The organism is Allobosea lathyri (assembly GCF_900108245.1).
GTDB classification, from domain to species: Bacteria; Pseudomonadota; Alphaproteobacteria; order Rhizobiales; family Beijerinckiaceae; genus Allobosea; species Allobosea lathyri.
Map to the genome: position 1 here is coordinate 111,609 of NZ_FNUY01000010.1, position 56,247 is coordinate 167,855.

At 64.8% G+C, this 56,247-nt stretch carries 50 protein-coding genes, 1 tRNA gene and 1 pseudogene (1 of these 52 cut by a window edge); 32 read left to right on the plus strand and 20 right to left on the minus strand.

The window, feature by feature from the left end; genetic code table 11:
• Positions 1-24 precede the first annotated feature (24 nt).
• Positions 25-2,205 (plus strand): GumC family protein, encoded by a 2,181-nt coding sequence (locus tag C4S73_RS21465; protein WP_103874573.1) that lies wholly within the window; start codon positions 25-27, stop codon positions 2,203-2,205.
• A gap of 391 nt (positions 2,206-2,596) precedes the next feature.
• On the opposite strand, the gene C4S73_RS21470 is transcribed toward C4S73_RS21465, so the two are convergent.
• Positions 2,597-3,829, minus strand: coding sequence for a GNAT family N-acetyltransferase (locus tag C4S73_RS21470; RefSeq protein WP_103874574.1), 1,233 nt, complete (start codon positions 3,827-3,829; stop codon positions 2,597-2,599).
• A gap of 130 nt (positions 3,830-3,959) precedes the next feature.
• On the opposite strand from C4S73_RS21470, the gene C4S73_RS21475 reads away from it, so the two are divergent.
• Entirely contained in the window at positions 3,960-5,012 is a 1,053-nt protein-coding gene (locus tag C4S73_RS21475) for a polysaccharide deacetylase family protein (RefSeq protein WP_103874575.1), read from the plus strand.
• A gap of 97 nt (positions 5,013-5,109) precedes the next feature.
• Here C4S73_RS21475 and C4S73_RS21480 read toward each other — a convergent pair whose 3' ends face one another.
• Positions 5,110-5,319 (minus strand): DUF2842 domain-containing protein, encoded by a 210-nt coding sequence (locus C4S73_RS21480; protein ID WP_103874666.1) that lies wholly within the window; start codon positions 5,317-5,319, stop codon positions 5,110-5,112.
• A 118-nt stretch (positions 5,320-5,437) separates the two neighbouring features.
• Here C4S73_RS21480 and C4S73_RS21485 point away from each other — a divergent pair, with 118 nt between their 5' ends.
• On the plus strand, positions 5,438-6,529 hold the full coding sequence (locus C4S73_RS21485) for a COX15/CtaA family protein (RefSeq protein ID WP_342210588.1): 1,092 nt from the start codon (positions 5,438-5,440) through the stop codon (positions 6,527-6,529).
• 82 nt (positions 6,530-6,611) lie between these two features.
• On the opposite strand, the gene C4S73_RS21490 is transcribed toward C4S73_RS21485, so the two are convergent.
• From C4S73_RS21490 to C4S73_RS21500, 3 genes are all read right to left on the minus strand, one after another.
• The gene (locus C4S73_RS21490; RefSeq protein ID WP_103874576.1) at positions 6,612-7,889 is read right to left on the minus strand and encodes an O-acetylhomoserine aminocarboxypropyltransferase; all 1,278 of its coding nucleotides are present in this window, start codon (positions 7,887-7,889) and stop codon (positions 6,612-6,614) included.
• Between the two features lie 82 nt (positions 7,890-7,971).
• Positions 7,972-9,195: an FAD-dependent oxidoreductase gene (locus tag C4S73_RS21495; RefSeq protein ID WP_103874669.1), complete on the minus strand. Its 1,224-nt coding sequence runs from the start codon at positions 9,193-9,195 to the stop codon at positions 7,972-7,974.
• Positions 9,196-9,396: 201 nt separating this feature from the next.
• On the minus strand, positions 9,397-9,927 hold the full coding sequence (locus C4S73_RS21500) for a CoA-binding protein (RefSeq protein ID WP_103874577.1): 531 nt from the start codon (positions 9,925-9,927) through the stop codon (positions 9,397-9,399).
• Positions 9,928-10,076: 149 nt separating this feature from the next.
• Between C4S73_RS21500 and C4S73_RS21505 the strand changes: the two genes are divergently transcribed.
• Positions 10,077-10,529: a hypothetical protein gene (locus C4S73_RS21505; protein WP_244595713.1), complete on the plus strand. Its 453-nt coding sequence runs from the start codon at positions 10,077-10,079 to the stop codon at positions 10,527-10,529.
• Between the two features lie 81 nt (positions 10,530-10,610).
• Here C4S73_RS21505 and C4S73_RS21510 read toward each other — a convergent pair whose 3' ends face one another.
• Positions 10,611-11,426, minus strand: coding sequence for an enoyl-CoA hydratase (locus C4S73_RS21510; protein WP_103874578.1), 816 nt, complete (start codon positions 11,424-11,426; stop codon positions 10,611-10,613).
• A 102-nt stretch (positions 11,427-11,528) separates the two neighbouring features.
• Between C4S73_RS21510 and C4S73_RS21515 the strand changes: the two genes are divergently transcribed.
• The gene (locus C4S73_RS21515; protein ID WP_103874579.1) at positions 11,529-11,945 is read left to right on the plus strand and encodes a PaaI family thioesterase; all 417 of its coding nucleotides are present in this window, start codon (positions 11,529-11,531) and stop codon (positions 11,943-11,945) included.
• A 224-nt stretch (positions 11,946-12,169) separates the two neighbouring features.
• On the opposite strand, the gene C4S73_RS21520 is transcribed toward C4S73_RS21515, so the two are convergent.
• Positions 12,170-12,961 (minus strand): substrate-binding domain-containing protein, encoded by a 792-nt coding sequence (locus C4S73_RS21520; protein WP_103874580.1) that lies wholly within the window; start codon positions 12,959-12,961, stop codon positions 12,170-12,172.
• A 257-nt stretch (positions 12,962-13,218) separates the two neighbouring features.
• On the opposite strand from C4S73_RS21520, the gene rplM reads away from it, so the two are divergent.
• From rplM to C4S73_RS21565, 9 genes are all read left to right on the plus strand, one after another.
• The gene (gene rplM, locus C4S73_RS21525) at positions 13,219-13,680 is read left to right on the plus strand and encodes a 50S ribosomal protein L13 (protein ID WP_103874581.1); all 462 of its coding nucleotides are present in this window, start codon (positions 13,219-13,221) and stop codon (positions 13,678-13,680) included.
• A gap of 2 nt (positions 13,681-13,682) precedes the next feature.
• On the plus strand, positions 13,683-14,162 hold the full coding sequence (gene rpsI / locus C4S73_RS21530; protein ID WP_103874582.1) for a 30S ribosomal protein S9: 480 nt from the start codon (positions 13,683-13,685) through the stop codon (positions 14,160-14,162).
• A 231-nt stretch (positions 14,163-14,393) separates the two neighbouring features.
• On the plus strand, positions 14,394-14,855 hold the full coding sequence (locus C4S73_RS21535; RefSeq protein ID WP_103874583.1) for a DUF2721 domain-containing protein: 462 nt from the start codon (positions 14,394-14,396) through the stop codon (positions 14,853-14,855).
• A gap of 145 nt (positions 14,856-15,000) precedes the next feature.
• On the plus strand, positions 15,001-15,756 hold the full coding sequence (locus tag C4S73_RS21540; protein ID WP_103874584.1) for an SDR family oxidoreductase: 756 nt from the start codon (positions 15,001-15,003) through the stop codon (positions 15,754-15,756).
• A 237-nt stretch (positions 15,757-15,993) separates the two neighbouring features.
• Positions 15,994-16,275 (plus strand): hypothetical protein, encoded by a 282-nt coding sequence (locus C4S73_RS21545; RefSeq protein WP_103874585.1) that lies wholly within the window; start codon positions 15,994-15,996, stop codon positions 16,273-16,275.
• 18 nt (positions 16,276-16,293) lie between these two features.
• Positions 16,294-17,250 carry an agmatinase gene (gene speB, locus C4S73_RS21550; protein WP_103874586.1) on the plus strand — a complete coding sequence of 319 codons (957 nt, stop codon included), beginning with the start codon at positions 16,294-16,296 and terminating at the stop codon, positions 17,248-17,250.
• Positions 17,251-17,736: 486 nt separating this feature from the next.
• A complete protein-coding gene (gene argC / locus C4S73_RS21555) occupies positions 17,737-18,672 on the plus strand; it encodes an N-acetyl-gamma-glutamyl-phosphate reductase (RefSeq protein ID WP_103874587.1) in 936 nt (311 codons plus the stop codon).
• Positions 18,673-18,801: 129 nt separating this feature from the next.
• Positions 18,802-19,905: a helix-turn-helix transcriptional regulator gene (locus C4S73_RS21560; protein ID WP_103874588.1), complete on the plus strand. Its 1,104-nt coding sequence runs from the start codon at positions 18,802-18,804 to the stop codon at positions 19,903-19,905.
• A gap of 6 nt (positions 19,906-19,911) precedes the next feature.
• Positions 19,912-20,133 carry a hypothetical protein gene (locus C4S73_RS21565; RefSeq protein WP_103874589.1) on the plus strand — a complete coding sequence of 74 codons (222 nt, stop codon included), beginning with the start codon at positions 19,912-19,914 and terminating at the stop codon, positions 20,131-20,133.
• Positions 20,134-20,165: 32 nt separating this feature from the next.
• Here C4S73_RS21565 and C4S73_RS21570 read toward each other — a convergent pair whose 3' ends face one another.
• Positions 20,166-21,014: a fumarylacetoacetate hydrolase family protein gene (locus tag C4S73_RS21570; protein ID WP_103874590.1), complete on the minus strand. Its 849-nt coding sequence runs from the start codon at positions 21,012-21,014 to the stop codon at positions 20,166-20,168.
• Between the two features lie 428 nt (positions 21,015-21,442).
• Between C4S73_RS21570 and C4S73_RS21575 the strand changes: the two genes are divergently transcribed.
• Complete coding sequence (locus C4S73_RS21575; protein WP_160115869.1) at positions 21,443-22,804, plus strand: OmpP1/FadL family transporter; 1,362 nt, start codon at positions 21,443-21,445, stop codon at positions 22,802-22,804.
• A 723-nt stretch (positions 22,805-23,527) separates the two neighbouring features.
• On the plus strand, positions 23,528-24,340 hold the full coding sequence (locus tag C4S73_RS21580; RefSeq protein ID WP_103874670.1) for a nickel-binding protein: 813 nt from the start codon (positions 23,528-23,530) through the stop codon (positions 24,338-24,340).
• Between the two features lie 101 nt (positions 24,341-24,441).
• Here C4S73_RS21580 and phaC read toward each other — a convergent pair whose 3' ends face one another.
• A complete protein-coding gene (phaC, locus tag C4S73_RS21585) occupies positions 24,442-26,265 on the minus strand; it encodes a class I poly(R)-hydroxyalkanoic acid synthase (protein ID WP_103874592.1) in 1,824 nt (607 codons plus the stop codon).
• Positions 26,266-26,384: 119 nt separating this feature from the next.
• On the opposite strand from phaC, the gene C4S73_RS21590 reads away from it, so the two are divergent.
• The 6 genes from C4S73_RS21590 (at position 26,385) to glpX (ending at position 32,599) form a co-directional block, all read left to right on the plus strand.
• Positions 26,385-26,747 (plus strand): hypothetical protein, encoded by a 363-nt coding sequence (locus C4S73_RS21590; protein WP_103874593.1) that lies wholly within the window; start codon positions 26,385-26,387, stop codon positions 26,745-26,747.
• A gap of 181 nt (positions 26,748-26,928) precedes the next feature.
• Positions 26,929-28,149: an LL-diaminopimelate aminotransferase gene (locus tag C4S73_RS21595; RefSeq protein ID WP_103874594.1), complete on the plus strand. Its 1,221-nt coding sequence runs from the start codon at positions 26,929-26,931 to the stop codon at positions 28,147-28,149.
• A gap of 82 nt (positions 28,150-28,231) precedes the next feature.
• Entirely contained in the window at positions 28,232-28,660 is a 429-nt protein-coding gene (locus tag C4S73_RS21600) for a hypothetical protein (RefSeq protein ID WP_103874595.1), read from the plus strand.
• A 590-nt stretch (positions 28,661-29,250) separates the two neighbouring features.
• Positions 29,251-30,066 (plus strand): class I SAM-dependent methyltransferase, encoded by an 816-nt coding sequence (locus C4S73_RS21605; protein ID WP_103874596.1) that lies wholly within the window; start codon positions 29,251-29,253, stop codon positions 30,064-30,066.
• 114 nt (positions 30,067-30,180) lie between these two features.
• Entirely contained in the window at positions 30,181-31,521 is a 1,341-nt protein-coding gene (locus C4S73_RS21610) for a homoserine dehydrogenase (protein WP_103874672.1), read from the plus strand.
• Positions 31,522-31,600: 79 nt separating this feature from the next.
• Complete coding sequence (glpX, locus tag C4S73_RS21615) at positions 31,601-32,599, plus strand: class II fructose-bisphosphatase (protein WP_103874597.1); 999 nt, start codon at positions 31,601-31,603, stop codon at positions 32,597-32,599.
• Between the two features lie 239 nt (positions 32,600-32,838).
• On the opposite strand, the gene aac(6') is transcribed toward glpX, so the two are convergent.
• Together aac(6') and ampC are read right to left on the minus strand one after the other, a co-directional pair.
• Positions 32,839-33,285: an aminoglycoside 6'-N-acetyltransferase gene (gene aac(6'), locus C4S73_RS21620; RefSeq protein WP_103874598.1), complete on the minus strand. Its 447-nt coding sequence runs from the start codon at positions 33,283-33,285 to the stop codon at positions 32,839-32,841.
• 157 nt (positions 33,286-33,442) lie between these two features.
• On the minus strand, positions 33,443-34,612 hold the full coding sequence (gene ampC, locus C4S73_RS21625) for a class C beta-lactamase (RefSeq protein WP_103874599.1): 1,170 nt from the start codon (positions 34,610-34,612) through the stop codon (positions 33,443-33,445).
• Positions 34,613-34,706: 94 nt separating this feature from the next.
• On the opposite strand from ampC, the gene C4S73_RS21630 reads away from it, so the two are divergent.
• Positions 34,707-35,672 carry a LysR family transcriptional regulator gene (locus C4S73_RS21630; protein WP_103874600.1) on the plus strand — a complete coding sequence of 322 codons (966 nt, stop codon included), beginning with the start codon at positions 34,707-34,709 and terminating at the stop codon, positions 35,670-35,672.
• On the opposite strand, the gene C4S73_RS21635 is transcribed toward C4S73_RS21630, so the two are convergent.
• Positions 35,632-37,245, minus strand: coding sequence for an arylsulfatase (locus C4S73_RS21635; protein ID WP_103874601.1), 1,614 nt, complete (start codon positions 37,243-37,245; stop codon positions 35,632-35,634). The two genes, C4S73_RS21630 and C4S73_RS21635, sit on opposite strands and share 41 nt — an antisense overlap.
• Before the next feature lie 753 nt (positions 37,246-37,998).
• On the opposite strand from C4S73_RS21635, the gene recJ reads away from it, so the two are divergent.
• Both recJ and C4S73_RS21645 read left to right on the plus strand, forming a co-directional pair.
• Positions 37,999-39,801 carry a single-stranded-DNA-specific exonuclease RecJ gene (gene recJ, locus C4S73_RS21640; protein WP_103874602.1) on the plus strand — a complete coding sequence of 601 codons (1,803 nt, stop codon included), beginning with the start codon at positions 37,999-38,001 and terminating at the stop codon, positions 39,799-39,801.
• 141 nt (positions 39,802-39,942) lie between these two features.
• A tRNA-Glu gene (locus C4S73_RS21645) sits at positions 39,943-40,017 on the plus strand.
• A 155-nt stretch (positions 40,018-40,172) separates the two neighbouring features.
• Here C4S73_RS21645 and C4S73_RS21650 read toward each other — a convergent pair.
• Positions 40,173-40,736, minus strand: coding sequence for a TetR/AcrR family transcriptional regulator (locus C4S73_RS21650; RefSeq protein ID WP_103874673.1), 564 nt, complete (start codon positions 40,734-40,736; stop codon positions 40,173-40,175).
• A gap of 110 nt (positions 40,737-40,846) precedes the next feature.
• On the opposite strand from C4S73_RS21650, the gene C4S73_RS21655 reads away from it, so the two are divergent.
• From C4S73_RS21655 to C4S73_RS21665, 3 genes are read left to right on the plus strand one after another with little or no spacing between them, the layout of a single operon-like run.
• On the plus strand, positions 40,847-41,635 hold the full coding sequence (locus C4S73_RS21655; RefSeq protein WP_103874603.1) for an SDR family NAD(P)-dependent oxidoreductase: 789 nt from the start codon (positions 40,847-40,849) through the stop codon (positions 41,633-41,635).
• Between the two features lie 60 nt (positions 41,636-41,695).
• Positions 41,696-42,787 (plus strand): alkene reductase, encoded by a 1,092-nt coding sequence (locus C4S73_RS21660; protein ID WP_103874604.1) that lies wholly within the window; start codon positions 41,696-41,698, stop codon positions 42,785-42,787.
• Positions 42,788-42,829: 42 nt separating this feature from the next.
• The gene (locus tag C4S73_RS21665) at positions 42,830-43,831 is read left to right on the plus strand and encodes an NADP-dependent oxidoreductase (RefSeq protein WP_103874605.1); all 1,002 of its coding nucleotides are present in this window, start codon (positions 42,830-42,832) and stop codon (positions 43,829-43,831) included.
• A 17-nt stretch (positions 43,832-43,848) separates the two neighbouring features.
• On the opposite strand, the gene fabF is transcribed toward C4S73_RS21665, so the two are convergent.
• Entirely contained in the window at positions 43,849-45,141 is a 1,293-nt protein-coding gene (gene fabF / locus C4S73_RS21670; RefSeq protein WP_103874606.1) for a beta-ketoacyl-ACP synthase II, read from the minus strand.
• 173 nt (positions 45,142-45,314) lie between these two features.
• Complete coding sequence (locus tag C4S73_RS21675; RefSeq protein WP_103874675.1) at positions 45,315-45,920, minus strand: TetR/AcrR family transcriptional regulator; 606 nt, start codon at positions 45,918-45,920, stop codon at positions 45,315-45,317.
• 78 nt (positions 45,921-45,998) lie between these two features.
• Here C4S73_RS21675 and C4S73_RS21680 point away from each other — a divergent pair, with 78 nt between their 5' ends.
• Together C4S73_RS21680 and C4S73_RS21685 are read left to right on the plus strand one after the other, a co-directional pair.
• The gene (locus C4S73_RS21680; RefSeq protein ID WP_103874607.1) at positions 45,999-47,120 is read left to right on the plus strand and encodes an efflux RND transporter periplasmic adaptor subunit; all 1,122 of its coding nucleotides are present in this window, start codon (positions 45,999-46,001) and stop codon (positions 47,118-47,120) included.
• Positions 47,117-50,227, plus strand: a complete 3,111-nt coding sequence (locus tag C4S73_RS21685) for an efflux RND transporter permease subunit (RefSeq protein ID WP_103874608.1) — start codon at positions 47,117-47,119, stop codon at positions 50,225-50,227. The genes C4S73_RS21680 and C4S73_RS21685 overlap by 4 nt, the downstream gene beginning before the upstream one ends.
• Positions 50,228-50,483: 256 nt before the next feature.
• Here the strand turns inward: C4S73_RS21685 and C4S73_RS21690 are convergent, their stop codons facing one another.
• Both C4S73_RS21690 and C4S73_RS21695 read right to left on the minus strand, forming a co-directional pair.
• Complete coding sequence (locus C4S73_RS21690; protein WP_103874609.1) at positions 50,484-51,389, minus strand: dihydrodipicolinate synthase family protein; 906 nt, start codon at positions 51,387-51,389, stop codon at positions 50,484-50,486.
• 70 nt (positions 51,390-51,459) lie between these two features.
• Complete coding sequence (locus C4S73_RS21695; RefSeq protein ID WP_103874610.1) at positions 51,460-52,086, minus strand: LysE/ArgO family amino acid transporter; 627 nt, start codon at positions 52,084-52,086, stop codon at positions 51,460-51,462.
• Between the two features lie 68 nt (positions 52,087-52,154).
• Between C4S73_RS21695 and C4S73_RS21700 the strand changes: the two genes are divergently transcribed.
• Complete coding sequence (locus C4S73_RS21700) at positions 52,155-53,078, plus strand: LysR family transcriptional regulator ArgP (protein ID WP_103874611.1); 924 nt, start codon at positions 52,155-52,157, stop codon at positions 53,076-53,078.
• A 246-nt stretch (positions 53,079-53,324) separates the two neighbouring features.
• On the opposite strand, the gene C4S73_RS21705 is transcribed toward C4S73_RS21700, so the two are convergent.
• The gene (locus C4S73_RS21705; RefSeq protein WP_244595714.1) at positions 53,325-53,627 is read right to left on the minus strand and encodes a response regulator transcription factor; all 303 of its coding nucleotides are present in this window, start codon (positions 53,625-53,627) and stop codon (positions 53,325-53,327) included.
• 44 nt (positions 53,628-53,671) lie between these two features.
• Between C4S73_RS21705 and C4S73_RS21710 the strand changes: the two are divergent.
• Positions 53,672-54,019 (plus strand): annotated as a pseudogene (locus C4S73_RS21710) (autotransporter outer membrane beta-barrel domain-containing protein); the annotation flags it as partial.
• Between the two features lie 105 nt (positions 54,020-54,124).
• Here C4S73_RS21710 and C4S73_RS21715 read toward each other — a convergent pair.
• Together C4S73_RS21715 and C4S73_RS21720 are read right to left on the minus strand one after the other, a co-directional pair.
• The gene (locus tag C4S73_RS21715) at positions 54,125-55,309 is read right to left on the minus strand and encodes a CaiB/BaiF CoA transferase family protein (RefSeq protein ID WP_103874613.1); all 1,185 of its coding nucleotides are present in this window, start codon (positions 55,307-55,309) and stop codon (positions 54,125-54,127) included.
• 10 nt (positions 55,310-55,319) lie between these two features.
• On the minus strand, positions 55,320-56,247 hold the 3' portion of the coding sequence (locus C4S73_RS21720; protein WP_103874615.1) for a TRAP transporter large permease. It continues 350 nt past the right edge of the window; only the last 928 of its 1,278 coding nucleotides appear in the window; the start codon falls outside the window, past its right edge — the gene reads right to left on this strand; the stop codon is at positions 55,320-55,322.

Here is a 56,247-nt window from a genome sequence, read left to right on the forward strand (position 1 = left end):
GAGTTTTGCGTGAATGGATGGGTCATGACCGCTCACACCGAGAGCCATGCGCGAGAGGCGGCCACGCGAGAGACCGGCCAGGGGCGCGGCGACATGCTCGATCTGTCGGCCCTCTGGGCGGCGATCAAGCGGCGCAAGCTCTGGATCATCGGGCCGACCGTGGCCGTGCTCGGCCTGTCCTTCGTCGCGGTCAATCTGGTTCCGGCGCGCTACACCGGTGAGGCGCGCATCCTGCTGGAGAATCGCGGCAGCTTTTTCACGCTGCCCGGGCAGGCGGGTTCCGAAAGCTCGGGCCAGCAGTTCGACTCCGAGGCCGTCCAGAGCCAGGTCCAGCTGATCATGTCGCGTGATCTGGCTCGCGAGGCGATCAGGCGGATCGGTCTCGTCGGCAATTCCGAGTTCGACTCGGGCGCAGGCGCAATGAATGCGGTGAGGAAGATCGGCGTCCTCGTCGGCCTGGGTTCCCATCCGGCCGACCGTTCGCCGGAGGATCGCGTGCTCGAAAAGTATTTCGAGCGCCTGCTGGTCTATCCCGTCGGGCGCTCGCGCATCGTCGCCGTCGAGTTCACCTCGCAGGATCCGGCGCTGGCGGCCAGGGGCGCCAACGCCATCGCCAATGTCTATCTGGAGATGCAGGAGGCGGCCAAGCAGGACACCGCTCGCAGCGCCTCCTCCTGGCTCTCGACGACGATCGAGCCGTTGCGCAAACGTGTCGCCGAGGCCGAGGCCAAGGTCGAGGAATACCGCTCGCGCAATGGCCTGCTCGTCGGCGCCAACAACGCCACGATCACCTCGCAGCAGCTTGGCGATCTCTCGACCCAGCTCTCGGCGGCCCGCAGCCAGCAGGCCGAGGCGCAGGCCAAGGCCGGCCTCATCCGCGACGCGATCAAGCAGGGCCGCACCTTCGAGATCCCCGACGTCGCCAATAACGAGCTGGTCCGGCGCCTGATCGAGCAGCGGGTCAACCTGCGTGCCCAGATCGCGCTGGAATCCCGCAACCTTCTCTCCGAGCATCCGCGCATCAAGGAGCTCAACGCCCAGCTTGCCGATCTCGAAGGGCAGCTGCGCGCGGCGTCCGAGCGCACCGTGCGCACGCTCGAGAACGAGGCTAAGATCGCCGGCCAGCGTGTCGAGAGCTTCACGGCCGCGCTCGACGGCCAGAAGAAGAATGTCTCCACCGCCAATGACAGCGAAGTGCAGCTGCGCGCGCTGGAGCGCGAGGCCCGCACCCTGCGCGAGCAGCTCGAACAGTACATGCTGCGTTATCGCGAGGCCGTCGCCCGCGACGCCCAGAATGCGACTCCGGCCGATGCACGCGTGATCTCGCGCGCCGTCGAGCCGGTGGAGCCGTCCTTCCCCAAGAAGCTGCCGACGATGCTCGTCGCGACGCTGGCGACCTTCCTCGCCTCGCTTGCGACTGTCGTGTCGCGTGAACTGCTCAATGGCCAGGGCAACGCCACGCCCGAGCCTCGCCGCGCGCCCGGTTGGGTTGGCGGCGCAGCGTCAGGACAGGCACCCGCCAGCGCCGGCGGCCGCAACGATCCGCGCCGCGAACGCGTCGCCGGCCTCCTGACCCATGGCGGACGCCTTGGCCAGATCACGCTCGATCTCGACTACCCCGAGCAGACCCTGGCCGAACTCGCTGAACGCATCGACGAGCCCCCGCGTGGCATGGCGCCGCTTGTCCTTGTGCTGGATGGCGGCGGTCCTGGCGCGACCACGCCGCGCGATCTGGCCGAACTGCTCTCTCAGCGCTGCCGCTGCATCATCGTCGATCTCACCTCCGACGATGCGCGCAGCGAGCCCGGCTTCTCTGAGTTGCTCGCCGGCGAGGCGCTGTTCTCCGACATCATCATGCGCGAGCCCGGCTCGCGGCTGCATCGCATCGGCCCCGGCCGCGCTGGCCGCGACGCGGTCCTGGCCGCGCCCGATCTCGTCGAGGCCGCGCTCGACGCGCTCTGCGAGACCTATGACTGGGTGCTCGTCGCTGCGGCCTCGAATGACGCCAACGCCGTGCTCGCCCCGGTTGCCGGCCGTGCGCAGGGCGGGCTCGTCATGACCGGACAGGTCGGCAACGGCCACGCCGTGGAAACGGCCTATCGCATGGCCGAGCTGATGAAGGCGCCGGTCGCGCTGGTGCTCGATGCGAGCGGCGGCATCACCATCCCGCTCGACAGCCGGCAGCGCGACGAAGCTGAGGTTTGAGGCGGAAATCCCGCGTCCCCGGGGGCGTTCCAGACCGCAGCCCTCATCCTGAGGAGCCGCGAAAGCGGCGTCTCGAAGGATGGTTCGAGAGTGCGCTGGACCCTCCTTCGAGACGCGCCTCCGGCGCTCCTCAGAGCCTGGCCGATAATGTATTGAATGATCTCAGTCGGTTGGAATTTCGCATCGAAACGGGCGGTCATCCCGGGCGACCGCAGGGAGACCCGGGATCCATGCCTGAACCTTTCGGAATCAACGTTCCGGAATGGATCCCGGATCTTCGCTTCGCTACGTCCGGGATGACCACGCCTCTTTTGCCGATACTCAAGCTCTTGAAAACAAGTCCATCATTATCGGCCAGGCTCTCAGGATGAGGGCCGCGGGGGGATCGACGCTATTCGTCGGCGCCCCGGACCGCGCCACGTTTCATCCAGCCCGAGACACGATGGGCGAGCTTCAGCGCGACGGGCGAGGCCTTGATCCAGCGCTTGCCGGCGCGCTTCGCCTGGGCAAATGCCGAAAAGGCGCTCCCCTTCAGCGTCAGCGGCAGGAAGGTGTCGACCAGCTCGTCGCGATCGTCGCAGATCGTCGTCTTGTAACGGGCCTCGCCGACGCCGAGATCGAACACATCGATGCCGTCGCGGCATTTCAGCCTGATCAGCTCGACCAGCAGGATTTCGCCTGGGCTGCTCTTGGCGGTTTCGCTGGCCATGTCGAAGGAGGTCGCCATCCCCGAAAAGCGCCCGCCCTGTACAGCGCCGACATAGGTCGCGACCGAGCGGCCGTTCAGGTCGAGCGTGTAGAGTTCGAGCGTCGGCGCGCGCTCCGCGACCGGCCGGGCGGCCTGTTCGAGGAAGCCGCGCATCGCCGGTTCCGCAAACGGGTCGGGCACGCCCATCGCCTTGAAGCGCTCGGACTTCTGTTCGAGGAAAGCGTCGATCACCCGTGAAATCTCGGCGGGGCTCCGGGCCTTGATCAATTCTGACGGGCCATAGCTGCCGAAGCGGTTGCGCTTGTTCTTCAGCTTCTTCTGGGCATGGCTGCTCATCGAGCGCCGCAGCGTGCCCTCGGCGTCGCCGGGGATCAGAGCAAGCTTGTAGGCGCCGCTGGGGCTAGGCCCCGCCGCTAGCAAGGCCGTCGGGTTGGGCACGCCCTGCCACATCGTCGGCTGGTTGACGAAGACGAAGGCATCGAGCCCGCCGATCGCCTTGCCGATATCGACGAGCATCGTGCGGGCCGAGCCGGCATCGAGTGCGGCGGCGAACTCGGGACGATAGATCCCCATATGGTAGTTGGCGTGCTTGCCGCCGATGAATTCGGCAAATCGGATGCAATTGCGGCGCGTCACGACGAGCGGCAGGATCGCGAGCAGCCCGTTGCCGGCATCGCGCAACGTGACATAGCGGAACGCCATGCCATGGGCCGCGCCGACGGTCTCGACGAAGGGGCGCACCCACCCATAGGCCTGATACGGCGTCACCAGCGCGCGCTCTTCCAGGGCACGCCAGTCGGCCTCGATCGCGGCGATATCGGAGACGACCGTGATCGCACGCCAGGGCAGAGTCGTGCCCGCGCTCCGGCTTTCGGTGCGCGATGGAGCCGAAGGATGTTCGGCGAGTGCGGACATGCTCAAGGCGGCCTCTGCGAGCAAACGATACGCCCTCTTAACCGGCCATTGTGAACAGACCGGTCAAACTTCATAGGTTCGATGCCAGCATCGGCGAACAGCGTTACCGAGCGGTTGCCACGGATATCCCATGAATCTGCGCCATCACGCCTTCTCCGCCGTCTTCAAGGCGATCGCGCTGAGCCGCGCCGACCGCTGGGGCAGGGGCCTCTCGCAAGGGGCAGGCGTCATCCTGACGCTGCATCATGTCAGGCCGCGACGCACTGCCGGCTTCCAGCCCAATGGCCTGCTGGAGATCACGCCCGAATTCCTCGACAGCGCGCTGACCCTGATCCGCACTGAGGGCTACGACCTCGTCTCGCTCGACGATGCCGTTATCCGGTTGAAGAACCCGAAACCGGGCCGCTTCTTCGTCGCATTGACCTTCGACGACGGCTACCGCGACAATATCGAGCATGCCTGGCCGGTGCTGGCGAAGCACAATGCCCCCTGGACACTCTTCGTCACGCCGGGCTTCGCCGAACGCAGCGCCCGGCTCTGGTGGCTCGAACTGGAGGAGGCGATCCGCGCGCTGCCGCGCCTAGGCCTGTCGCTGCCCGATGGCGAGTTCGCCGCCCGGACGGAGAGCGATGCCGAGAAGCAGCGCGCCTTCGACCGGCTCTACTGGCGCCTTCGCAAACAGCCGGAAGCGATTCTGCTCTCAGCGATTTCCGAACTCGCGCAACAGGCTGGAATCGACGCCGCGGCGCTCGTCGAGCGTGAATGCCTGCCCTGGGAGACGCTGCGCTCGCTCTCGGGCGCGCCGGGCGTCACCATCGGTGCGCATACGCTGAGCCATCCGATGCTGGCGAAGCACGCTACCGATTTCTCCCGGCGCGAGATCGTCGAGAGCAAGGCGCGGCTCGAGGCAGAGCTCGGCATGCCCATCCGCCATTTCGCCTATCCGGTCGGCGACCCGACCTCGGCCGGCCCGCGCGAATTCGCCATGGCGCAGGCGGCCGGCTTCACCAGCGCCGTGACGACGCGGCCGGGGCATCTGTTCCCGGGGCATGCAGCCCATCTGCATGCCCTTCCGCGCGTCTCGCTGAACGGTCTGCACCAAACGCAGGAGGCTGTCCGGGCGCTGCTGTCGGGACTGCCCTTCCTGCTCTGGAACCGCGGGCGGAAGGTCCATGTGGTTTGAAGCTTGCCGTCATTGCGAGCGCAGCGAAGCAATCGAGCACTACGCCCTGAACGCTGGATTGCTTCGCTGCGCTCGCAATGACGAAGCCAACCAGATCTCAAACCTCGTCCTTGCGCTCCATCCACTTGATCAGCGGCAGCAGCGGCAACACCCAGGCGAGCCCCAGCGCGATATAGGCGATGGTCTGCACCAGTTTCGGCGCATCGGTGATCCGCCCCTGCGCCAGCGCCATTGCAACCAGCGCGTAGACGCAGACGAAGACCAGGATAGCGACCGTACCGATCAGCTTGCGGTGGCTTTGGGTCATGGCGATCTCCATCGCGACTGCGGCAATGCGGGCGTTGTCGCGCTTTTGCGACGGGTCTATCTGTCACCGGCGACAGCGCTTGTGAAGCGTGACACATGCGACAGAAGGCTCCGCCTGCGTGACAATAGCTCTGGATCAGCCGCTTGTTGAGACGAAACCGGCTTCCGGCCATGCCGGCATCCGCCGCTGGCTCTGGCTCGTCGCCGCGCTCGTCTTCGTCATGGTCGTCGTCGGCGGCGCCACGCGGCTGACGGGATCGGGCCTCTCGATCACCGAATGGAAGCCGATCACCGGCGCCCTGCCGCCCCTGTCGACGGAAAGTTGGGCCGCCGAATTCGAGAAGTACCGCGCGAGCCCGCAATACCAGCTGCTCAACAGCGGCATGAGCCTGGGCGAGTTCCAGTTCATCTACTGGTGGGAATGGGGCCATCGCCAGCTCGGCCGCTTCATCGGCTTCGTGTTCCTGGCCGGTTTCCTCGTCGTGGCGCTGCGCCGGCTGCTGCCCTGGCGGCGCACGCTGACCCTGTTCGGCATGGGCCTGCTGCTGGGCCTGCAGGGCGCGATCGGCTGGATCATGGTGGCCTCGGGGCTGGAGCCCGGCATGGTCGCGGTCGCGCCGGTGAAGCTGACGCTGCATCTGACCTTCGCCGGCCTGTTCTTCGCCTCCGTCGTCGCCTTCGCGGTGTCGCTGACGCCGCCACGGCGGATCGAGCAGGCGAGGGCGCGCGGCGCGGCCTGGGCATTGCTGGCATTGACCTTCGTCCAGATAGCGCTCGGCGGCCTGGTCGCCGGCTCCAAGGCGGGTCTGACCTTCAACACCTGGCCGCTGATGGATGGCGCCTTGGTGCCGCCCTCATCGACGCTGTTCGCGCAGTCGCCCTTCTGGGAAAATTTCGTCGATAACGTCGCTTTGGTTCAGTTCAATCACCGGCTCGGCGCCTATCTGCTGCTGGCGCTGGCGCTCTGGCACGTCGTCGCGCTGCGTCGGGCGGCGCCGGGTTCGGGCGGTGCCAAACGGGCGACCGCGATCGCCGGCATGACGCTGGCGCAAGGCCTGCTCGGCATCGTCACGCTACTGCTGGCGGTGCCGATCTGGGCAGGGCTGGCGCATCAGGCGCTCGCCTTCATGGTGCTGGCGATGACGGTGGTGCATGTGACGCGCAGTAGCCTCCTTCTCCCCTTGGGGGAGAAGGTCCCGGCAGGGGGATGAGGGCGCTCCGACTGGGTGCGCCCTCCTTCCCTCATCCGTCAGCGCTTCGCGCTGCCACCTTCTCCCCCGAGGGGAGAAGGATTCAGACGAGCGCCTGATCGAGATCGTCGATCAGATCGGCGACGTCCTCCAGCCCGATCGACAGCCGCACCACCTCCGGCCCGGCGCCCGACGCGGTCTTCTGCGCATCGGTCAGCTGGCGGTGGGTGGTCGAGGCCGGGTGGATCACCAGCGAGCGGGTGTCGCCGATATTGGCCAGATGCGAGAACAGCTTGAGGTTCGAGACCAGCTTGACGCCGGCATCATAGCCGCCCTTGAGGCCGAAGGTCAGAACCGCGCCGGCGCCCTTGGGGCAATAGCGCTTGGCAAGCTCGTGATACTTGCTGTCCGGCAGGCTGGCATAGCTCACCCATTCGACAGCCGGGTGGTCTGCCAGATGTTTCGCGACCGTCAGCGTGTTCTCGCAATGCCTCTGCATACGCAGCGGCAGGGTCTCGATGCCCGTCAGGATCAGGAAGGCGTTGAAGGGCGAGAGCGCCGGGCCCATGTCGCGCAGGCCGAGCACGCGGGTCGCGATGGCGAAGGCGAAGTTGCCGAAAGTCTCGCCCAGAACCATGCCGTTATATTCCGGACGCGGCTTGGAGAGCATCGGATAGCGCTCGTCGCCGACCCAGTTGAACGAGCCGCCATCGACGATGATGCCGCCGACCGAATTGCCGTGCCCGCCCAGGAACTTCGTCGCCGAATGCACCACGATGTCGGCGCCGTGCTCGAAGGGGCGGATCAGATAGGGGCTGGCCATCGTGTTGTCGACGATGAGCGGGATGTTGTGCTTCCTTGCGATCGCCGCGATGCCGGCGATGTCGACGACGACGCCGCCGGGATTGGCGATCGATTCGATGAAGATCGCCTTGGTCTTGGGCGTAACCGCTGCGGCGAAGCTCTCAAGATCGTCGGAATCGGCCCAGATCACGTTCCAGCCGAAATTCTTGTAGGAGTGGTTGAACTGGTTGATCGAGCCGCCATAGAGCTTCTTGGCGGCGACGAACTCGTCGCCCGGCTGCATCAGCGCGTGGAAGCACAGGAACTCGGCCGCGTGGCCGGACGCGACTGCGAGCGCGGCCGTGCCGCCCTCGAGTGCCGCGACGCGCTCCTCCAGCACCGCATTGGTCGGGTTGCCGATGCGGCTGTAGATATTGCCGAAAGCCTGCAGGCCGAACAGCGACGCGGCATGGTCGACATCGTCGAAGACGAAGGACGTCGTCTGGTAGATCGGCGTCGCGCGCGCGCCGGTGGCGGCGTCGGGTGCTGCGCCCGCATGAATGGCGAGCGTATGGAATCCCGGTGCGCGGTCTGACATGGCGTGCTCCCTGAAAATATCTGATTTGATCTGACTATGAGATGAGGCGTTCGTTTTAACGAACGCATCTGGCGGCGTCAATTCAAGGACGGGGCGTCAGCTCCGGCCCGATATGCTCCGGCCGCACGCCCATGCCGACCATCCGTGCCGGAATTCGGCGCAGCGCCGGAAACCATTTCAGCAACCGAAGCACGAAAGGCGGGCGGACAGGCGCTGCGCCCGCCAGCAGCGGCGTGATCACCCGGTTCTGGATCGCGATCTGCATTGCCTGCGTCACCTTGGTCGGGAACATCCTGCGCCCCTGCACGGCGGCGAGATCGACATCGCTCAGCCGTTTTTCGCGCAGCGGAGCCGCCAGCCGGTTCGCTGCGGCAACTGCATCCTGGATCGCCAGGTTCACGCCGACGCCGCCGATCGGCGACATCGCATGGGCGGCGTCGCCGATGCAGATGAGGCCCGGCTTCCACCAGCGTGCAAGCCTGTCGACCGCGACCGAGAGCAGCTTGATGTCGTCCCAGCCCTTCAGCTCGGCAACGCGGTCGGCGAGTGAAGGGGAGAGCGCGACGAGGTTTTGGCGGAACGCTTCGAGACCCGCCGCACGCAGCTGCTCCAGCGAGCCCTTGGGAATGACGAAGGCGCATTGCCAATAGTCGCCGCGATTGAGCATCACCATGAAGCGACCCTGCGCGACCTGCCCGAAGGTCTGGTTGTCGTCGCCGGATTTGCGCGAGAGGCGAAACCACAGCACGTCGATCGGCGCGCCGAGCGTGGTCACGGCAAAGCCGGCCGCCTGACGGATATCGGAATGGCGCCCATCGGCCGCGACGACGAGATCGGCCTTGATCGAGATCTCGCGCTCCGGCGTCCGCGCCTTCAGGCCGACGACGCGGCCGCCAGCGCTGATCGGCGCCTCGCCCCTGGTGTTCATCAGCAGGCGGAAACGCGGTAGCTCCCGGCCGCGATCGGCCAGGAAATCGAGAAAATCCCATTGCGGCATGAAAGCGATATAGGGCGCCTTCACCGACAGATGGCTGAAATCGGCAATCGGAATGGCCTCGCTGCCGAAGCGGGCGACAATGTGTCTTTCCTTGGTGTGGGGCAGCTTGAGGAATTCGTCGAGCAGGCCGAGCTCATGCATCAGCTGCATCGTCGAGGGGTGGATCGTGTCGCCCCGGAAATCGCGCAGGAAGTCGGCGTGTTTCTCCAGCACGATCACGTCGATGCCGGCCCTCGCGAGCAGGAAGCCGAGCATCATCCCGGCCGGGCCGCCGCCGGCGATGCAGCAGGTCGTGGTGAGGTCTGCCATGCTCAGCCTCCTGCCTTCGCTCTCCATTTCAACCCTGAGCCCTCATCCTGAGGAGCCGCGGAACGCGGCGTCTCGAAGGATGCTCCAGATGCCTCCCGAGTCTGCTGAAGCATCCTTCGAGACGCAAGCCTACGGCTTGCTCCTCAGGATGAGGGCTGTGGTTGGGAGATGGTCGGGTCAAGCCCGACCATGACGCACGCCTCACGTCCCCGGGCGGTGGATCGTCAGCTTCTGGAAGCCCTTGCCCGCGAGCACGGGTTTCTTCGACGAGAGAATACGCGAATTGATGCCCTGCCAGCCGATTTCGCCGGACAGCCGGCCATACTCGATCTTGGGGCAGCGGTTCATGATCACCGTCAGGCCCTTCGCCTCGGCCCGCGCGGCGGCTTCGTCATTGCGCACCGAAAGCTGCATCCAGATCACCTTGGGCAACGGGTCGAGCGCCAGCGCCTCGTCGGTGATCCGGCCGGCGGCCTCCGAATTGCGGAAGATCTCGACCATGTCGATCGCGCCGGGGATGTCCTTCAGGGAGCCGTAGACGGTCTTGCCCAGCAGGGTCTGCCCGGCGAGACCTGGATTGACCGGGATCACGTCATAGCCACGATCGAGCAGGTATTTGGTCACGATCCAGCTTGGCCGCGCCTCGTTGCTGGAGGCGCCGACGAGCGCGATGCGCTTGACGCTCTTCAAAATGTCGCGGATCAGGCTGTCGGAATAGGAGTCGTGGTTCAAGGCGCTGAATCCAAAGGCGAAAAGAGCTGCACCCGGCGGGAGCGACGCTCACGATTGCGCAGGTCCGAACACAGCTTCGCCACTCTTTTTTGCTTCACTCAGGCCACGGGGAGAACCCGGGGCTGTTCATCGCGAAAGGAGGGCCTGCCATGTGCGATTACAGTCTGCATCATGTGATGTCTACTCCAGCCAAAGTTGGCGATGTGCTGAAATCGACCAGCTTCTCCAACTCGGGTACGCGTGGCTTCTGCGTCGCCGCTCAACCGGCTGTCGCGGTCTGCGTGCTTCCCGGCACGGAGTTGGCGTTCGACAACGACATCGAATGCGATCGGCTGGTCGGCTTCCTGCCGCATCGCAAGATCGCGGCGCGGGTCGGACGCTTCCGTCAGGTGGATCCCGACAACCCCTATGTGCATCATGACGCGATCGAACTGCCCGATGGGCAGATCATCATGGTGACGAACCTCTCCGAAGGACAGAGGGTGACCGTGCTGCAACTGCCGGCCGTCCCGCAGCCTGAGGGCGAGGCCAAGGCGTTGCCGGCGGAAGACGCGCTGCCGCAGGCGCAAGAGCTGCCGAAGCAGGAACGCGCAACCACCTGAGGACGCGGCGGACCGTCTTGAGCGGCGGGCCGGGAGGCCCGTCGCGCAGGTGATCTCCTCTCGCGAGCACATGTCGCGTGGTCAGGGTTCGCGCCAGACCGGCGCGCGCTTTTCCATGAACGCGCCGATGCCTTCCTCGGCATCGCGCGCCAGCATATTCTCGACCATCACCGCCGCGGCATGATCATAGGCCGCAGCAAGCCCCATCTCGCGCTGCTCATAGAAGGCGCGCTTGCCGATCTTGACCGTCGCGGGGGATTTGGACGCGATCACGGCGGCGAGCCGCTGCGCTTCTGCCAGAGCCTGACCGGCCGCCACGACGCGATTGACCAGCCCCATGCGCGCGGCCTCCTCGGCCGGCACCATCTCGCCGAGCAACAGCATTTCGAGCGCATGCTTGGCAGCGAGATTGCGCGAGAGCGCCACCATCGGCGTCGAGCAGAACAGGCCGATATGGACGCCGGGCGTACAGAAGCGAGCCTCCGCACCGGCCACCGCGAGGTCGCAGCTTGCAACCAGTTGGCACCCGGCCGCCGTCGCCGTGCCCTCCACGGCTGCAATCACCGGCTGGGGCAGGTTCATGACCTGCTGCATCACACCAGAGCAACGGCCGAGAATATCGGTGAAATAGGCGCGGCCCCTGTCGGCGTCGGCGCGGTGCGCGCTCATCTCCTTGAGGTCGTGCCCGGCTGAAAACACCGGGCCCGCCGCGCTCAGCACCACGACGCGGACCGAACGGTCGGCCGCGATCGCCGTGAAGGCCTCGGCCAGAGCCGCCAGCATCGCCTCGCTCAAAGGGTTGCGCGATTGCGGGCGGTTCAGCGTCAGCGTTGCTATTCCACCCGCATCCTCGCGCAGCAGCACGGGCGCGGCATCGGGCTTGTGATGGGCGTTCATGGGCTCGGCCTTTCGCGTCTGTTCCTATTGTCGCGGCCGGACTGCCATGCTGCAAGGGACAGAACGTCTCGCCAGCCTCCGGTTCCCTGCATGACAACCCGCATGACCGCCTCCCAGATCGAGGATTATCTCGATCAGGTTTTCCCGCAGCTCCATTTTGGCGGCCGGACCTATTTCGTCGAAGAGGTCGGGCCGATGAGCGCCCGCATGCGCTGCGACTATCATGAGCGGCACCTGCGCCCTGGCGGCACCATTTCCGGGCCGACCATGATGGCCCTGGCCGATCTTGCGCTTTACGTCGCGATCCTCGCCCAGATCGGCCCGGTCGGCCTCGCAGTGACGACGAGCCTCAACTACAATTTCCTGCGCAAGCCCGGTCAGGCGGCCCTGATCGGCGAAGCGAAGCTGCTCAAGCTCGGCAAGCGGCTGGCGGTGGGGGAGGTCGCTCTGTTCTCGCAGGGCGAGAGCGAGATGGTCTGCCATGCGACGGGGACGTATTCGATTCCCGCAGAGCGATAGAGCCTGACGGTTTCACGCGTTTTGACGGAACCACACCGTCATTCCGGGGCTTCGCAAAGCGAAGAGCCCGGAACCCATAACCGATGCCGGTGCGGATGAAGCGCGCCCAGGTCGGTGCCTCAGTGAAGCCGCGCGCCGGTTATGGGTTCCGGGCTCAGCCCTGCGGGCTGCCCCGGAATGACGCCGTGGCTCCATGGAGACTCAGTCATCATGCGCGCGCCGGCCTATTGCTTGACGGGCAACGGCTCCAGCCCCGTCTTCTTGATGACGGGCGCGGAGTCCGCCGAACCAAGGCAGGCGATCAACTTCTTGGCGGCTTCAGGCTCTTTCGATCCGGCCGCGAGCCCGGCCGAGAATACCGTCACGCGCTGGACCTCCTCCGGCAGCGTGCCGACGAAATCCAGCCCATCGATCGAGATCAGCTCGCTGACCTGCTGGAAGCCGAGCTCGGCTTCGCCGCGCACCACCACCGTGCCGACGCGCTCGCTGAAAATCTTCTTCGATTTCGCCATCACCGCCCCGCTCGGATCGAGCTTGGGGAACAGTTCCTCGGAGAGATAGGTCCCGCTGGCGCTCGCAGAATAGGCGATCGACTTCGCGTTCATCAGCGTCTTCTTCAGCGCCTCGACACTGGAGATGTCGGGCTTGGGCGCGCCGGCCTTGACCGACAGCCCGATCGCCGAGCGCACCAGATCGACCCGGCTGCCGGGAATGCCCTTGCCATCCTGTGCGAGCTTGTCGAAGGCCTCGGCCGCAAGGATGACGACATCGGCCGGCTCACCCCTGGCCAGCCGGTTCGGGATGGCGTCAGGCGCGGCCCCCATCGAAGCGCCATAGGCGCTGACCACTTTCTGGCCGATCTTGACCTCGCAGCCGGCGACGAGCTCCTTGTAAGCAGCGGTGAAGCCCCCGGAACTGATCACGTGGACCTCGGCGGCGGCCGCCGAGATCGCGGCGAGAGACGCGGCGGTCCCCAGGATGGCGGCGAGAAACGAAGCTAGCGTGTTCTTATGCATCAGGTTTTCCTCCTGCCGCAGGATCGCGCAACCGCGTCGGGAAACGCAAGCTCAGGGTGCGGACATAATGCGTCGAGCATAGTACGGTATCCAAATACCGTTTCCGGCATCCTCTTTCAGAATATGAGTTTTCTGGCGCGATGAAGAGATACGGAGTGCTTGACATCGCCCCCGCCCGCCCTTAGTCCCGGCCTCACATCGCCGCCGGTCTCCGGCGGCTTGTCATTTTCTCTCAAGCCACCGAAGGGGTGCCCGCGATGAAGACCATCTCGCTCAAGCCCGCCGATGTCGAAAAGAAATGGGTTGTGATCGACGCCTCCGGGCTCGTCGTCGGCCGTCTCGCCTCCGTTGTGGCGATGCGTCTTCGCGGCAAGCACAAGGCCGCCTACACTCCCCATGTCGACTGCGGCGACAACATCATCGTCATCAATGCCGACAAGGTCGTCCTGACCGGCCGTAAGCGCGACCAGAAGGTGTACTACCACCACACCGGTTACGCTGGCGGCATCAAGGAGCGTTCGGCCAAGTTCATCCTCGAAGGCCGCTTCCCGGAGCGGATCGTCGAGAAGGCCATCGAGCGCATGCTGCCGCGCGGGCCGCTGTTCCGCCAGATCCTCGGCAACCTGCGTGTCTACAAGGGCGCTGAGCATCCCCACGCAGCCCAGTCGCCGGAGGCGCTCGACGTCGCCGCGCTCAACCGCAAGAATGCGAGGGTCTGATAATGGCCGAGGTTCTTCAGTCTCTCGAGCAGCTCGGCCAGGTCGCCAAGACCGCGCAGCCGGATGCTCCCGTCCACGTCAAGAAGATCGACGCGCAGGGCCGCGCCTATGCCACCGGCAAGCGCAAGAACGCCATCGCCCGCGTCTGGATCAAGCCCGGCTCGGGTAAGATCACGGTCAACACCCGTGACCAGGAAGTCTACTTTGCGCGCCCCGTGCTGCGCATGGTCCTGCAGCAGCCGCTGCAGCATGTCGATCGCCTGACCCAGTACGACGTCGTCGTCACGGTCAAGGGCGGCGGCCTCTCCGGCCAGGCCGGTGCAGTTCGCCACGGCATCTCCAAGGCACTGACCTTCTATGAGCCCGAGCTTCGCGGCCCGCTCAAGAAGGAAGGCTTCCTGACCCGCGATTCGCGTGTCGTCGAGCGTAAGAAGTTCGGTAAGGCCAAGGCCCGCCGCAGCTTCCAATTCTCGAAGCGCTGATCGCACTCTTCGCAAGAGTCGAAAATTCGGAAGGGTTGGCAGCAATGCCAACCCTTTTTTCGTTTGGGGTCGCGGCCTGTCGTGACTCCGACATCATTTCCGTATTCGGCTGACATGCATGGGCGCGGCATCCATCCATGTCGCAGTCGCGCGACGACTGCGACATGGATTAGTCTCGCGTAGAGGCTCTTTTCAGCGCCACCCCCGATCGGAGCACCGGAAGTGGGAGCCATGGAAGTCATCCCGGAGATTACCCGGCTCACTCACATCTTTTCGCATGCCGTCGCCCCGGCGTTCTTCCTGGGCGCGGTTGCCGCTTTCGTGGCGCTGATGACGGGCCGGCTCACGGCAGTGAGCGAGCGCATCACGTCGCTGCGCGCAAAAGCGGTGCGCAAGGATGCCACCAGCAGCGACAGTGCAAGGCTCGACCGCCTGATCACCAGGGCACGCATGTTGAGCGATGGCATTCTGCTGTCTCTCGCCAGCGGCATATGCGCGACGCTCCTGCTTGCAGTGCTGTTCGCAAGCCAGTTCTTCAAACTTTCGCACGCCTATGGCTCCGCAATCATGTTCATCGGCGCAACCTTGCTGCTGGGAGCCGCCTTGTTTCGGTTCGCGCAGGAAACGATGTCTGCAAGGCGCGAACTGGAAGAAGAGTGGGTCAGCCCCGATAGCGACGAGGTATCCAGCTGAGGCTGTCCGGAGCCGGGGGCGATTTTCTTGAGGGCGGCTCGCAAGGGCCGCTCTTTTCGCGTGCTATAGGCGAGTCGTTCCGGCCGTCAGCTCAAGCGCAGCTAAGCGAGGGCGGCGCGATGAACGAAGCCGAGGGAGACCAACCATGACAGCCCGCCCCGTTCTTCTCGTCACCGGCGGCAGCCGTGGCATCGGTGCCGCGACCTGCATCATGGCCGCAAGGCGCGGCTACGATGTCGCGGTCAACTACCAGAGCAATGCCGCTGCGGCGGCCGCTGTCGTCGCGTCCTGCAAGGCAGCGGGTGCAAGGGCTGTCGCGCTTCAGGGCGACATGGCCAATGAGACCGACATCATCCGGATCTTTGCCGAGGCCAAGGCGGCGCTTGGACCCCTGACCCATGTCGTCAACAATGCGGGCATCACCGGCAAGTCGAGCCCGTTGGCGCAAGCCGATACGGCCGTTATCCGCTCCTGCATCGACATCAACGTCACCGGCGCGATCCTGGTGGCCCGCGAGGCGGCCCGTGCACTTGCCGCCAATGCCGAGGCCAAGGGCAGGGCGCTCGTCAACATCTCCTCGGCCGCCGCCACGCTTGGCTCGCCCGGCGAATATGTCTGGTATGCGGCGTCCAAGGGGGCGATCGATAGCTTGACCGTCGGCCTCGCCAAGGAGCTTGCCCCGGCCGGCATCAGGGTGAACGCAGTCTCGCCCGGCATCACCGAGACCGACATTCACGCGATGTCGACGGGCGAGGCCGGCCGGGTCGATCGCATCGCCCCAATGGTCCCGCTCAAGCGGGCGGCGACACCCGACGAGATCGCCGAGGCCGTGCTGTTCCTGCTTTCGGACGCGTCAGCCTATACGACCGGCGTCGTGCTGCGAGTCGCTGGCGGGCGTTGAGGTTATCATCCAATAGAAGGGCGCCCGGCTCTTACAGCCCGGGCGCCCGTTGATCTCCGCGACGATGCAGCCGGAGGATCAGTTGCAGACTTCGACCTGCGTCATCCGTCCTGCGACGAAAGCCTCCGTGAAATGGCCCGGCATGAGATCGGCCTTCGGGATCACAGCCGCCGCCATGAGGCTGTAGCGCGCCGCACTTCATGCTAAAGGCGGGCGTCCCGCCCAATCCGGTTTGCCATGCGCATCGTTCTCGTCCTCATCGCTTTCGGCATGATCGCAGTGCCGGCGCTGCTCATGCTGGCGCGCGACGATCTTCCGCGCGGCCGGCGCATCGCCCGTGCGCTGGTGATCTTCCTCGCGCCTGCCTTCGCGCTGGGCCTCATTCATGGCGTGCCCGAGCTCAACGGGCGCGCCCTCCAGAACCCCATCGCCTGGACCACGCTGAGGCTTGTCCTCTCGGGTCTCGCCTTGATCCTGCCCTGGTGCCTTTATGTCTGGCTTGCCGGACCACGGCGCTGATACCTGCGGACTGCTGAGATGACCGAACCTGCCGAAACCCCGCCGATCGACCATGCCTTCCTGGGCGACAGGCGCGGTCCCGCCCATGACCCGACCTATGCCGGCGCGCTCTCCTTCATGCGCCGTCGCTACAGCAAGGACGTCGCGGGCTGCGATCTCGTGGTCTGGGGCGTGCCCTTCGATCTCGCGGTCTCGAATCGTCCGGGCACCCGCTTCGGCCCGCAGGCCTTGCGCCGCGCCAGCGCGATCTTCGACGGCGACGCGCAATACCCCTCGCGCATCGACCCCTTCGAGACGCTCAGCGCCGTCGACTATGGCGATTGCGTCCTGCCGCGCAGCGACCTGCAGGGCTGTGCGCGCGCGATCGAGAAGGAGGCGGCCGGCATCATCGCCTCGGGCGCCCATCTCGTGACGCTGGGCGGGGACCATTTCATCACCTTGCCGCTGCTGCGCGCCCATGTCGCCCGTCACGGCAAGCTGGCGCTGGTCCAGTTCGATGCCCATCAGGACACCTGGGACGACGGCGTCGGCGCGATCAGCCACGGCACCTTCGTGCTGGAGGCGGTGCGCGAGGGCTTGATCGATGTCGAGCGCTCGATCCAGATCGGCATCCGCACCGTCGCCCCGCGCGATTGCGGCATCGAAGTCATCGACGCCTATGCGGCGCATGCGCTTGGCGTCGAGAATACCGTCGCCCGCATCAAGCTGCGAGTTGGGGCAGGGCCGGCCTATCTCACCTTCGATATCGATGCGCTCGATCCCGCCTTCGCACCCGGCACGGGCACGCCGGTCGCTGGCGGCTTCACCTCGGATGAGGCGCTGCGCATGGTCTGGGGCATCCGCGATCTCGACTTCCGCGGCATGGACGTCGTCGAGGTCTCGCCGCCCTACGACCACGCCGATGCGACCGCGATCGCAGGCTCCGCCGTGGCGCAGCACTACATTCAGGCGCTGGCGCTGAAGAAAGCGGGTTGAATCGGTTTGCGAGACAAATCCTGCAACCGATTCAAATGACTCGATGATACCGCGCCGTCATGCTCGCCCCTGTGGCGAGCATCGACGTGTTGAACACGGCAAGACGTAGATGGCCGGGTTTAGCTGGGGTGTCATCCCGGCCGTAGCGAAGCGGAGAGCCGGGATCCATTCCGGAACGGTGCAGGAATGGATCCCGGGTCTCCCTGCGGTCGCCCGGGATGACCCGCGCTTAAAAAATCGACCGCGCGTCGACCTGACTTCACAGTCTTGCCTCCGTCGCGCGCGGCGATTGACAGCAAGACCCGGCTCCATCATATCCAACCCATGATCACGAACCCGATCCGACGTCGCCCGATCTTGGCCGCCCCTGCGCGACCGCGATGACGCTCGGCTGATGTCCGACCGCCCGCGACCGCGCCCCGAGCGCGGTTTTTTTATGCCTGAAGCCGACCAATCATCTCGCCTGAACCTGCATCGGGGACCCTGATGAGCCAGAATTTGAAATCCATCTTCATCGACGGCGAGGCCGGAACCACCGGGCTCGGCATCCGCGACCGGCTGGCGGCCGTGCCCGAGGTTGAGGTCCGCAGCATCGCATCCGACAGGCGCAAGGACCCCGCTGCCCGCAAGGACATGATGGCGGGCGTCGACCTCGTCGTGCTCTGCCTGCCCGATGATGCCGCCAAAGAATCGGTGGCGCTCGCCGACGAGCTTGGCTCGGATGCTCCCAAGATCGTCGATGCCGCAACTGCGCATCGCATCGCGCCCGGCTGGGTCTATGGTTTCGCCGAGCTCGAGCCCGGCCAGGCCGACAAGATCGCCAATGCCAACCGCGTTTCCAATCCGGGTTGCTATCCGACGGGCGCGATCGCGCTGCTGCGCCCGCTGGTCGATGCCGGGCTGCTGGCGCAGGACCATCCTGTCGCCGTCAACGCGGTCTCCGGCTATTCCGGCGGCGGCAAGTCGATGATCGAGGCCTATGAGGCGGGCACGGCGCCGGCCTTCGAGCTTTATGGCCTCGGCTTCCAGCACAAGCACCTGCCGGAACTGCAGACCTATGCCCGGCTGACACGCCGCCCGATCTTCATTCCCTCGGTCGGCAATTTCCGCCAGGGCATGCTGGTCAGCGTGCCCCTGCATCTCGACCTGCTGCCGGGCAAGCCCCGGGTTGCCGACCTGCAAGCGGCGCTGGTGGAGCGTTATGCCGGCTCGACCTATGTCAGCGTGGTGCCGGCAGCGGAGGCCGGCGGCAAGCTGGAGCCCGAAGCGCTCAACGACACCAACAAGCTCGAATTGCGGGTTTTCGGCAGCGATGCGGTCGGACAGGCGGTGCTGATTGCAAGGCTCGACAATCTCGGCAAGGGCGCGTCGGGGGCGGCTGTGCAGAACATCCGGCTGATGCTGGGATTGGCTGAGGGCTGACATCGTCCCCAATGCGGTGGCAAGGCGCGCAGCCCCGTCCCCCAAAAAAGCCCAGCGCCCTCATCCGAATGGAGGAGGGCAAAAAACAGTCATTCGGGTAAGGATGCAGCGAGACCGGAGAGCTGCGCCTTGCCGATCGCAAATGACACCGAAAACACGCTGATCGACCGCATCTATGAGGCTGCGGTCGTTTTCGAAGGCTGGCCGGAGACGCTGCGGCAAACCGCGCAGGCGGTCGACTGCAAGGACGGCGTGCTGGCGACCGCGCTGGGCGATCAGGTGCGTTTCGTCACCTCGACCGAATATTATGAGCAAGCCCTGCACGAAATGCTGGAGCGCTATCCGCTCTCGGTCAACGAGCGCACCGTCCGGCTCCTTGCCGCCAGATATGAGGGCTTCCTGGTCGATCAGGATGTCTTCTCGGCCGAGGAGATCGCGCAGGAGCCCGTCTATCAGGAGATTCTGATTCCGCAGGGCTATGGCGCCGGCGTCGCGACGGCCATTCCGGTTCCGTCCGGCGACACCGTCATCGTCCATTGCGAGCGCGCAATCGCGAAGGGGCCGGTTACGTCATCCTCCGTCGCCCTGCTGGATCGCTTGCGGCCGCATTTCGCCCGCGCCGGCCTGCTTTCGAGCCGGCTGGCGCTGGAAAAGGCCCGCGCCGCTGCGGAAGCCCTCGAGATGATGGGATTGCCCGGCGCTGTTCTTGGGCCTCGCGGGCGCATCCTGAGCGCCAACTCCCTGCTGACCGATATGATGCCCGGGGTCTTTCGCGACAGGCCGGCGCGTCTCGCCATCGTCAACGAGGCCGCCGATCACCTGCTCGAACTGGCCGTGGCCGACGCATCGCTGAACCAGCACGCAGCCGCGGTCCGTTCGATCCCCATCCCGGCAGGCGAGAACCAGCCGCCGATCGTCGTCCATCTGACGCCGGTCAAGGGCCGTGCCCGCGATGTCTTCGCCAGCGCGGTCGCGATACTCATAGCGACGCCGGTCGTGCCCCGGCAGGTCGAGGGCGTCGGAGTGATCCAGGGGCTGTTCGATCTGACCCCGGCCGAGGCGAGGCTGGCGGCTCTGATCGCTACCGGATACACGCCGCGCGAAGCCTCGATACGCCTCGGCGTCCGGGAGGGCACCGCACGGACCACGCTGAAACGCGTTCTGGAGAAGACCGGGACGCGGCGTCAATCGCAGCTTGTCGGCTTGCTGCAAAGCACGGCGAAGCCCGGCTGAGCGGGAATGGCCGATCCCCCCAAATGGGGGGTGATCCTACGGAAGTTCTATGAAATATCCTTAACAGAGCTTCGCTCGATCTGGCTGTCGGATGGTGGTTTCACTCCGGCCATCGACGCTGGTGCCGCTCTTCAGCCAGGGGAGAGCGGCCTCCTGGTCAGATCTTACGCCGCCATGGCCGGGTCAAGCGGCCGTGGCGGCGTTTCTTTTTATCAGGCCGATCTTTGATCAGGCCGTTCTTGGATCAGGCCGTTCTTGGATCAGGCGCTGAACGGCACGAAGTTCTGCTTCTGCGTGCCCAGACCCTCGATGCCCAGGGTGATGACCTCGCCACCCCTGAGGAAGCGCGGCGGCTTGAAGCCGAGGCCGACGCCGGGCGGTGTACCGGTGGTGATCACGTCACCCGGATCGAGCCGCATGAACTGGCTGATATAGTGCACCAGATAGGCCGCGCCGAAGATCATCGTCTTGGTCGAGCCGTTCTGGACACGTTCGCCATCGACTTCGAGCCACATGGCGAGGTTCTGCACATCGGCGATCTCGTCGGCCGTGACCAGCCAGGGGCCGAGCGGGCCGAAGGTCGGGCAACCCTTGCCCTTGGCCCATTGGCCGCCGCGCTCGGTCTGGAACTCGCGCTCCGAGACGTCGTTGCAGACGCAGAAGCCGGCAATCGCCGCCATCGCATCCTTCTCGGCGATGTAGGAACCGCCATCGCCGATGACGATGGCGAGTTCGACTTCCCAGTCCGTCTTGACCGAATTCTTCGGGATCATGACGTCGTCATTGGGGCCGACGATGCAGTTCGGGGCCTTGTTGAAGAGAATGGGCTCCTTGGGGATGGCAGCGCCGGTCTCGGCCGCGTGATCGGCGAAGTTGAGGCCGACCGCGATGAAGTTCCTGACATCGCCGACGCAGGCGCCGATGCGTGGCGAGCCCTGGACGGCCGGCAGCGATTCGGGCGCCAGTGCCTTGATCTTGGCCAGTGATGCTGATGTCAGCGTCTTGCCGGCAAGATCCGGAATCGTTCCCGAGAGGTCGCGCAGCACGCCTTTCGAGTCCAGCAGGGCGGGTTTTTCCTGGCCGAGCGCGCCATAGCGTAGCAGTTTCACGTTGTTTCCCCCGTTTAAAACGATCTGATTGGGCGCGCGATCCTGACCGGATGGAGCGACCAAAAACAAGTCCGTTCCGGCGCATGGCGAAGCTGCGTCTCCGGGTCGACCGATTTGTTGCCCGAATGCAACGACCACTGCGAAAGCGACCGACCCGAGGATAGAGGGCCAAGGGGAGGTGTTTTGGGAGGCAGGCGCAAAAACGCAGGATAGTTCGCATATAAACCATCCTTTCCGCCGAGGTGGCGAAGCCGGACTGCGAAAAACCGCTCATTTTGGTCGATTTTGTCCCGTCCCGCTTGATCCCGGAGGCAGACAAGGCCGAATTGTGGCAAGAAATGCGTTATTGCGGCGTTAAACGGGCCGCGCCATGCTCGGAATCAGGCGAGGCGGTCAGGCCTCGAAAAAAACGATATGGGATGGACTCGATGAAGGGCCTTGTTCGTACAACTGCCGCAGCCACGGTCTCCGTCGTTGCGCTCCTTGCTGCCGGAGCGGCGTCGGCGAGCTCCTTCTCGCTGCGCAGCGGATCGAGCGCGGAGGGGCTCGGCATGGCCTATGCGGGCGCTGCCTCGGGCGGCATCGGCATGGGCTCCATGGCCTGGAACCCGGCGACAATCACGATGTTCCCCGGCCGCCACAGCAATTGGAACTTCACCTATATCGGCCCGAGCGCCAGCTACGACCCGACCTCGCCGACACGCGTGCGCCTGCCCAACGGCGCCGTGGTGCCGATCGGCGCCGCTGGCGGCAGCTCGCTTGGAACCGGTGAGCTTGGTGGCGATGGCGCCTTCGTGCCGGCCTCCTACTCGGCCTGGCAGCTGAACGACCGTCTCTGGATCGGCATGACCACCGGCGCGCCCTACGGTCTGCGCTCGAAGCCGGAGAATCAGGTCAGCGCCTCCCAGATCTACGGCCGCTCGGCCCGGGTCGGAACGTTCAACGTTTCGCCGACGATCGGTTATCAGGTGAACGACTGGCTCGCCGTCGGTGCCGCCGTCCAGGTCCAGTACTTCAAGACCAATCTGAAGCAGGCGGCCGGCATCGGCCCCACGGCGCCCAACACGATCCTCGAGGGCGATTCGATCGATTTCGGCTACCGGTTCGGTGTGACGCTGACCCCATGGCAGGGCACCAATATCGGCCTCGCCTATCGCTCGATGATCCACCACTCGCTGGAGGGGACATTCTCGACCCCGGTCGCGGTGCCGCCGATTCTCGGTTTCGGCTCCAACCCGATCAAAGCCAACCTCAACCTGCCCGATTCCGTCGTGTTCGGCCTGTCGCAGGTCATCAACGATCAGTGGCAGGGGCATCTGGGCGTCGAATGGACGAACTGGAGCCGCTTCCGCCGCATCCCGATCGTCGCGGTCAATTCGGGCGTTCCCTTCTCCAGCCTGAACTTCCAGTATGATGACAGCTGGTATTTCTCGGCCGGCCTGGAATATCGCTACAATCGCGACCTGACGCTGCGTGCCGGTGTCGCCTACGAGCTCTCGGCCGTGAACGACGAGAACCGCACGGTCTTCATCTCGGACAATGACCGCCTCTGGCTTTCCGCAGGTTTGAGCTATCAGGTCACCGATCGGATCAAGCTCGATCTCGGCTACAGCTACATTCACGTCCAGAACGCGAGCGTGAACTATTCGGGCAACCACCCGCAGCAGGGCGCGGTGCTCTATACCGCCGAAGCCAAGCCGCATATCCACATCGTCTCGGCCGGCCTGACCTATCGCTGGGACGATCCGTCCCAGACGATCCCGGCGCAGCCGGTCGTCCGCAAATACTGAGCTGATCGCTTCGCTCGACTGAAAAAGCCGGCCTTCGGGGCCGGCTTTTTGTTGGGCGGTATGAGTCAAGGCTCACGATCCGGCGAATGTCTTAACGGGATGGTCAGCAGACAAAAGCTGAGAGCCTCATCCATATTCGCTGTGGCCCATCTTGGGGCTTCAGCCGCCGCCTTCACACTTGTCGGGGGACATACTAGAGCCCGTTCGGAAATTCCTGCAGCCCTCATCCTGAGAGCCTGGTCGATAATGATATCCCTGTTTTCAACGACTTGAACATCAGCGAAAAACGCGCCGTCATCCCGGACGCAGCGAAGCGGAGATCCGGGATCCATTCCGGAGCGCTGACCGGTGGGGGCTCCGGAATGGGTCCCGGGTCTCCCTGCGGTCGCCCGGGACGACGGCACCTGTCGATGCGAAATGCCAACCGACTGAAATCGCTTACGACATTATCGGTCAGTCTCTGAGGAGCCATTTCGTCAGGAATGGCGTCTCGAAGGATCCTCCAGATGGTTCGGGAGCCTCCTGAATCATCCGTCGAGACGCCGCTTCGCGGCTCCTCAGGATGAGGGCTGATTTATCAAAAAGTCTCGTAGGGCCGACGATCGAGAGCGGCCTGATCTTGTCGGCCGTCACAGAGCAGGAGCCCATCACTCGGTTTTCGTGTATTAAGAGTGCCGCGGGGCAATGCTTACTTTTTGCCGGAATGTCGAGACGGAGAGAAGGATGCCCATTTTTCTTGATCGGCATGATTTGAAAGGTCTCACCGCAGCCGATATCGCCGAGGCCCATCGCAAGGACTTGGAGGTGCAGGAGCGTTACGGCGTACGCTTCCTGACTTATTGGTTCGACGAAGCAAGGGGTACGGGATTCTGCCTCATAGACGCACCTGACATCCAGGCGGCAATGCGGGTGCATGACGAGGCACACGGAGATTTAGCCAAAGATGTCATCGAGGTCGATATTTCCGCTGTCGAAGCCTTTCTCGGTCGCGTCTCGGACCCGGCTCCAAAAGGGGACAGCCCTCATGCAATGTTTGATCCGGCCTTACGCACCATAATGTTCACCGACATTGTCGACTCGACCGGCATGACCGCGAGGCTAGGCGATCTAAGGGCGGTTGAGATGACCAGAGCCCATGATTCCCTGGTACGCCGCTCCCTCAACGACAAGGGGGGACGCGAGGTCAAGCACACCGGGGACGGGATCATGGCTTCGTTCTATGAGGTCGCTGCAGCGGTGGATTGTGCCCGTACAATTCAGCAGGCCTTCGATGCCTTCAACCTTGCGAGTAAGGAGAAGTTACGGGTGCGGATCGGGTTAGATGCAGGTGAGCCCGTTGCCGACAGTAATGACCTGTTCGGAGCGACAGTTCAGACGGCGGCTCGCCTATGTCAGGCGGCGGAACCTGACACCATTGTCGTGTCGGGGGCAGTATCAGAGTTGGTTCTGAACCGGTTCGCCCTCGTTTCTCTCGGTTATAAAGCCTTGAAAGGCTTCGCGCATCCCGTAGCAGCGTTCGAGGTGAACTGGCGCTGAGATCATAACTTTCGCCGATGATAGTGACGCGCCGGGGCGCGCTGTACACTCCGCAACGGGTCGAGCGCAGACTGTCCCGATCTCCAGCGGCAGCGCCGCAATCAGACCTTCGTCCTGACATAGGTGCCCGGCGCGTCCTCCAGCGCCGGCAGCTTGCCCGCACCCGGCTCGCGGGCTGCGACACGTTTGGGCGCCTGCTCCTCAACCCATTTGAACCAGTGCGGCCACCAGGAACCGGCGTGCTCGCTCGCCCGGGCGATCCAGTCGCCATAGTTCCCCTCGGGCGCGCCGCCGGTCCAGTACTGGTATTTGACCTTGCTGGGCGGGTTGACCACGCCGGCGATATGGCCCGATCCGGCGACGACATAGTCGACCGGCCCGCCGAAGCATTGCGAGCCGATGAAGACCGACTGCGCCGGAGCGATATGGTCCTCGCGCGTCGCCAGGTTGAAGACGGGGATCGTCACGGCCTTCAGGTCGAGCGTCTTGCCGGCGATCCGCATCTCGCCCTTGGCGAGCTTGTTCTCGAGATAGCAGTTGCGCAGATAGAAGGAGTGGTTCGCCGCCGGCATCCGCGTCGAATCCGAGTTCCAGTAGAGCAGGTCGAAGGCCGTCGGGGCCTTGCCCTTCAGGTAATTGTTGATCGCATAGGACCAGATGAGGTCGTTGGGGCGCAGCATGTTGAAGGCGCCCGCCATGCGCGCGCCGTCGAGATAGCCGCTCTTGGCCATCTGTTCCTCCACGGAACGAATCTGGTCCTCATCGACGAAAACCGACAATTCGCCGGCCTTCGAGAAATCGACCTGCGTCGTGAAGAATGTCGCGCTATCGATGCGCTTGTCCTTCATGGCGGCCATATAGGCCAGCGTCACCCCCAGCAGAGTGCCGCCAACGCAGTAGCCGATCGCGCTGACGCGCTTCTCGCCCGTCGCCTGTTCGATCGCGTCGAGCGCCGCGAAGATGCCCTCGCGCATATAGCTCTCGAAATCCTTGGCGGCGTGCCGCTCGTCGGGATTGACCCAGGAGATGCAGAACACCGTGAGACCCTGCGCCACGCACCAGCGGATGAAGCTCTTCTCCGGGTTGAGGTCGAGGATGTAGAACTTGTTGATCCAGGGCGGAACGATCAGGAGAGGGCGCTTGAGCACCTGCTCGGTCGCAGGCGCGTACTGGATCAGCTCCATGATCTCGTCGCGATAGATCACCTTGCCCGGTGTGGTCGCGATATTGACGCCGACCTCGAAGGCGCGCCCGTCCGACTGGCGGATCTTCAACTCGCCGCCGCCGGCCTCGATATCCTCCGCCAGCATCTTCATGCCGCGCACGAGGTTTTCGCCGTTCTGCTGCAGGGTCTCGCGCAGCAGTTCCGGATTGGTGGCGACGAAATTCGAGGGGGAGAGGGCGCTGGCGATCTGCTTGACGTAGAAGCGTGCCTTCTCTCGCGTGTGGGGATCGAGGTCCTCGGCCTTGTCGACCATCGATTCGGCCCAGCGCGAGCCGATCAGATAGGCCTGCTTGACGAAGTCGAACATCGGATGGCTCGACCAGTCGGGATCGGCGAAGCGGGCGTCGCGTTTGTCGGGCTCGACGACCGGCTTGGCCTCCTCGCCGCTGGCGCGCTTCAGCGTGGCGCTCCACAGGCTCAGGAAATCGGCGGTGATCGAGGTCTGAGCCTCCATGATCTTCCGGGGGTCGGTGACCCAGCGCTCGGCGACGCGGCCGATCGTCTTGACCATGTCGCTGACTTCGTCGGCCTGGCCGGACTTGGCCTCGCCCCGTTCGATCGGCTTGAGATAGGCGGCAGTGACCTTGCCGTATTCCTCGAGCAACCGGCCCATATTCTGGGCGATCTTGTCGAAATCCGGCGTCGCGGGCTCTGCGGCGTCCGCGCCGTCTTCCGGCTTTTCGTCTTCACGCCGGCTCATGAGGCGTCTCTCCCATCGCGCTCATCTGCGGGGTAGCTTGTCGCTCCCCATTTTGGTCCTAGTAAGGACGTAGCTGATGTGATTGACAAAGAGAATTCTACAACCCCCCGGACCGAGCCATGCTGATCGATTTTCCCACGCCAAAGCTGCTCTTCTCGTTCCTGCTTCTGGCCGCGACCGGCCTGGTCATGGCGGGCTGTGCCAATGACGGCGCGGGCAAGGCGGTGGCGGAGGCTGCCGGCATGGCGACGACGCCGCAGGAATCGAAGCCCTTCGTCAAGGAAAGCAGGCTCGCAGGCGCGGACTACATCCCCGTCGGCAGCGTGATCACGCGCGAGGCGAAGCGAAAGCCCGTCGCCGAGTTCAAGACGCTGGAGACCGAACTGGAGGCCAAGCGCCTCGGCAACGAGGCGGCAGGAACACAGGCCAAGGCGCTCGGCGCCACGCCGCCACCCCAGCCCGCCATCGTTCCCACCAACTGAGGCTCGCCAACCGGCTGAGGATTTGCGGGCCGCGCAGCCGAAGCCTGTCGCCATTTGGTCGCACCTGATGGAATCTTGCGTTTTTCGGACTGCCCTGACCGAAGATGCGGTGCTAAGGACAGTCAACGCAAAAATATGACCGAGGCGCGCTGGTCGGGCTTCGTCGAAGGAACTGTTCGAGATGGCCGATTTTCATCGCATCAAGCGTCTGCCGCCCTATGTTTTCGAACAGGTCAACAAGATCAAGGCAGCCGAGCGCGCCAAAGGCGTCGATATCGTCGACCTCGGAATGGGCAATCCCGATCTGCCGGCTCCCAGGCATGTCATCGAAAAGCTGGTCGAGACCGCCGGCAAGCCCCGTACGGATCGCTATTCGGCCTCAAAAGGTATCGGTGGCCTGCGCCGCGCCCAGGCGAATTATTATGCCCGCCGTTTTGGCGTGAAGCTTGATCCCGACACGCAGGTCGTCGCCACGCTGGGCTCGAAGGAGGGGTTCGCCAATATGGCGCAGGCCATCACCGGCCCCGGTGATGTCGTGCTCGTGCCTAATCCGAGCTACCCGATTCACGCCTTCGGCTTCCTGATGGCGGGCGGGGTTATCCGCTCGGTTCCCGCCGAGCCGACGCCCGCCTTCTTCCCGGCGCTGGAACGCGCGATGATGCATTCGGTGCCCAAGCCGATCGCACTCGTCACCTGCTATCCGGCGAACCCGACCGCCTACACCGCCTCGCTCGATTTCTACCGCGACCTCGTCGCCTTCGCGAAGAAGCACGAGTTGATCCTGCTCTCCGACCTCGCTTACGCCGAGGTCTATTTCGACGACAACGACCCGCCGCCCTCGATGCTGCAGGTGTCGGGCGCGATGGATGTCGCGGTGGAATTCACCTCGATGTCGAAGACCTTTTCGATGGCGGGCTGGCGCATTGGCTTCGCGGTCGGCAACGAGCGCCTTCTGGCCGCTCTGGCGCGCGTGAAATCCTATCTCGACTATGGTGCCTATACCCCGATCCAGGTCGCGGCCGCCGCGGCGTTGAACGGCCCCGATGACTGCATCCGCGAAATGCGCGAGATCTATCGCAAGCGCCGTGATGCGCTGGTCGAGAGTTTTGGCAAGGCCGGCTGGGATATCCCCGTGCCGCAGGCCTCGATGTTCGCCTGGGTGCCCATCCCCGAGAAATTCCGTCATCTCGGCTCGCTGGAATTCTCGAAGTTGCTGATCGAGAAGGCTGAGGTCGCGGTCGCGCCCGGCATCGGCTTTGGCGAGCATGGCGACGATTACGTCCGCATCGCCATCGTCGAGAACGAGCAGCGCATCCGGCAGGCCGCCCGCAATGTCGCCCGCTTCCTGAAAAGCGCCGACCAGACGCTGCACAACGTCATTCAGATATCCAAGGCCGGCTGAACTGAGCTAAGACCCTCGGCGACGGACGGCGAGGACGACTCGCCCGCCGGCATCTGATGGTCTGGCATAGGGACGCGGCACGATGACGACAGGCCGGTTGATCGGTATCGGCTTCGGCCTGTTCGCCTTGGTTTGCGCAGTCGCCACTTACGATTATTCGCGTGGCCGCCTGCCGGAAACGAATTCGCCCCTGGTTGCCGAAGTGCTCGCCGCGACCACGGCGCGCGAATGCGGCCGGGACGCGACCGAGATCGTCGGGCGCTTCCTTCCCCTGGGAATGGAGCAGGCGGAGGCCGAGCGGGTTCTGGAAACCATCGCCATCACCCCGCCGAAGCCCTGGTTCTGGCGGCCGGCGATCGAGAACGCCACGACCTGGACGGGGTCGACGCTGGAAGCGCTGCGCACCATCAAGGCCACGGCCTTCGGCAACAATCTGCTGCGCATGCACCTGACCTTCGCCGAGGGCAAATTGAAGCGCCTCGCCGCCGAGGTCGTCTGCCGGTTCGACTGATATCCGAAATCCAGCCCTCATCCTGAGGAGCCGCAAAGCGGCGTCTCGAAGGATGCTCCAGTAGCTTCGCGAGCCTCCTGAACCATCCTTCGAGACGCCATTCCTGACGGATTGGCTCCTCAGAGCCTGGCCGATAATGTATTGAATGATCTCAGTCGGTTGGAATTCGCATTGAAACGGGCGGTCATCCCGGGCGACCGCAGGGAGACCCGGGATCCATGCCTGAACCTTTCGGAATCAACGTTCCGGAATGGATCCCGGATCTTCGCTTCGCTACGTCCGGGATGACCACGCCTCTTTTGCCGATACTCAAGCTCTTGAAAACAAGTCCATCATTATCGGCCAGGCTCTCAGGATGAGGGCTGGATTTCGATGATTTTGTGTGGAAACGCGACGCCGTCATCCCGGGCGCAGCGCAGTCTCCCTTCGGTCGCCCGGGATGACGGCGCCGTTCCATGCCAGCACACTCTGACTTCGTTGCCGCGCAGCCCTCTGCTGGCGTAGGGTGGAAAGCCGCAGGACAGGCGCCCAATGGTGCCTCCCGTCCTGCCCAGTGCCGAATTCGACGTTCTGTTGCACAGGAGCGCGCTATGGCATCGACGGACAAGCTCTTCGCCGGGCCGATCCCGGAACTCTACGATCGCCTTCTCGTCCCCATGCTGTTCGACACTTACGCGGCCGATCTTGCCGAGCGCGTGGCTGCTGCGAAACCGCAGCATGTCCTGGAGATCGCAGCCGGGACGGGCGCGCTGACAAGGGCGATGGCGTCGCGGCTCGATGCAAAAGCGAGCCTCGTGGCGTCCGACCTGAACCAGCCCATGCTCGACCGGGCCGCCGCGCGGCAAGGCGAGGATGCAAGGATCGTCTGGCGGCAGGCCGATGCCACAGCCCTTCCGTTCGACGATCAGAGCTTCGATGTCGCGGCATGCCAGTTCGGAGCGATGTTCTTTCCCGACAAGGTCCAGGCCTACCGCGAAGCCTGGCGCGTGCTGAAGCCGGGCGGCCGCTACCTCTTCAATGTCTGGGAGGATATATCGGAGAACGACTTTGCCCGGGTCGTCTCGGATGCGTTGGCGACCTTGTTTCCCGAGTCCCCACCACGCTTCATGGACAGGGTCCCGCATGGCTACCACGATCTCAGCCTGATCCGTCGTGAACTCGCCGATGCGGGCTTCGACGGCGTTTCGGTCGAGACGCTTCAGCGGACGAGCAGGGCCAGTTCTGCCCGAGAGGCGGCCACGGCCTATTGTCAGGGAACGCCGTTGCGGGCCGAGATCGAGATGCGGGACCCATCGGGGCTGGAGAGGGCAACGCAGGTCGGTACGGAGGCCCTTGCCCGCCGCTTCGGCGAGGGCGCGATCGAAGGCCGGATCAGCGCGCATGTTATTTCCGCGATGCGTCCCTGACCGGAGGCGCCCCTTTGATGCCGGAACCGGCAGGCTCGCACCTTATTCCGGCACGGCCCGGACATGCGCTCCGTTGACTCGCCCGTTTCCGCGTGCGACCCCGGCGCAATGACCATGCTCGCTTCCTCCTCCGGTCTCGCACCCCTTCGTATCGGCCTTGCCGGCCTCGGCACTGTCGGCGCCTCCGTGCTGCGCATCCTGCGCCGTCAGGAGAATGCGCTGGCGGCCCGCACGGGGCGAGCCATCCGCGTCACCGCAGTTTCCGCGCGCGATCGCAGCCGCGATCGCGGTGTCGATCTCGCCGGGCTCACCTGGTTTGACGACCCCGTCGAGCTGGCGAAGTCCTCGGAGATCGACTGCCTCGTCGAATTGATCGGTGGCTCGGACGGGCCTGCGAAGGCCGCCGTCGAGGCCGCTCTCGCGTCGGGAAAATCGGTCGTCACCGCCAACAAGGCGCTGCTCGCCTATCACGGCGTCGCGCTGGCGACGCTGGCCGAAGAGCAGGGCGTGGCGCTCGCCTTCGAGGCCTCATCCGCCGGCGGCATCCCCGTCGTGAAGACGCTGCGCGAGGCGCTCTCGGGCAACAATGTCACGCGGCTCTACGGCATTCTCAACGGCACCTGCAATTACATCCTCTCCCGCATGGAGATGGAGGGGCTGACCTTCGAGGCCTGCCTGAAGGACGCCCAGCGGCTCGGCTATGCCGAGGCCGACCCGACCTTCGACGTCGAGGGTTTCGACACCGCCCACAAGCTTGCCATCCTGACCAGCCTCGCATTCGGGACGAAGATCGACGCCGAAGCGATTCATGTCGAAGGCATTTCCTCGATCACGCCGCTCGATCTTAAGATGGCCGAGGAGCTCGGCTATCGCATCAAGCTGCTCGGCGTCGCCGAACGCACCAAGACCGGCATCGAGCAGCGCGTACATCCGACGATGGTGCCGAAATCCTCGGCCATCGCGCAGGTGATGGGTGTCCTCAACGCTGTCACGGTCGATGCCGATGCGGTCCGCGAGATTACGCTGGTGGGTCCCGGCGCCGGTGGCGACCCCACCGCCTCGGCGGTTGTCGCCGATATCGCCGATGTCGCGCGCGGCACGGCCGGGCTGCCCTTCGGGTTGCCGGTCGCGCGCCTCGAAGTGCCGGCCCGCGCGCCGATGCAGCGGCATGAGGGCGGCTATTATGTTCGCCTTGCCGTGCTTGACCATCCAGGCGCCGCAGCCGCGATCGCGACCCGCATGGCGGAAGCCGACATCTCGCTGGAAAGTATCGTCCAGCGCCGTTCGGAAGCCGCCGCCAGCCGTGACCCGACGGGCCGCTCCGGCGCGCCGGTTCCGGTCGTGCTCATCACCTACGCCACCAGCGAATCCGCGATCCGCGCGGCGTTGGAAAAGGTCTCCGCAGACGGCCATATCGCGGAACCGCCGCAAGTCATCAGGATTGAACGGGAGTAGGCGAAGGGTCGTTGGCCGTCGATGATCCAGACGGCCGATTGCTCGCAGCCGACTGTTCCAACCGCAAGGAAAACCGCCCATGTCCGAAGATCTCCGCATTTCCCCGTCCCAGATCATCGAGCGTTATCTCTCGATGGAGCTGGTCCGCGTCACCGAGCGCGCCGCCGTGTCGGCTGCGCGCCTGCGCGGCCACGGCAACGAGAAAGCGGCGGATCAGGCGGCGGTCGACGCGATGCGGCGCGAGCTCAACCGCCTGCCGATCGACGGCGAGATCGTCATCGGCGAGGGCGAGCGCGACGAGGCGCCGATGCTGTTCATCGGCGAGAAGGTCGGCACCCGCCAGGGTCCGAAGGTGCATATCGCGGTCGATCCGCTCGAAGGCACGACGCTCTGCGCCAAGGATATGCCGGATTCGATCGCAGTGATGGCGATGGCCGAGGCCGGCAAGCTGCTGAACGCGCCCGACGTCTACATGAACAAGATCGCCTGCGGCCCGGGCTATGCCCATGGCGTCATCGACCTCGACGCCTCGCCGACCGACAACATTCACGCTCTCGCCAAGGCCAAGGGCGTTAAGCCCCATGAAATCTCGACACTCGTCATGGACCGCCCGCGCCATGCCAAGCTGATCGAGGAGATCCGCAAGACCGGCTGCTCGATCCGCCTGATCACCGATGGCGACGTGGCCGGCGTGATCTATTGCACCGAGCCTGAGAAAACCGGCATCGACCTTTATCTCGGCATCGGCGGCGCGCCCGAAGGCGTTCTGGCGGCGGCCGCGCTGCGTTGCGTCGGCGGCCAGATGCAGGGCCGTCTGATCCTCGACACCGAGGAGAAGCGCGAGCGGGCGCGGGGCATGGGCGTGCTCGACCCCAACAAGAAATACGACATGTCGGAAATGGCCTCGGGCGACGTCATCGTCTGCGCCACTGGCGTCACCGATGGCGGCATGCTCTCGGGCGTCAAGTTCAAGAAGAACGTCATCCTCACCGAAACGATCGTCTACCGTTCGATCACCGGCACCACCCGCCGCATCTTCGGCGAACACCGCCAGTTCGAGAAGTTCAAGCTCGATTGAGCGGGCAGGGCTGAGCGCTGCATAAGAGCATGCGGCGTTTTCGGAAGCGCGGGTCATCCCGGCCGGAGCCCTCGGGTCCGACCTTCGGTCGGCCCAAGGATAAACTCCGCGTAGAGCCGGGATCCATTCCAGAAGCTTTATCGCAAGCGCTCCGGCATGGATCCCGGGTCAAGCCCGGGACGACGGCGTGTTTCCGAGTGAAATCAGCCCCCTCGGGCACGCATCGATTGCGCGCCGACCTACAAGACCTTGCGGAAAAAGACGACGCGCTCGGTTTCCTCGAAGCCCAGGGCCGCATGCAGCATATGGCTCGTCGCGTTATCGATCAGGGCATCCGAGGCAAATTCGGAACAGCCCAGCGAAGCCCCCCAGGCCTCGACCGCATTGCACAGCAGCCGCGCCACGCCTTTGCGCCGGTCTTCGGGTCGAACATAGATCCCCTCGAGGAAAACCACGGGTGAACTGTCGCATCCGTTGACATAGTCGTCGCGCAGGGCCGCCTCCGCGAAGCCCACGATTTCAGCCGTATCGCTGACGGCCATGAAGGCGGCTTCCCGCCCGTCGCCGACCAGAAATGTGGAGGTCAGGTCTTCGCGATGCTCATCCAGCGAGCCGTCCGGCCACAATTCGCAACGCAATTGCGCCCATGCCTCGACATCGTCGGTGTTTCCAACCCGGATTTGCATCCTGCCATCCCTGATATGCGAGCAATACGCCGCCGACATCGGCATAGCATATCTGGCGACGCATACGGGACGTGCCGTTCAGCGCCTGAAGTCCTGGCGAGTGTCCCCGTATGCCACGGGCCTGTTCCGGCCGTGGCATACGGGGACCGGGATCGCCTTACTCGGCAAGCTGTGACAACAGCTGATGGGCGGCCTTCACTCGGGCATCGTTGGGATAGTTCTTGTTCGCCAGCATGACGATCCCGATCTTCTTCTCGGGGACATAGGCGACATAGGCTCCAAAACCATTGGTCGAGCCGGTCTTGTTGAGGATGACGTCGGCTCGCGGTGCCATCGGCGGATCGATCGCGGTCACGGGACCCGAATTCATCTTGGGCGAATTGCCGGCGACGAAGTCATCGAGCGCGACCGGATAGGGATATTGCTCCCAGATCAGGTCCTGGATTCGCCCGCCAGAGCGGAAATATCCGATATGCGTCGCATCGACGGCGCGCGCGAGCTTTCCGGGCACTGTGCCGATGCCCATGTTCACTTCAAGAAAGCGGATCATGTCGACGGCATTTGATTTCACGCCATAGGCTTCGGTCGCAAGCATGCCGGGGGAGACGCGGACGGGTTTTCCGTCGCGATTATATCCCCAGGCGTAGGACTTCAGCTCGGTCGTGGGAACGCTGATATAGCTGCGCCGGAGCCCGAGTTCCGGGAACAGTCGCCGCTCCACGAGCGTCTCGTAGCTTGCCCCCATGGCCTTCGCCGTGACCATTCCGAGCAGGCCGATGCTCGGATTGGCATAGTCGCGATGCATGCCGGGGTCGAACCGAGGCTTCCATGCGCGAAAATAGGCGATGAGCTGCTTTTGATCCTTCACCTCATCGGGCAGCTGAAGCGGGAAGCCGCCCGCCGTATGCGTGGCGAGATCCAGCAGGCGCACAGCGTCGAGCGCACTGCCTTTCAGCTCGGGCATGTGCTCGCTCACGCTGTCTTTCAGCGACAGCTTGCCCTCGACCTCGGCGTAAGCAGCCAGGGTCGCCGTAAACGTCTTGCTGATCGAGCCGAGCTCGAACAGCGTATCGCGCGTGACGGCAATCTCGGGCTCCTTCGAGGCCAGCCCGTATTCGATGAAATGGCGCTTGCCATCGATCGTCACGGCGATTGCCAGTCCCGGAATTGCATAGTGTTCGATCACCGGCTTCATCGCTGCATCGACAGCCTGACGGACCTTGGCGTCCTGGTCGGGCCCTGCAGCATGGGCATTGGACAGGCCGCCCAAGGCGCAGGCGAGAATGCTGGCTGCCAGTCTGGGATAAGGTCGCTTGGACAAGGGCATCTCCTTTGGGTTCGGGATGCGCCGTTTATGACCCCTTCGAACTTCCGGCAAACGATGATAAATCGGATCAGCTATAAGCTTATCTTGGGCATCGATGGTTCGACCTTATCTTCCACTGAATGCGTTGCGGGCGTTCGAGGCGTCGGCCCGGCATCTCAGCTTTACGCGGGCCGGCATCGAACTGCGCGTGACGCAGGCCGCAGTGAGCCAGCAGGTCCGGTCCCTCGAACAGCGGATGGGGGTTCAGCTGTTTCGCAGGCTGCCGCGCGGGTTGCTGATCACGGCGGAGGGGGAAGCCCTTCTTCCTGTCGTCGGGGACGCCTTCGACCGCCTGGCCACGACGCTCGATCGGGTTGGATCGGGCAAGGTCCGCGAGCTGCTCGTTGTGGGCGCGGTCGGGACCTTCGCCGTCGGCTGGCTCCTGCCGCGGCTGGAGGATTTCCGGCGCGCTCACCCTTTTGTCGAGCTGAGGCTCTCCACCAACAACAACCGCGTCGACATGGCCGCTGAAGGCTTGGATTTCTCCATCCGCTTCGGCAATGGCGCATGGCATGGTCTCGATGCGACAGAGCTGTTCGATGCTCCCCTGACGCCGCTATGCACGCCGGCCTTGGCTGCGGGCATGCAGGCACCGGAGGATCTGATCGAGCTGACCTTGCTGCGGAGCTACCGCACGGACGAGTGGGCGCGCTGGTTCGCCGCTGCGGGCGTGGAGCTTCCGCAGAACATTGCAAGCGCCATCGTGTTCGATTCGTCCCTCGCGATGATGGAAGCAGCCGAGCAGGGCGTAGGCGTTGCCCTGGCTCCGGCCCTGATGTTCTCGCGCCAGATGCGGAACGGCTCGATCAGGCGGCCGTTCCCGGCCTCGATTTCGCTCGGCAGCTATTGGCTGACCAAGCTGAAATCAAGGACGCCGAGCGCTGCCATGACGGCCTTCGCCGAATGGATCGCTGCCCAGGCGCCGGATTCCGCCGCACCGCCTGTTCCATCGCTCGCCAATGACGCCTTTGCCGACGTCACTAGTTGCCGGCTTTCCCCATGGCCTCGACCTTCTGCATGACCTCGTCGAGATTGAAGCTGGCCGGTTTCTGGCGCGGCGGAAAGTCCTTGAAGCTCTGAAGCCAATTTGCCGCGAAGGACTGCATCGGCACCTGCACAAATGCCCGATCGGCCATCCACTTGTTGTACAGGATTGACTCGTCGCCCCTCTCGAACGGGTCGGAGCGCAGGTTGAACAGCTTGGGTAGGCGTAGGGTGGTGAACTGGCCTGACCAGACACCGATGCCCTTGTTGTTCTGCTCCAGGAACACAGCCTTCCAGGCCTCGTATCGGATCGCGACGAGCTGGCCGTCGTCGTTCCAAAAGATGAACTCCTTGCGCGGCGTTTCCTTTATCTCGCCCTTGAAGAAGGGCATCAGGTTGTAGCCGTCCAAATGGACCTTGAAGGTCTTATTGCCGATCTGCGCACCCTTCAGACATTTGGAGACGATATCCGGATCGCCCCCGGCCGCCGCGAATGTCGGGGCCAGGTCGTAGTGCGAGAAGGCCTCGTTATACGTCGTTCCCGGCGGGATCGTGCCAGGCCAGCGGATAACCATCGGCACGCGATACCCGCCCTCCCAATTAGTCGCTTTCTCACCGCGGAAGGGCGTCGTGCCGCCATCCGGCCAAGACATCACCTCCGCGCCATTGTCGGAGGTGAACAAGACGATGGTGTTGTCGGCTACGCCCAAGTCGTCGAGCTTCTTCAGGAGCTGCCCGACATAACCGTCCAGCTCGACCATGCCATCCGGGTAGGGGCCGAGCCCCGTCTTGCCCTGTGACGCCGGCTTCAGGTGCGTCCACACATGCATCCGGGTCGGATTGAAGTAGCAGAACCAGGGCTTGTTCGCCTTGTGCTGGCGATCGACGAAATCGAGCGCGGCCCCGAGGAACTCCTCGTCGACCGTCTCCATGCGCTTGGTCGTGAGCGGGCCAGTATCCTCGATTTTGCCGTCCGCCGAGATTTTCAGAACGCCGCGCGGACCGAATTTCTTTCGGAACTCCGGGTTCTTCGGATAGTCGGGGTTTTCCGGCTCCTCCTCGGCATTGAGATGGTAGAGGTTGCCGAAGAACTCGTCGAAGCCATGGGCGGTCGGCAGGAATTCGTCCTTGTCGCCGAGATGGTTCTTGCCGAACTGGCCCGTGGCGTAGCCGAGCGGTTTCAGGAACTCCGCGACGCTGGGATCCTCGGCACGCAGGCCAATGTCGGCGCCGGGAAGGCCGACCTTCGTGAGGCCGGTCCGGATCGGCGATTGGCCAGTGATGAACGCGGCCCGACCAGCGGTGCAGCTCTGCTCGCCATACCAGTCCGTGAATAGCGCACCTTCCCTGGCTATCCGGTCGATGTTGGGCGTCCGGTAGCCCATCATGCCGTGGTTGTAGGCGCTGACGTTGAACCAGCCTATGTCGTCCGCCATGATCATGAGGATGTTCGGCTTGCGACCAGCGGTCGAAGGCCTTGGCGGCGGTTGTTGCGCCTGAGCCGTTTGTACCCCCGGCGCGGCGAGGCTCGACGCAGCGAGGGCTGTTCCACCGAGAAGAATTGTTCTGCGAATAGGATCAGGTCGTTCGGTCGCCATGCAGGCCTCCATTATCCCTCAGAGCTCAAGCTAAGGCTGCTGATTGAGGGAAGCCATCCGAAATTTTGGCGCTGGTGATGAAGTCTTTACCTTCAGAGAGCGGACCTCCTTACTTGGTCCCGAAAGGCGATTTTGCTGGGGACGGCTTGATGCACACACCCAGCCGGCAAGCGCGGGAGCGATGGGGGCGCGCCTTTGGAGCGAACGGCTCCATCAAACTTATCCCCGCGCCCCAAACGGCCCTTATCCTCCGCTCACCTCATCCCCGAGGGGCAGCCATCCGGAGGCATGTCGTTTGGCGGGGATGGGGGCGGCGCCTGCGGGTGGCTTTGCACGCCACACTCGGGAGGCTTCGGGAACCGCTCTGGGGGTAATACGGGCCCTGCGCGAGGAGCTCGCTAGGCTGATGGTCGAAGCGGCCGGTTGAAGGATGGGCGGCCCTGCTACCCGATGAGGGGATACGGGGCCAAACGACCGACAGCCTGCCGCGGCCACACGGAAGCGCGGCCCGGAGTCAAAAATCGCCGGAGGCGGAGCGCCACGGGGCGTGCGGACAGTGGCTCAATCTGTCCGCGCTGCATCCTGGCTCAATGGATGCGGACACTACAACTCGCGCCTCGCGGCGCTCCGCTGCCCCTCATCTCAAACCGCTGCGGCAACGCGAGCGGGGATTTGGCGTGGCTCAAGCGCCTCAGCTCGCTTGAGGCGCCTGAAATATCGTTGGAAAGGTTGACGCAAAGGCTGTGACGCGCGACGGCATCCCGCATGAGTCCAATGCCTCCGCGCGCCTTTCTCGGCGTTACCCGCTCCGTGCTCGGCCGCCCCTGGCGCGACAGGCTGGATGCCGCCGGCCTCGGTCGGGCCGAAGCGCTGTCGCAGATCGAGGGTATCCCCGACATCCTCGCCCGCCTGCTCGCCGGGCGTGGCGTCGAGGCCGAGGAGGCCGCCCGCTTCCTCGAGCCAAAACTGCGCGACCTGCTGCCCGATCCCGCGACGCTGATCGATATGGAGGCCGCAGCCGCCCGCCTGGCTCGGGCGGCTATCCGGCAGGAGAAGGTCGCGATCTTCGGCGATTACGATGTCGATGGCGCCTGCTCGGCTGCGCTGCTCGCCGGATTTCTCACCGAGGCTGGCGCGAAGCCGCGCATCCATATTCCCGATCGGCTGATCGAAGGCTATGGGCCCAACAGCGAGGCGATCGGCATGCTCGCGGCCGAGGGCGCGACGCTGCTCGTCACCGTCGATTGCGGCACCACCAGCCACGAGCCGCTGGCAGAGGCGCGCCGGCTCGGGCTCGATGTCGTGGTGCTCGACCATCACCAGGCGCCCGAGCTGTTGCCGCCGGTCGAGGCGCTGGTCAACCCAAACCGCCAGGACGATCTGTCGGGGCTGGGCCATCTTTGCGCGGCCGGCGTCGTTTTCCTGGCGCTCGTCGCGACCAGCCGGACCTTGCGGCGGCAGGGCTTCTGGGCACAGCGCGGCACGGAGCCGGATCTGCTCGCCGCTCTCGATCTCGTCGCGCTGGCGACGGTCGCCGACGTGGTGCCGCTGCGCGGGCTCAACCGTGCCTTCGTCCGGCAGGGCCTTGCCATGCTGCGCGGCCGGACGCGGCCGGGGCTCGCAGCCTTGATGGACGTTGCGGGTCTCGATGGGCCCGTGCAGCCCTGGCATCTCGGCTTCCTGCTCGGTCCGCGCATCAATGCCGGCGGGCGCATCGGCGACGCGGCGCTGGGCGCACGGCTTCTCCTGACGGCCGACGAGATCGAGGCGCGCATGATCGCGACCGAACTCAACCGCCTGAACCAGGAGCGTCAGGAGATCGAGCGGCAGGCTGTGCTGGAGGCTACGGCCGAAGCCGAGCACGCCTTGATGCACGCGCCCGACCAGGCGGTGCTGCTGGCGGCCTCGGCAGATTGGCATCCCGGCATCGTCGGGCTTGTCGCTGCGCGGCTCAAGGAGCGCTTCCGCCGGCCGGCCTTCGCGCTGGCGCTGAACGGGGAGGGCGGCGCGACCGGCTCTGGCCGTTCGGTGGCGGGCGTCGATCTCGGCCGTGCCGTCCGCGCCGCCGTCGAGGCGGGGCTCGCCGTCAAGGGCGGCGGCCACGCGATGGCGGCTGGCATCACGCTGGCGGCCGGCCAGAGCGCGGCCTTCCACGCCTTTCTGGTCGAGCGGCTCGCAGCCGATGTCGGCGCGGCCAGCGAAGGAGAAGCACTCTTTGTCGATGCCGCATTGAGCGCGGGCGGCGCCAATCCGCGGCTGCTGGCCGAGATCGACAAGGCCGGCCCCTTCGGGGCGGGCAGTCCCGAGCCTGTCTTCGTCTTTCCCTCGCACCGTCTGACGGATGTGGTCGAGATCGGCAGCGGCGGCCATGTCCGCGTCAAGCTGAAGAGCGGCGATGGCGCCAGTATCGGCGGCATCGCCTTCCGTGTCGCGCAGGAGCCACTCGGACGCGCCTTGCTGGCTGCGCGAGGAGAGGTGATTCACCTCGCCGCGACCTTGACGCTGAATCGCTGGGGCGGGACGGAAGCAGCCGAACTGCGCGTGCTGGATCTCGCGAAGTCGAACTGACGGCCCTCAAAAGGCTCTTTGGACGCCGGCAGCCTGATTGTTAGTTGACCACAACTCTTGCCAAACTGGCCCTTGCAGAGCGCGGGCCCTCCTACTATACCTCGCCCCGCTTCGACGGATCGCCCGCCGGTCCAGAAGCGTGCGACCTTCGTCTATCGGTTAGGACACCAGCCTTTCACGCTGGGGAGACGGGTTCGACTCCCGTAGGTCGCGCCACCCTCCAATAGGGGTGTTAGCGCGTTTAAGAGCGCCTTGGCCGCGGCCGAAACGGATGCCCCCAAACCAGAACTTGTCCGTGGCCTGCCGCGAACTCAACGGCATCTGTCGTTGCCCGTAACGGGCCGGCCACGTCATGCAACGTTTTCAAGCACCTAGCTGGCAGACTGTGGGTTGATCCCGGCATCAACCCACTCACGCGTCTGTTCCAGGATCTCGTCCGAAAGTGCTGGGTCGTCGATCGCGCGGGCGAGGATTACGGCCCCCACCATCGCTGCAAAGTTTCCGATCGCCGCGCGGCGCCTGTCCGCCGCATCGAGCTCCGGGAGCGCCTTGCCGATACGGTCGATCTGCGAGCGAAGGCCTGCGGTCATGGCCGCGCGTGCCGCGGGTGTCTGAAGGCGGATGGCCGCTGCAAGGCCCGCCGTCGGGCAACCCCCGGCGCAGTCGTCACGATGACGGGGCGACAGATAGGCATCCACATAAGCGCCGAAATCGCCTCCTTCGCCTGTGCCCGCGGCGAGGACATGGGCAACGGTCTGCGCGATCAGGTCGTCCTTCGAATTGAAATGGCCATAGAAGCCGCCATGGGTGAGCCCGGCGGCTTTCATCACCTCCGCCACGCTGACCGCGTCGAACCCCTTGTCGCGAAACAGCCGGCTGGCAACCTCCAGAATCCGGCGACGGTTCTCCGCCATCTGGTCTCGACTGACCTTCATTTCAAAATTCTCCGCCGGCTCCGTTGACATAATCATGATGGGCATCATATTAAATATCAATCATGATAACCATCATGAATATAGGTTTTAGCACAGAAAAGAGCAATGCCATGACCGCCAGTCCGTCAGTCCTCATCACAGGCGCCTCCACCGGCATCGGAGCCGCCTACGCCGAGCGCTTTGCACGGCGCGGGCACGACCTCGTGCTGGTTGCCCGTGATGTGGCACGAATGGAGGCCCTAGGTGCCCGTCTGCGTCAGGAAACTGGCGTGGCGCTCGACATCATCCAGGCTGACCTCACCAAGGCCGACGAGCTTGCAACGGTGGAGACGCGGCTGCGCGATGACGCCCGCATCGGGATCCTCGTCAACAATGCCGGAACGGCGATCGGCGGAAGCTTCGTCGAGCAGAGCACCGACGATGTCGCACGGCTGGTTGCGCTCAACACGACCGCGCTTCTGCGGCTTGCCAGCGCCATCGCCCCGCGTCTTGCGGCGGCCGGCGAAGGAGCGATTGTCAACATCGGCTCCGTGGTTGGCCTGGCGCCGGAGTTCGGCATGACGGTCTACGGCGCAACCAAGGCCTTCGTGCTGTTCCTGTCGCAAGGGCTCAGCCTCGAGCTCGGGCCGAGGGGCGTCTACGTCCAGGCCGTGCTTCCCGCCACGACGCGAACGGAAATCTGGGGGCATGTCGGCGCCGACGTCAACACGCTGTCCAATGTGATGGAGGTGGGCGATCTGGTCGATGCGGCGCTGGTCGGCTTCGACCGTCGCGAAGCGGTGACGATCCCGCCGCTTCCCGATGCCGGGCAGTGGGACGCGCTTCAGGCCGCGCGCCAGGCCATGCTTCCGAACTATCGGAACGAACATCCCGCCGAGCGGTACCGCACGGTCGCCTGATCAGCAGCCGAGCCATCTCGACAAATGACCCGCTACCGCGCGGACAACTGAAGGTGACCCATGACGAGCAAGACCCTGTTTGAGCCCTATATTCTCGGCTCGCTGATCCTCTCCAACCGGATCGTGATGGCGCCCCTGACGCGTAATCGCGCCGGCCCGGGTTTCGTGCCGGGCGACCTCGCCGCGGAGTACTACGGCCAGCGCGCGACGGCCGGCCTGCTGATTTCCGAGGCCACGCAGATCTCGCGGCAGGGACAGGGTTATCAGGACACGCCCGGCATCTACTCCCAGGCGCAGATCGACGGCTGGCGCAAGGTCACGACCGCCGTGCACGCCAAGGGCGGGCGGATATTCCTGCAGCTCTGGCATGTCGGCCGCGTCAGCCACGTCGATCTCCAGGAGAACGGGGCGTCTCCCGTCGCGCCGTCGGCGATCCGGGCCGCGACCAAGACCTTCGTCAACAACGGCTTCTTCGAGGTCTCGGAGCCGCGCGCCTTGGCCCTCGACGAGCTGCCGGGCATCGTGAGCGACTTCCGGCAGGCGGCCGCGAACGCGATCGCGGCCGGCTTCGACGGTGTCGAGATCCATGGTGCCAACGGCTATCTGCTCGACCAGTTTGCCAGGGACGGCGCCAATGTCAGGACGGACGCATATGGCGGATCGGTCGAGAACCGCGCCCGGCTGATGCTGGAGGTTTCGGCTGCGGTGGTCGACGAGATCGGCGCCGGGCGCACCGGAATCCGGATTTCGCCGGTCTCACCGGCCAACGGTGTCTCGAGCAGCGATCCCCAGGTCCAATTCGACTATATCGTCGATCAGCTCAATGCCTTGGGCATCGTCTACATCCATGTCGTCGAGGGCGCCACGGGTGGACCGCGCGATGTCGCGCCGTTCGATTTCGGATCGCTCCGCCGCCGCTTCAGGAATGCCTATATCGCCAATAACGGCTACGATCTCGACCTCGCGACCTCGCGGCTGGCCGAGGACAAGGCCGATCTGTTCGCCTTCGGCCGCCCCTTCATCGCCAATCCTGACCTCGTGGAGAGGCTGGAGACCCGCGCGCCGCTAGCGGCTGTCGACCCGGCTACGATCTATGGCGGAGGCGCGGCGGGATACACCGATTATCCCGCCATCGCCGCAAGCAACTCCTGACCCGTCGGGTCGCCCTGTCGGCGAGATTGGAGAACAGACACCATGAGGGCCTTCATTCTCGATAAATACAAGAAGAAGGGCGCGCTGCGGCTCGGCGAAATGCCGGAGCCGACGTTGCGGGATGACGACGTTCTCGTCCAGGTCCACGCGGCCGGGCTCAACCTTCTGGATTCCAAGCTCCGCGACGGCCAGTTCAAGCTCATCCTGCCGTACCGTCCGCCCTTCATCCTGGGACACGACGTGGCGGGCACGGTGGTCCGCATCGGATCGAATGTCCGGCACTTCAAGCCGGGTGACGAGGTCTACGCCCGGCCGCGCGATGGCCGGGTCGGGACGTTCGCGGAGTTCATCGCCATGAATGAGGCCGACCTGGCGCTGAAGCCCAAGAACCTCACCATGGAGGAGGCGGCTTCCATCCCCCTGGTGGGGCTGACGGCCTGGCAGGTGCTGGTCGAGCGAGCCGGCCTGCGGAAAGGGCAGAAGGTCCTCATACACGCCGGCTCCGGCGGCGTTGGCACCTTCGCCATCCAGCTTGCCAAGCATCTCGGCGCGACGGTTGCGACCACGACGGGCACGGCGAATGTCGAGCTGGTCAGGAGCCTCGGCGCCGATGTCGTCATCGATTACAAGAAGGAAGACTTCGAGAAGCTCCTGTCCGGCTACGATGTGGTGTTGAACAGCCTGGACAACGACACGCTTCAAAAATCCCTGAATGTGCTGAAGCCCGGTGGCAAGCTGATCTCGATCTCCGGTCCGCCGGATCCCGAATTCGCCAGGGAACAAGGGCTCAACTGGGTCCTGCGTCAGGTTTTGCGCCTTCTGAGCTTCGGCATCCGAAGCAAGGCCAAGCGCCGCCGCGTCAGCTATTCGTTCCTGTTCATGCGCGCGAATGGCGAGCAGTTGCGCGAGATCACATCGCTGATCGAAGCCGGGATCATTCGCCCCATCATGGATCGGGTCTTCCCGTTCGAAGCTACCAACGAGGCCTTGGCATACATCGAAACGGGACGGTCAAAGGGCAAGGTCGTCGTCAAGTTGAGGTGAGGGCGGCGTCGCGCGTGTCATTCGTCGCCTCCGCGCGCGGCCTGGTCAGTCCAGCGCCGGAACAGCACGCTGGCGTTGACGCCGCCGAAGCCGAAGCCGTTGGCGATCGCGTAGTCCGTAGCCACCGGCCGGGCCGCGTGCCTGACGAAATCGATTCCGTCGCCGGCCGGATCGGGCGAGTCCAGATTGAGGGTCGGCGGCGCCACCTGATGCTTGAGCGCCAGAATCGCGAAGATGGCGCCAAGGCCGCCTGCGGCCCCGAGCAGGTGCCCGGTCGCCGATTTCGTCGCGCTGACGGCGACCCCGCCACCGGAGCCGAACAGCGCCTTGATGGCGGCAAGTTCTCCGAGATCGCCGATGGGGGTCGAGGTGGCATGGGCATTCAGATGACCGATTTCGCGCGGGGAGATGCCCGCTTGTGCGATCGCGATCTCCATGGCGCGCCGCGCGCCATTGCCGTCCTCGGGACCGGAGGTGATGTGATGCGCATCCGAGGTGGTGCCGTAGCCGACGAGTTCCGCGAGCGGCGTGGCGCCACGCGCCATGGCGTGGTCGAGGTCTTCGATCACCAGCATGCCGGCGCCTTCGCCCATGACGAAGCCGTCACGGGCCGTGTCGAATGGGAGCGAAGCCTCGGCCGGCTTGTCATTGAAGCCGGTGGACAAAGAGCGTGCAGCGGCAAAACCTCCCAGGCTGACGGTGTTCATGCAGGCTTCCGTTCCGCCACACACCGCGACGTCCGCTTCCCCCGCGCGGATCAGCCGCGCCGCGTCCCCGATTGCTTGGATGCCAGCCGCGCAGGCGGTGACGGGTGCGCCGAGCGGGCCTTTGAAACCATGCCGGATCGAGACATGTCCGGCGGCGAGGTTCACGAGGAAGGACGGGATCGTGAACGGCGACATGCGGCGCACGCCGCGGGTATCGACCGTACGCACCGCTTCGGTGATCGCCGGAAAGCCGCCGATGCCCGACGCGATGATCGTGGCGGTGCGCAGGCGTTGGGCGTCTGCGTCAGGCTTCCAGTTCGCCTGCGCGAGCGCCTCATCGGCCGCCGCAAGCGCAAACAGAATGAACCGGTCGATCTTCCGCTGGTCTTTCGGCGCCAGAACGGCGTCAGGATCGAAGCCCGCCTCGGCATCGTCCTGGCTTGAGGGAACCACGCCGCCGACCTTGGCTGACAAATCACCCACCATGTCGTCTGACAACCTGCGGATGCCCGACCGACCTTCCAGCAGGCGCGCCCAGCTTGGCGCGACCCCAGAAGCCAGCGGCGTGACCGCTCCCAGACCCGTGACAACAATCCGTCGCATTTAGCCTCCGATGGTTTCTGGCACGCCGGCAAAGCCGCTGGGTTCCGTCCGGCTTCTGCGTGGGAACAGGATCCCCCCTGTCAGCCGCTGGCCCGTGGGCGCGGTCATTGAAACATCCCGCGTGGGCTCAGCGCCCGTATCAGTTGCGATGCGGGCCTCGGCCGAGGACATCGTCATTGGCGCCGGCTCGGCTGCGCGTCGTCCGCTGATGACTGCGCCAATACGCTTTCGGTCGCCGCTTGCAGGAACCGCTTCGACATCTGCTCGTCGTTGACGGCGCGTGACAGGAGCACGGCGCCCACCATCGTCGAGAGCATGGCCATGGCCTTGCCGTCGGCATCGTCGCCATCGGCCTTGCCGGTCCAGCGACCCATCAGGTCAAGATAGTGTTTGATCCCGCCTTCGAACGCCGCCTTCACGTCCGGGCCTTGCCTGGCAGCATCCGAACCGAGCGCGACCACCGGGCAACCATCCGTCTTTTCCGCGCAGTGACCCATGCTGAGATAGAAATCGACCACCGCTGCCAGCGGGGCTTCAGGATTGGACTGGGCGGCATCTGACCACCGACTCAAGGCGCTCTCCAACGCGCGCTTCGAGGCCTGCGCCGCCAGATCGTCCTTGGATTGGAACTGCTTGTAGAAGGCGCCCTGCGTCAGCCCGGCGCCGGCCATCAGATCCTTCAGCCCAATGCCGTCGAACCCATGCTGCCGGAACAGACGGCTGGCCACGTCGATGACCGTCTGCCGGTTTTCCTCGGCCTGCTGCCGCGTGACACGCATCGGGACCTCCATAATTAGATTGCGTTCGACTTCTATATCGAGCATAGAGTTCGAATGCAATCTAATTGGTTCAGGGCGATGGGCAAGAAAAAGAAATCGGTCATCGTAGCAGGGGGCGTTGTGCTCGCGGCAACGGCGGCGGCGGCGTTGGTTACGCTTTCCGCCCGCCCACAGAACGCGTCTGCAATCGGCGATCCGCGGCAAAATGTTCCGATCGTCAGGCTGGTGACGCCAACACCGGTCGTGGATGCGGAGCGCCGCTTCACAGGTACCATCGCAGCGCGTGTTCAAAGCAATCTGGGCTTCCGCGTTGCTGGGAAAATCGTCGAACGCCTGGTGAATGTCGGGCAGCCTGTGATCGCAGGTCAGGCGCTGATGCGGATCGACGAGACCGACCTGCGACTCGCGCTTACGGCGAAACGCAACGCCACCGCTGCCGCTCGCGCCGTCCTGGTCCAGGCCAGGGCGGACGAAAAGCGCTACGCCGTTCTGGTCAAGGATGGATTTGCGGCAAGCCCGCAGCGCTACGAGCAAGCGAAGGCAGCGCTCGACACTGCGGCGGCCCAATTGGCAGCCGCGGAAGCGGACGAGAAAGTGGCCGAGAACGGATCGAGCTATTCGGTCCTTGTCGCGGATGCCGACGGCATCGTCGTCGAAACATTTGGCGAGCCCGGACAGGTCGTGACCGCCGGGCAGACCGTCGTCAGGCTCGCCCAGGCCGGACCGCGCGAGGCGGTCGTCGCTCTCCCCGAGACGATCAGACCGGCCATCGGCTCGGCCGCCGTGGCCAATCTCTTTGGAGCGGAGAACCGTCGCTATTCAGGTACCCTCCGGCAGCTCTCGGATTCAGCCGATCCGCAGACCCGCACCTATGAAGCGCGCTACGTCCTTGATGGCGAGGCCGCCGCAGCTCCGCTCGGGGCAACCGTGACCATCCGGCTCACCAATCAGACAAGCCAGCCCGAGATGGAAGTGCCGCTCGGCGCCTTGATGGACGATGGCCAGAAGACCGGTGTCTGGCTTCTGGATGACGCCACCTCGACTGTGAAATTCCGTCCGATCACGCTGGTCCGCGTGACCAGCGAGACCGCCATCATCTCTGGGCTGACCGAAGCCCGGCCGGTGGTTTCGCTTGGGGCTCACCTGCTGCAGGACGGCGCACGCGTCAGGACCGTGTCCCAGAACAGGGGCACCAAATGAGCCTCAATCTTTCAGCGATCGCCGTTCGCGAACGGGCCGTCACCCTGTTCTCGATCATCCTGCTGGTCGCCGCCGGCATCTACGCCTTCTTCATGCTCGGCCGGGCGGAAGATCCGAGCTTCACCATCAAGACGCTGACCGTCACGACCGTATGGCCGGGCGCCACCGCGCGCGAGATGCAGGACCTGGTCGCTGAGCCGCTGGAGAAACGGATCCAGGAACTGACCTGGTACGACCGCGTCGAGACGACCACGCGGCCGGGCTACGCCTATATGACGGTCACTCTGAAGGACAGCACGCCGCCTGCCGCGGTTCAGGAAGAGTTCTATCAGGCCCGCAAGAAGCTTGGCGACGAAGCCCGCAACCTGCCGCCTGGCGTTCTCGGCCCCTTCGTCAACGACGAATACTCGGATGTGAGTTTCGCCCTCTATGCCTTGAAGGCCAAGGGGATGCCGATGCGCGAGCTGGCGCGGCAGGCGGAGACCATCCGCCAGGAGCTCCTGCACGTCCCGGGCGTCAAGAAAATCAACATTCTCGGCGAGCGGCCCGAGCAGATCTTCGTCGAGTTCTCGTATTCGAAGCTCGCGACGCTGGGCGTATCCGCGCAGGACATCATCACGGCCCTGCAGAGGCAGAACACCGTCACGCCGGCGGGCTCGATCGACACGAGCGGGCCTCAGATGTTCATCCGGGTCGACGGTGCCTACCAGGGCCTGAAGACGATCGCCGACACTCCGATCGTGGCTGCGGGACGAACGCTCAAGCTATCCGATATCGCCGATGTGCGTCGCGGGTACCAAGATCCCCCGACCTACCTGATCCGGCGTCAGGGCGAGTCTACGATCCTGGTTGCCGCCGTTATGCAGGCTGGCTGGGACGGGCTCGCCTTGGGCAAGGCCCTGGAAAACAAGACCGCGGAGATCGCACAGACGCTCCCTCTCGGAATGACGCTCGACAAGGTGACGGACCAGGCCGTCAATATCACCTCGGCGGTCGACGAGTTCATGATGAAGTTCGCCATGGCGCTGGGCGTCGTGCTGCTGGTGAGCCTGCTCAGTCTCGGCTGGCGCGTCGGCATCGTCGTGGCCGCCGCCGTGCCGCTGACGCTCGCCGTCGTGTTCCTGATCATGCTGGAAACCGGACGGTTCTTCGACCGCATCACGCTCGGCGCCCTGATCCTGGCGCTCGGCCTTCTGGTCGACGACGCCATCATCGCCATCGAGGTCATGGTGGTGAAGATGGAAGAGGGCATGGATCGCATCAAGGCAGCGGCCTATGCGTGGAGCCACACGGCCGCGCCGATGCTGTCGGGCACGCTGGTGACGATCGCCGGGTTCCTGCCAGTCGGTTTCGCGCGTTCGACGGCCGGCGAATATGCCGGCAACATCTTCTGGGTCGTGGGCTTTGCCCTGATCGTCTCCTGGATCGTCGCGGTGGTCTTCACGCCCTATCTCGGCGTGAAGATGCTGCCCGACATCAAGCCGATCCCGGGCGGCACGCACGCGATCTACGACACGCCGAACTACCGGCGCCTGCGCGGGATCATCACCTTCGCCGTCCGCCACAAGTTCAAGACCTGCGCCATCGTCGTCGTCGCGTTCGCGCTGTCGGGCATCGGCATGGGCGGCGTCAAGCAGCAGTTCTTCCCGACATCGGACCGCCCCGAAGTGCTTGTCGAGGTGCGGTTGCCGGAGGGAACTAGCATCGAAACGACGACGGCCGCCGTCGAGAAGCTGGAACGCTGGCTGGGCGCCCAGCCCGAGGCAACGATCGTCACCAGCTATGTCGGCCAGGGCGCGCCGCGCTTCTTCTTCGCGATGGCGCCGGAACTGCCCGATCCCGCTTTCGCCAAGATCGTGGCCCTGACACCGGATGCCGGGGCGCGTGAAATCCTGAAGCACAGGCTCCGCGAGGCCGTGTCCCAAGGCCTTGTTCCCGAAGCCTTCGTTCGCGTCACGCAGCTCGTATTCGGACCCTATACACCGTTCCCGGTCGAGTTCCGGGTGATGGGGCCCGATCCGGCGCAGCTCTATGCGATTTCCGCCCAGGCGCTGGAGGTGATGCGGGGCGTCGCGGACGTCCGGCAGGCCAACCGCGACTGGGGCAACCGTACGCCGGTGCTGCGCTTCGTCCCCGACCAGGACCGGCTGAACCTCATCGGTCTGTCGCCGGCGGCGGTTGGCCAGCAGCTTCAGTTTCTCCTCACGGGCGTTCCCGTCACGCAGGTCCGGGAGGATATCCGCAACGTGCCAGTGGTGGCACGAAGCGCCGGCAGCGAGCGGCTCGACCCGGCGCGTCTTGCGGACTTCTCGCTGATCAGCCGCGACGGCCGCCAGATTCCACTCGACCAGATCGGCCACTCCGAAATGCGCCTGGAGGAGCCGATCCTGAAACGCCGCGACCGCACACCCGTGATCACCATCCGTGCGGATATCAACGAGGCCACCCAGCCTCCGGAGGTCTCCAAGCAGATCGTGACGGCACTTCAGCCACTGATCGCTTCGCTTCCGGCGGGCTATCGCATCGAGACCGGAGGATCGATCGAGGAGGCCGCCAAAGCCAATGTCGCCCTGGGCAAGGTCTTCCCGGTGATGATCGCCGCCACGCTGATCGTCATCATGCTGCAGGTGCGCTCATTCTCGATGATGGCGATGGTGCTGCTGACAGCGCCGCTTGGCGTGATCGGCGTCGTGCCGACATTGCTCCTCTTCAATCAGCCATTCGGGTTCAATGCCATCCTGGGTCTGATCGGCCTGGCCGGCATCCTGATGCGCAACACCCTGATCCTGACCGAGCAGATCGAGGAAAATCGCGCCGCCGGTCTCGACGACTACAACGCCGTCATCGAGGCGACGGTGCAGCGGACGCGGCCGGTGATCCTTACGGCGCTCGCGGCCGTATTCGCCTTCATTCCCCTGACGCACTCCGTCTTCTGGGGATCGATGGCCTACACGCTGATCGGCGGCACCGCCGTTGGCACCGTGCTGATCCTGCTGTTCCTTCCCGCGTTGTATACGGCCTGGTTCCGCATCAAACCGACTGCGGATGAGAACCATGAGGTTTCGCAGGAGGAGCCAGCATTGCGACCAGCAATGGCCGCCCAGTAAGAAACCGATTTGGAAAGAGATCGTTCAGGGCTCTGAGTCGGAACAGTGTCCCCGATCGTGAGGTTCCGCTTTCTGGAAGGCATCAAATGTCCGCAGGTGGCGCATTCCCCGGATTCGACGTCAAGTCATGTCTTAAGCAATGAGATGGCTGTGGAACCATAGATGGCGTTCAACCGATCGTAAGGCTCGGCGGCCGTCTCGTCCCCGGTGTGCCGGGGGACGCCGGCGATCCGAACGGCATCTCACGCGTCGGGCTTTATGGACAATTCGAAATCTGCTGGATCGCAATTGCGACCGCCTCGCGCAGGCTGCTGGGCAGCGGCTGGATCGGCAATGGCGGTGCTCCGGGTTTCAGGCCAAGCTGTTCGGCGATAAGGTACATCACCCGCAAGCTGCCATGAGCGCGAAACAGCGACCAGAGCGGCTCAAAAGCGGTGTCGATCGCCAGGGCGCCCTCCCGATCGCCGGCCAGTGCGACACGCGTCAGGTGCAGCGCCGCAGTCGGCAAGAGACCGGCGACGACGCTGTACCAAGCATCGGCTCCCGCCAGAAGCGCAGGGGCGGCGCCCCAGTCGCCGCTGTATCCAATCATCATCCCGTCCCTGCAGGACGATCGCAGCCGGCCGATCTCGCCTTCGAAATCACCATCGGCAGGAAGCGGCAACTTGATCGCCGTGATGTTCGGCACCTGGGAGAGGCGCGACACCAGCTCCGACGCGAAGGTGAAATGGGTCGTGCTGGGGTTGTTGTAGATGCAGACAGGCAGGCCCGTCGCGGCCGCGGTCGCCTCGAAATGGGCGAAGACTTCGTCCTGCGTCAGCGGCGCATAGGAGACGGGCGCCAGCAGCAGCCCATCGGCTCCCAGGCGCTCGGCCTCGCGGGCCAGCTCACGGACCCAGGATGTGCGCATGGCACCGATGCCGGCGATCAGCGGGACGCGGCCGGCAACGGTTTCGACGGCGGCAGCCAAAGCGCGCGAGCGCTCGCTGCGGTCGAGAAAGGCATAGGTGCCGGTGCTGCCGAGTACGGAAATGGAATCGACGCCGGCCGCGACGAGCCGGTCGAGCATGAGGGCGAAGGCGTCGGTATCGACAAGGCCCTCGGCATCGGCCGGCGTGAGCGGAAAGGCGGAAAGCCCGCGAAAGATCGATGCGTCGGTCATGAAGTCGGGTGTTCCTGAGAAAATTCGAATGCGAGGTTAGGACGACGGGTGCCGAGACACATCCCCGCGATCAGCCCGCAAATGCATCGCGCAGCAGGCTCGTCGAGAGGGCCAGCATCATGACACCGATCGCCAGATCGAGGATGCGCCATGCTGCCGGCCTGGCAAAGAGCGGGGCCAGGAAGCGCGCGCCGAATCCCAGCGAGGCGAACCAGATGAAACTGGCGCTCGCCGCTCCGATCATGAAGGGCGGGCGCTCGTCGGAAGGCAGGCTCGTTCCGACCGCGCCCATCAGGAGCACGGTGTCGATGTAGACATGTGGATTGAGGAAGGTGAAGGCCGCCGTTCCGGCGAGCGCGGCGCCGAGTGTGATGCCCGCCGTCCTATCGACGACCAATGCGGACGAAGTGGCTGCCCGTCGCAGCGCCGAGACGCCGTACCAGGCCAGGAAAGCCGCTCCACCCAGGCTAAGTGCCATCGCCAATCCCGGAACGACCGACAGCGCGCTGCCAAGGCCGTTGACGCCAGCAACGATCAGCGAGGCATCGGCCGCCGCGCAGAAGAGAACGATGGGCCAGACATGCTCGCGCCGAAGCCCGTGTCTCAAGACGAACATGTTCTGGGCGCCGATGGCGGCGATGAGCCCGAGCGAAAGGCCAAAGCCCTTGGCGAAGGCAGGCAGGAGAGCGCTTGTCATGGCTCTTTGATGCGCGCGGGCATCGGTGTAGTCTAACTAAACATTCTAACTTTGAATTAGGCAAACTAATGCTCGACTATCCCTCCCTCGCCGCTGTCGCAGCCGTTGCACGCGAAGGCAGCTTCGAGAAGGCCGCAATCGGTCTGGGCGTGACGCCGTCGGCTGTCTCCCAGCGCATCAAGGGGCTCGAGGATCGTCTCGGCGCAATCCTGCTGATCCGAGGATCGCCCTGCCGGCCGACCGAGATCGGCGGCAGACTGTGCGCCCATATCGAGCAGGTCCGGCTGCTCGAAAGCGAGGTCATCGAAACCTTGCCCGGTCTGACCTTGCAGGTCGTCGGACCTGCTTCGATCCGGGTCGCCGTGAATGCCGACAGCGTCAGTACCTGGTTCCCCAAGGCGGCGGCGCTGTTTGCCGGCGAAACCGGCGGCCTGCTCGATCTCGTCCTCGACGACGAGGCCCATACGGCGCAGCGCCTGCAGACTGGCGATGTCCTGGCTGCAGTTACGGCCGACCCTTCGCCCGTCGTCGGCTGCCGGATCCATCCTCTCGGCCAGATCGAATACATGGCCGTGGTAGAGCCGGCTTTCGCGGCTCGTCACTTTCCCGGGGGCGTCGATAATCTGAGCCTGCAGCGGGTACCGATGCTGCGGTTCGACCGTCGCGACGACCTGCAGTTCCGCTGGGCACGGGAGGCCTGCGGCACGACGATCTCGCCGCCGACCCATTGGACCCCGTCGACGCAGGGTATGCTCGACATGACGCTTGCGGGGCTTGGATGGTCGATGGCACCGGTCGCGCTCGCGGAGCCTTTGATCGCAGAAGGCAGGCTGATCGAGCTGCCGCCACACAAGCGGATCGCCGTGACGCTGTATTGGCAGCGGACGCGATTGGCGGCGCGACTGCTCGATCAGCTCACGCAGGCGGTCCGGGCGGTTGCTGCGAAAGACCTTCAATCAGCAAGTCATCTTGGTCGGCCAGGCAGCGGCTGAGTTCGCCGTATCCACGAAAATGAACCCTGCCTCCGAGCGTCTGGTCTCTGGCGGCAGTCCAAACTCAGCAATGCGGCAGAGTGCCGTAGATCGACGCTCATGAGCGGGCCGGCACGAGCCTCGATCGCAGCCGGCAGGGTGTTGCGCATCGGTTCGCGATCTACGGCATCTGCCGTATTGCCTCCCGCTGCTGTCGCCTGCGACAGTGGCCACAAGGGACGGTTGCCGCAAAGCGGGGATCGAGCCTCATCCAATCGGCAGGCCGAGGCGCACGGCGAAGGTGGCCAGCTCCGCTGCGCTATGGAGTTCGAGCTTGCGCATGAGGTTTTCGCGATGCTTGCGAGCGGTGAGGGGGCTGATGCCGAGGCGGGCGGCGACGTCGCGGGCGGTGGCGCCCCCGGCGATCAGGACGAGCAGCTCGCGCTCCCGCCGGGTGAGCGGAACGTGACTGACCGCATCGAAGGACACGCTGTCCGGCGCGCCATCGGGACCCCCTTGCGGCATGACAGCCCTGAGCGGCGGGCTGAGATAGGTCTCGCCGCGCTGCAAGGCCGCGAGCGCCTCGAAAAGTTCGTCGAGATGAGGCCGGCTCCACGGCTGCGCTGACCAGCAAGGGCGATGACACCAGCCTCGGCTATTCCACGCTGGGTCTGCGCGCCTCGGCCAGCCTCGCTTTGCAAAGCATGGAGCTGACCTTGCGCGGCGGGCTGGCCTGGCGCCATGCCTTCGGCGATGTGACGCCGGCCGCGACGCTCGCCTTCGCCGGAGCGAGCGCCTTCAGCGTCGCCGGGCTGCCGATCGCGAAGGATGCCGCCCTCGTGGAAGCTGGGCTCGACCTTGCCATCAGCCAAAGCACTTCGCTCGGCCTGTCCTATACCGGTCAGCTCGCCGGGAACGCTCAGGACCACGCCTTCAAGGGCGTGTTCGCCGTCAGGTTCTGATGGGACGAGCTTTTGACAAAGCCGCAAAGTGTCGTGCCCTAGGTTCTGAGCCCAGGCCTTGAATTCATCGGGGGTAAGGCAGCGCTCCCGTCCTTGCCGAGCCGGCTAGGCAGCGGTCACGCGCAGCTTGCGAAGCTGCTCCAGCTCAGCTGGGGAATAGCCGAGCTCCGCGAGAAGCGCCCCAGTATGTTCGCCCATGTCCGGCGGCGGGCGGCGAACGGCACAAGGCGTTTGGCTGAGCTTGATTGGGAAGCCGAGCATCCGCACCTCGCCGTGATCCTTGGTCGGGACGTTCATGACCATTTCCTGCGCCAGGATCTGCGGATCGGAGAACACGCCGTGCATGTCGTAGATCGGGCCGCATGGCACGCCGGCGGCGTTGAGCTTGGTGATCCAGTACTCGGAATCGCTATGGCCAAGTTGCTCTTCGACCAAGGCGGTCAGCCGTGCGCGATGCAGGACCCGTAGATCGTTACTGACGAAATCCGGGTGCGTCTTCAGCGCGGGCAGTTCCAGCGCATCCATCAACCGGCCGAAGAAAGTGTTGTCGCTGGGCGCGATGGCGATCTGCCCGTCACGCGTGCGAAACAGCCCGTAAGGCGAGGCGATCGGGTGATCGTTGCCGGTCTTGGGCAGCACCTCGCCGGTCGCGAAATAATGCGAGGCGACATATGCAAGCAGGCTGACCATCGAGTTGGTCAGGCTGATCTCGACATGTTCGCCAGTCTGGGCGCGCTCGCGCCGCACCAGCGCGGCACATACGCCAAGCGCGCCATAGAGGCCGCTGACCAGATCGCTGATCGGCAGGCCGGTGCGGAGCGGCGGGTCTCCAGGCCCGCCATTGACGCTCATGAAGCCGCTCATCGCCTGCGCGATGAAGTCGAAGGCCGGGCGATCACTATAGGGCCCTGTCGAACCGAAGCCCGTGATGCTGCACGTGACGATCCCTGGTCGGATCTCCTGCAGTCTCGCTTCGTCGAACCCCAGTCGGGCGAGCACGCCCGGCCGGAAATTGTCGATCACCGCATCGGCCGTCGCGATCAGCCTTTCGAGAGCGACACGGCCTTCCGGCGCTTTCAGGTCGAGCGTGACCGAACGCTTGTTGCGGTTGAACGAGGCGAAGTACCAACTCATGCCATCGCGGCCGGCGCCTTGCTTGCGGATCGGATCGCCTTCGCCCGGGGGCTCGATCTTGATGACGTCGGCACCGAGATCGGCCAGCATCATTGTGCAAAACGGCCCGGAGATGACGCGTGTGAGGTCGATGATGCGGAAACCTGTCAGAGGCATGGTGTTCGATTCACAGTGCGATGTTGGGGAGCCAGGTCACGAGACCGGGAAAGATGGAGATCAGGACCAGGACGATCAGGGACCAGCCGAGGAACGGGAACAGCTCGACGGCAATGGGCCAGAGCGGCACGCGGCCGACCGCACTCGTCACGAACAGGAGAAGTCCGATCGGGGGATGCAGCATGCCGATCATCAGGTTGAGGATGACAATCATCGCGAACTGGATCGGATCGATCCCAAGTTGCGCCTGGATGGGCAGAAGCGTTGGCACGAACATCACCAGCGCCGGCAGCGGTTCCAGGATCATGCCGACGATGAACAGCATGATGTTGACCACGAGCAGGACGATGAGCGGGTTTTCAGAGATGCTGAGGATGCCCTGCGAAATGCGCGTTGCGATGTGGGATTCGTTGAGGAGCCAGGAGAACGGCCCGGCCGCCGCCAGCAGGAACAGGATGACGGCGGAGGTCTTGCCTGCCGAATAGAAGACCTGCCCGAGCTCCCTGACGTGAAGATCGCGATAAATCACCATGCCGACGACCAGCGCATAGACGCAGATCACGCCCGCGGCCTCGGTTTCGGTCATGAAGCCCGAGCGGATGCCGATCAGGATCAGCACCGGGACCATCAGCGCCCAGATCGACATGCGCGTCGCGGTTGCCCTCTCGCGCCAGCTCGCACGCGGCTTCGAGGCATAGCCCTGCCGGCGCGCCACGATGGCGCAGATCACCATGTAACCGGCGAACAGCATCAGGCCTGGAACGACGCCAGCCATGAATAACTTGGCGATCGAGAGATTGGCCATGATCGCGTAGATGATCATGGGAATGGATGGGGGCAGGATCGGTCCCAACATCGCACCGGCGGCAATCACGGCCGCAGCGTATCCGGGCTTGTAACCCTCCTTCTTCATAGCCGGAATCAGCAGGCTGCCGGTT

Coding starts and splice junctions, on each gene's coding strand:
- C4S73_RS21465 (WP_103874573.1), top strand. CDS start 25: ATGACCGCTCACACCGAGAGCCATGCGCGAGAGGCGGCCACGCGAGAG.
- C4S73_RS21470 (WP_103874574.1), bottom strand. CDS start 3,829: ATGTCCGCACTCGCCGAACATCCTTCGGCTCCATCGCGCACCGAAAGC.
- C4S73_RS21475 (WP_103874575.1), top strand. CDS start 3,960: ATGAATCTGCGCCATCACGCCTTCTCCGCCGTCTTCAAGGCGATCGCG.
- C4S73_RS21480 (WP_103874666.1), bottom strand. CDS start 5,319: ATGACCCAAAGCCACCGCAAGCTGATCGGTACGGTCGCTATCCTGGTC.
- C4S73_RS21490 (WP_103874576.1), bottom strand. CDS start 7,889: ATGTCAGACCGCGCACCGGGATTCCATACGCTCGCCATTCATGCGGGC.
- C4S73_RS21495 (WP_103874669.1), bottom strand. CDS start 9,195: ATGGCAGACCTCACCACGACCTGCTGCATCGCCGGCGGCGGCCCGGCC.
- C4S73_RS21505 (WP_244595713.1), top strand. CDS start 10,077: ATGTGCGATTACAGTCTGCATCATGTGATGTCTACTCCAGCCAAAGTT.
- C4S73_RS21510 (WP_103874578.1), bottom strand. CDS start 11,426: ATGAACGCCCATCACAAGCCCGATGCCGCGCCCGTGCTGCTGCGCGAG.
- C4S73_RS21515 (WP_103874579.1), top strand. CDS start 11,529: ATGACCGCCTCCCAGATCGAGGATTATCTCGATCAGGTTTTCCCGCAG.
- C4S73_RS21520 (WP_103874580.1), bottom strand. CDS start 12,961: ATGCATAAGAACACGCTAGCTTCGTTTCTCGCCGCCATCCTGGGGACC.
- rplM (WP_103874581.1), top strand. CDS start 13,219: ATGAAGACCATCTCGCTCAAGCCCGCCGATGTCGAAAAGAAATGGGTT.
- rpsI (WP_103874582.1), top strand. CDS start 13,683: ATGGCCGAGGTTCTTCAGTCTCTCGAGCAGCTCGGCCAGGTCGCCAAG.
- C4S73_RS21535 (WP_103874583.1), top strand. CDS start 14,394: ATGGAAGTCATCCCGGAGATTACCCGGCTCACTCACATCTTTTCGCAT.
- C4S73_RS21540 (WP_103874584.1), top strand. CDS start 15,001: ATGACAGCCCGCCCCGTTCTTCTCGTCACCGGCGGCAGCCGTGGCATC.
- C4S73_RS21545 (WP_103874585.1), top strand. CDS start 15,994: ATGCGCATCGTTCTCGTCCTCATCGCTTTCGGCATGATCGCAGTGCCG.
- speB (WP_103874586.1), top strand. CDS start 16,294: ATGACCGAACCTGCCGAAACCCCGCCGATCGACCATGCCTTCCTGGGC.
- argC (WP_103874587.1), top strand. CDS start 17,737: ATGAGCCAGAATTTGAAATCCATCTTCATCGACGGCGAGGCCGGAACC.
- C4S73_RS21565 (WP_103874589.1), top strand. CDS start 19,912: ATGGCCGATCCCCCCAAATGGGGGGTGATCCTACGGAAGTTCTATGAA.
- C4S73_RS21575 (WP_160115869.1), top strand. CDS start 21,443: ATGAAGGGCCTTGTTCGTACAACTGCCGCAGCCACGGTCTCCGTCGTT.
- C4S73_RS21580 (WP_103874670.1), top strand. CDS start 23,528: ATGCCCATTTTTCTTGATCGGCATGATTTGAAAGGTCTCACCGCAGCC.
- phaC (WP_103874592.1), bottom strand. CDS start 26,265: ATGAGCCGGCGTGAAGACGAAAAGCCGGAAGACGGCGCGGACGCCGCA.
- C4S73_RS21590 (WP_103874593.1), top strand. CDS start 26,385: ATGCTGATCGATTTTCCCACGCCAAAGCTGCTCTTCTCGTTCCTGCTT.
- C4S73_RS21595 (WP_103874594.1), top strand. CDS start 26,929: ATGGCCGATTTTCATCGCATCAAGCGTCTGCCGCCCTATGTTTTCGAA.
- C4S73_RS21600 (WP_103874595.1), top strand. CDS start 28,232: ATGACGACAGGCCGGTTGATCGGTATCGGCTTCGGCCTGTTCGCCTTG.
- C4S73_RS21605 (WP_103874596.1), top strand. CDS start 29,251: ATGGCATCGACGGACAAGCTCTTCGCCGGGCCGATCCCGGAACTCTAC.
- C4S73_RS21610 (WP_103874672.1), top strand. CDS start 30,181: ATGCTCGCTTCCTCCTCCGGTCTCGCACCCCTTCGTATCGGCCTTGCC.
- glpX (WP_103874597.1), top strand. CDS start 31,601: ATGTCCGAAGATCTCCGCATTTCCCCGTCCCAGATCATCGAGCGTTAT.
- ampC (WP_103874599.1), bottom strand. CDS start 34,612: ATGCCCTTGTCCAAGCGACCTTATCCCAGACTGGCAGCCAGCATTCTC.
- C4S73_RS21630 (WP_103874600.1), top strand. CDS start 34,707: ATGGTTCGACCTTATCTTCCACTGAATGCGTTGCGGGCGTTCGAGGCG.
- C4S73_RS21635 (WP_103874601.1), bottom strand. CDS start 37,245: ATGGAGGCCTGCATGGCGACCGAACGACCTGATCCTATTCGCAGAACA.
- recJ (WP_103874602.1), top strand. CDS start 37,999: ATGAGTCCAATGCCTCCGCGCGCCTTTCTCGGCGTTACCCGCTCCGTG.
- C4S73_RS21650 (WP_103874673.1), bottom strand. CDS start 40,736: ATGAAGGTCAGTCGAGACCAGATGGCGGAGAACCGTCGCCGGATTCTG.
- C4S73_RS21655 (WP_103874603.1), top strand. CDS start 40,847: ATGACCGCCAGTCCGTCAGTCCTCATCACAGGCGCCTCCACCGGCATC.
- C4S73_RS21660 (WP_103874604.1), top strand. CDS start 41,696: ATGACGAGCAAGACCCTGTTTGAGCCCTATATTCTCGGCTCGCTGATC.
- C4S73_RS21665 (WP_103874605.1), top strand. CDS start 42,830: ATGAGGGCCTTCATTCTCGATAAATACAAGAAGAAGGGCGCGCTGCGG.
- fabF (WP_103874606.1), bottom strand. CDS start 45,141: ATGCGACGGATTGTTGTCACGGGTCTGGGAGCGGTCACGCCGCTGGCT.
- C4S73_RS21675 (WP_103874675.1), bottom strand. CDS start 45,920: ATGCGTGTCACGCGGCAGCAGGCCGAGGAAAACCGGCAGACGGTCATC.
- C4S73_RS21680 (WP_103874607.1), top strand. CDS start 45,999: ATGGGCAAGAAAAAGAAATCGGTCATCGTAGCAGGGGGCGTTGTGCTC.
- C4S73_RS21685 (WP_103874608.1), top strand. CDS start 47,117: ATGAGCCTCAATCTTTCAGCGATCGCCGTTCGCGAACGGGCCGTCACC.
- C4S73_RS21690 (WP_103874609.1), bottom strand. CDS start 51,389: ATGACCGACGCATCGATCTTTCGCGGGCTTTCCGCCTTTCCGCTCACG.
- C4S73_RS21695 (WP_103874610.1), bottom strand. CDS start 52,086: ATGACAAGCGCTCTCCTGCCTGCCTTCGCCAAGGGCTTTGGCCTTTCG.
- C4S73_RS21700 (WP_103874611.1), top strand. CDS start 52,155: ATGCTCGACTATCCCTCCCTCGCCGCTGTCGCAGCCGTTGCACGCGAA.
- C4S73_RS21715 (WP_103874613.1), bottom strand. CDS start 55,309: ATGCCTCTGACAGGTTTCCGCATCATCGACCTCACACGCGTCATCTCC.